Raw genomic sequence first — 57,671 nt, 5'->3', positions numbered from 1 at the left:
TTCACCCGATGCAATATAGCTGAATGCGGAACCAAGTCCCCATATTGCTCCACCAAGCATTCCGCATATATGAGTTCTTGCATTTCCTTTAAAATACTCGGAATAGCTGACTTTTTCCCCGACAAAAGGATATTTCATTACTAATGTGTTGAAGATAAAGTTACTTAGTAACACGCCGATTGAAAAGACAAAGATGGCAGAATAAGGAGTCATCATTCCTATAGCGGGAGAATTGAAGTTTTCCACGTCCATACCTTTCACTACGAACCTGTAGAATAAAGACATCAATACACCGGCAATTAATGCAATGATAATTCCCTTTTTGTTGTTTTTCTTGCTCTCTTCACCCTTTTGCATCTTTCCGGAGGCCACTCCGTTACAAATGATAGCAATGACAATGAGAGCTACACCACCGAATAAAAGCATGGGATTGCCGGTAGGAATTCCCAGATAGTTGACAATCACCCCTAGTACCAATGCGATACCGACTCCTAAAGGAAATGCTACCGACATTCCTGCTAAAGAAATGGAGGCTGAAAGGAGAATGTTTGAAGCATTAAATATCACACCACCCAAGATGACCCAGCCGATGCTGTCTCCTGATGCTTGTCCCAGATCTTCAAGGAACGGACGTCCGGTATCTCCGTGGCTACCCATCGTGAAGCCCAATAAGATGGTGAACAACACCATTCCAATCACATAATCCCAATAAAAAAGTTCATAACGCCAATTCTTGGAAACCAGTTTTTGGGTATTACCCCAAGAACCCCAACAAATCATGGTTACGATGCAGAATATAACTGCTAATAAATAACTGTTTACTGTAAACATACTATTAGTATTTAATTGTTAAACATGGATTCTGTTATTTAAATAGATAATCCAATCTTCCCAATAAGTGAAAGCATTGGTTTCTTTATATTTCCTTGACCGGAACTCATGTTCCAGATTTGATGCTTTCAAAAGGATATGAATATTACTACTAAGACCATATTCCTTTGATTCGGGTAGTACTTCTATCCAGCATCTGGGATATCTTTTATGAGAGTTAACTGCTTTTATAAAATTGGAAGCGTCACTTTCATCACCAGTGGTATTTACACAGACTATACCGGTAAACAGGTTCTCTCTCCGAATAGTTTCTATGCTTTCTTTGATATGATTTTCCCAAGTGATTAGCGCCCTCATGCGTTGAGAACCTCTGATCCCGGAGCATTGTTTCTCCACATCGGAAATTGTTTTTGACAGATCTACATTCTCTTTTACGAAGCAGAGAACAGCAGGCCATGTTTTGTTGTCATTCACCAGTTGATGAAACTGACTGACGAGAGCCTTTTGTTGCTGCCCGTTAATTTCTCCCTGTACATAGATAATAGGATATTTTCTAATGCTTCCTTGAGCCTGTTCCGGATAATAAATCGTTGTATTACCCATTTTTATAAATGGAGTCTCATTCGGAGAGTTTTTCTCTCTATTTTTTTGTTGATTTTCATTGAAATATCCGTTGATGAATCTGAATGCTTTTGGCAGTGCTGCATTCCAGCAGGTAAAATCATGTCCTCCTGAACGAACTTCCCATTCATGAGGTATTTTCCTTTCTAACAATAATCGGTGCAATTCTTCATTACTTTCGCATAGAGTACCTTCTTTATCTCCGATATCCAACATGATGCCAAATTCTTTTAAATCGGAATTACGGAGAGTGGAAAGAATGTGGTAGGGTGAATGTTGTTTATAATAACTGGTTAGGCGTTCATTGCCATTCTTTCCTACTCCTCCGAAAATCCGTCCCCATTGACTGTCCCATCCTATTTGTGGTCCCTCTTCTATATATTGTTTTTCTGTGCGGATAGATGGTGATAAAGCAACAACAGAACCGAACAGGTTATGATTGCGCAGGCTAACGGACAAGGCTCCGAATCCTCCCATGGAGAAACCGGCTATTGAACGTGCATTAGCATTTTTGCGGGTGCGATAGTTAGTGTCAATGTAGGGAACCAGCTCTTTAGTGAAGAAAGTTTCATAAGGGAAACTGCCATCATAAGTATCACTATAATAAGACAGATAACCGTCGGGAATGACTATGATGAAAGGTTGAATTTCTCCTTTCTTTGTCATTTGGTCCATAATACGGGCCACGTTGCCATATTCAAGCCAACTGGTATAATCGCCTCCTATTCCATGAAACATGTACAGGACGGGATATTCCATATCTGAATGCTCATAACCTTCCGGCAAGATGATAGAGTAGGAGACTTCTTTTTTTAAAGCCGGACTATAAATGCTCATTCCTTCTTTTTCTATGGGAAGTGCCCGAACTCCATCTATACTTGATAGGAACAGGATGATATATAGCAGTATCTTTCTCATATCATTTCTTTATTAACTGTTCACCAATATAATAACTCATTGAATAAATACCTGTTTGGGCAGACTGTGAACTATCCACTCCGTTTCTGACACGATATTGCACTGGAGCTTCCGCTTTCCGCAATCCATTGAATAGCGTGAACATACTGTTGTAGTTAGTGCCTTCGTCTGTTATATCCAGATAATAGATTTGGGTCTGATTCTCATCAGAAGGGTTGGCAATATCCGCATCTTCAGCGAAGAAGAAATGGATGGCAGGTGTATTACCTGTTGATTGATGGTATAAATAATCGGCGCCTGAACCGTATGCCAATCCTAATCTGAAATCTGCATTATTTTCAGTATGAATTGTTTTCTCCACTGCATTGGTGATAGCTGAAAAACTTATTCCATTTTGAATGATTTCCTTCACATCAAAACCGGCAATTATCATACGTTTGATTTGCATAAGAGAATCCAATGCTACGGCTACCTGTTCTGTTGTAAGGTTAGTATTGCCTTCTCCTTTACTATAATAAAGGACTTTGTAGGTTAAGGTAGAATTGTAATCGTCCGGTATGTATAGCTCGATATTGGAATTACCGACTTTAATGTTTTTAGTTGTAGAATGTAATTCCTCCGTAAACTTCTGCAGCGTTTCCTGCGGATAACTTTCTCCTTTGAATGAACGTTCGATAAAAGGTAGTGCTTCTTTCATGGATTCACGCCAATAACTGTCAGTATGAGCACCGTTCCGTACGCGATATTCGTGTTGGATATTTTTGTCCCGTAATAGAGAATGTAATTCACCGTTGCCTGCATATAATCTCTCTTCATCATCACCACAGTCTATATAATAACGTATGGCTTGAAATGTGGAGCTTGATTTATCTTTGAAAAAGTGCAGAGGGCATTGGCTTTTATAATAGCTTGTCAATCTGCCGGTTCCTGCCTGACCACTTCCCCCGAAGTTGTTTCCCCATTGAAGATTCCAACCGTCTTGTGATAGGGAAATGTATTGTTCATCTGTATTTAGAGATGGGCTTAATCCTACTGACACAGAAAATGTTTCGGGATGTTGTGATGCGATGCTCAATGCTCCAAATCCTCCCATAGAGAATCCGGCAACAGCTCTTTCCGTCTTAATGGCTGTTGTCCGGAATCGTTTGTCAATCAGGGGTACTAGTTCGTTAATGAACATATCCATATAGTTGAATTTTCCGTCATAACGGTTACAAAAATAAGAGTTGAAACCTTCCGGCATGATATAAATCAATGGACGAACACTGCCATTGTTGGTTTGTGTATCGACTATGGTTTGAATATTCAATCCTGAAGGTCCCCATGAATTCTGGTTTCCTCCCCAACCATGCAGAAGGAAAACTACTCCATATTTAGCTGTGCTCTCCGATAGATATTCTTGAGGCAGTAATACTGAATATTTGATTTCTTGTCCTATTATTTTGCTATAAAAACTTTGGTCGGGATTATAACGTTTCGTGAACTGTTCCGGTGTTTCGGTTTGTTCATCTTCGGACGGGGGATTGTCATCGGACGAACATGATGACAATCCGTAGGAGAATAATAAGGCTAATAATATGAGTAGTTTTCTATTCATAGCTTTTTCTTTTATTTATAAGGATTGATAGGCTCTGCCGGTGTGGATGAATAAACCACCATGTCTTTACACTGAACAGCATATTTTTCGTTCGGGTTGATCCATTTGATGACCAGCTTGTGAGGTCCTTCCTCTAAATCGTAGTTATAGAAAATATCGTACTTTCTTTTTATATAGTCGTAAGGCATTTCTATCGTTTCTATTTTTTTTCCGTCAATGTAAGCCTCTAAAATGGCGATGTAGTTATCATTATTATCTTTAATATCCTGCCTGATTAGTCCCATTAGAACAACGCCTTTGCCGTTGAATTCAAAGGTCTTTTCTGTACCAAGGTCATATTTGATGACTCTTCTTTCAGAAGGATATAGACCTTCGAACGAAACTTCCCATGCTACGGTCTTTGGCTTTTGGATTGTGGTGTAGTATTTATCTCCTTTCACTTTACCTCCATTTGCTTTTAGTACATCGCTCAATAATTTGAGATTGATATCATAAACAGAGCTTAAAGAGATGTCAGTGTATGGAAATTTAATGTTTTCACATCTTTCGAGTGCCGGTTTCCAGTATTCGGGGATAGCTTTGTAGCCTTGTATAACTCCGAGGATTCCTGCAGCAGTTGCCGGGTTACAGTCGGAATCTTGTCCGCAGCGGGTTGCTATATCCATTGTTTTGAAAAAGTCGCCGTTACCATATAAAAGTCCCATAACACAGTAAGCAGCGTTGATAGTGGCGTCAATATTAAATGCATTGAATACTCCTTCCGGACAGCCGATCTCAAAAGCATGACGGTTTTCTATTTCCAACCAGCATTTACGCCAATCATCCGGATATTGTTTCCAATACTTAATTACGTCTGTGATGCAATGGTGGAATTTGCTTTGTTCAGGAATAGTTTTGAGGGCTTCTGTGACAATGGTATAAATATCGTTGTTAACATAAGCTAGTGCATACATTGCTCCCATATATACACCTCCATACCATCCGTCACCGTAGTTCATGATATGTCCTATCCTGTCGGAAAAATCAGATGCGGTATTTACCATTCCCGGGCATATCATTCCAATGAAGTCTGCTTCAATCTGGAAATCAATATCGTCAGCGTGCGGGTTGTTTTTCCAGTGCCCGGATGCTGGTGGCATAATGCCATGTAATATATTGTATCTAGCTGCCTGGTTGGCATGCCATAGTTTGTAATCTGCATTTGCAAAGGCTTTGGCGAATGATTCGGCAGGAGCATTTATTCCTTCTTTCTGCATAACTTCCAGAAAAGTGAGATCCATATATACATCATCATACAATCCGGGATCTTCCGCAAAGATGTCTTTGCAATAGTCGTCATACCAGATAATTGGAATTTTCTCATGGATGATCGCTCCTCTGTATTTGAACTCTGTGGGACCGCCATAAGTGCATCCGATTGTTTGTCCGGCCCAACCTCCTTTAATCTTGTCGAGCAGTACATCTTTGCTTATTTCAACTGTTTTTCCATATTCTATTTGTGCCGTTCCCGATATGGAGAAAGCAAGTAGTAGAATCATGTTAATCAGGACTTTTTTCATCTTAACTTATTTATTAAAGTAAAATCTATCATGTTCTTTTTTCTCTGAATAATACATTATGTCGTTGATACGAATAATATAGTCTTTCTTACGGTTCAACCATTTCATTTTTACGTGGTGTCTTCCTTCTTTCATGAGGTATTTCCAGGCTGGTTCTACTTTCCGATCCGTGTTTTTCATGGGTAATGCTGCTACATGATCCAGTTCTCCATCTATCCATATTTCAACTTTAGCAACATAGGAATCATTAGGCTCTGCTAATCCAAAGACCTCGGAACCAATGTGGCGTGTAGACACACGATTGATATAATCTGGAGTAATATTTCTTGTGCAGCATATATTTCCCCAGATAACAAATCCATTGCCATTGAAATCGAATTCGAACGTATCTGTCAGGAAACAGTCTTTGCGCTCCCTGTAAAGTGGGTAGGTATTTTCAAAATTTTGTTCTAGAGGAAGGACGTCTGCTTTTCTGATTGGAATTTCTACTTCTCCACTAGATACAGTACCACCTGTTTTGACTATAAGCTGTTTGGCTTGTTCAAAACTCATGTTGTAGGCTTTAGCCAGGGACATATCGGTTCCTTCAAATGTGAGATCTTCTACTTCTTTCAGGGGATTCAGCCAGAATGAGGGGATGTTGTCATAGCCATACATGACCCCGAGTACACCGCCAACTGTAGATGGGTTACAGTCAGAGTCTTGTCCACAGCGTGCTGCAATATCGATGGAATTAGTAAAATCTCCTTGACCATAAAGCATAGCTAATGCCACGAAAGCGGAATTGAGCTTGGCGTCAATGTTAAAGTTAAGAAATACACCTTTTGGACACCCTACATCACAGTTCCATTTTTCTTGTAGAAAGTACCAACAATTTTTCCAGTTGTCCGGATGCAAAGAATGGAAATTGATTACATCCTGAATACATTGATGGAATGTGCTTTCTTTAGGAATGACAGAGATTGCGGTCCTTAGAATTGCTTCAGGGCTCTGTTCATAGAAAGCAGAACTGTAGAGAGCTGCTACGAAAGCACCACCATAGAAACCATCACCACTATTCATGATGTGACCTACTCTTGAAGCGATATCCAACGCCTCCGGCAGCATTGCCGGAGCCATCAGGCCAATAAAGTCTGCTTCAATCTGGAAATCCAGATCGTCTGCATGTGGGTTATTCAGCCAATGTCCGGAAGCTGGTGGCATGATGCCTTGACGGATATTATATCTGCCTGCTTGATTGGCATGAGCCAGGTGATAATCGGCAAATGCGAATCTTTTGGCAAGCTCTTCTTGTGAACAATCCAGACCGAGCTCATTGAACGCTTCGACAAACGTGCAATCGTTATAAATATCGTCAAACAGTCCGGGTTTCTTTTCCCACCAATATTTTACGTAGCCTTCCGCCCACGGAATCGGTTGGTAGTCTTGGATATACGTTCCCGTGAACTTAAACTCCGTAGGTGCTCCGAAAACAACACCAATGGTTTGTCCTGCCCATCCACCTTTAATCTTATCCAAAAGTTCTTTTTCAGATAATTTTAAAGTTCTTACAGGCTGGGCTTGTACGTTGAGAGCGAAAAGCCCTATGATACATATAGTAATTATTTTCTTCATTTTTCTTTCTTTATTTCTCATAAACTCCCAATTCGGTAATAGAGATGAATGAGGATACATTCTTTGTGTATTTATGCCAGTGCTCCTGTATCTTGGCATCCATTAGTACGCGTATTCCCTTGGTTTTAACTGCCGGAAATTCTAAAACATATTGTGCAAAGGGAGGCTGAAAAAATACAATATCAGTTTCAGGTAGTGCCGGAGTTGATTTGAATTTGCCTGCATCATACCAATGTCCGTCATTCCCAAGATACTGGATGCTTAGAGAAGTAAACCACCCTCCGAATTCCTCCAGGCACCCCATGTCTAAAACAACCATATTGATAGTATGCTCTTCTTTCCAGCCATATCCGAAATAGTCTATTTTAGGCAGGTTACTTTTGGCGGCCAATGAATAAAATACAGAGCCAACACCATCTTTAATCCCGTCATTAATCACTTCCACATTGGTTGCGTACATCGGTTTTCCAAAGGTGATCCAGCAAGAATCGAGAACTTCCTCGTTCAGTTTGCGGACATTGGCATAAATAGTGTCGGCTTTTGGGGCTATATTCTTTGTTTTTACTAATAACTCAAAGTCTTTAGTAATTGCATTTTGGTTATTGGCACTTAACTGAAGGGTAATCGGGTATTTACCGGCTTCTGTAGGAGTTCCTGCCAATTTACCATTCTGGAATGTAACTCCTGCCGGGAGTATACCTTTTACCAAGTCCCATTTGAAATTAGCATTTGTCCTGCAGGCAAATGAATAATCCGTAGGCTGTCCGATTTCCAAATCCGGGTTCGGGCCGATACAGAATTCCAAAGGAGGGATGAATTGTGCTTTTGGATTCACATATACCATGTCACCTTTTACTTTTCCTCCTTTTGCACAAACTAGTTCGATTGCCTTGTTGTAGGTCCGTTCAATCATGTCTTCAATAGAAGCGTCAGGCATATCAAATCGGGTGATATTGATATATCGGTCGTTGAACGGCTTTTCCCATCCTTCGATAGGTTTGGTCAGACTTTCGGGAAGTGACTTTGCACCGTACATTACTCCCAGAAGTCCGGAAATGGTAGCTGCTTGATTATCGCAGTCAAATCCCATTGCGCAACTTAAATCCAATGTCCGTTGGAAATCTCCTTCACCGTACAGCATGGCCAATATTCCGCATAGTCCGTTCAGATTGGCATTCCAGATTGTTTTTGTCATGGCCGGTTCATCTATGTAGTACTTCTTAGCCATGATTTGACGTGCTTTGACCCAATCTTTAGGATACTTGTCATATAAAGCGATCATCTCTTTTACAGCTATTGCATATCTGTCATCAGCTGGTAATTCTTTCAGAGCCCGTGTAATGAGCTTGCGGATATCTTTGCAGAAAAAGGCATCAGCGTACATTGCACCGTATAGGACAGTGGGGGACACGGCCCATGAATCACTTGTGATACGGGCAGCCCAGTCGCTTTTCCCTGCAGCATACGAGATCATTCCCGGTGCTGTATACGCCCATATTTCATTAATCAATTGAGGGTCGATTTGATACCAATGAGGATTCAGGTTTTCATCACCGGTGAACGGAGGGGTAAATCCGAGATGCATTAATCCGAGTGCTGCCCTGTTAGCCAACCATACACGATCGCGGATATGGTACATCCAGCCTTCACGCATATTGGCATAAGTGGGTTCTACACCATATTTCTCCATTAATATCAAATATATATACTCAACATCCGTATCATCATCAGAAAATGCACCATTATACTGCTGTAATTTATCTATGTTTTTGGTGTAACCGAATGGAAATCTGGATTCGGGAGCCGGTTCATCTACAAACTTGTTTTCGAAAGGAAGTCCATATATGTTTCCTACCATTTGCCCGATCCAGGCTCCGGCTATCTTGTCTTTTAACTCTGCTTTTGAAATTTTCTGTGCAGAGATAAATAAGATGTTGGTGATTAATACAAATAAAAAGATAATTGGTTTTTTCATACTTATCAGGATGTTGTAGTTAATAATCTTTGTTTTGAGATAATTTCGGATTTGCGTTCAATATATCCGTAGGAATGGGGAATACATTTCTAAAGGTTTCTGAACTTTGATCGGGATGTGCCCAATATTTCTTCAAATATTTCCCGAAGCGTATCATGTCTTCATGGCGCCATCCTTCCCATGCTAGTTCTCTGCCTCGTTCTGCATAAAGTTCATCGATTGTCAACTGGCTCGTGGTATATGCGTCAAGATTGGCTCTTGTACGAATTTTCTTAAAGTCTGCCAGTTGAACGGCTTCACTGGCTCTGTTTTGTCGTACCAAAGCTTCCACATACATTAATACAACATCGGCATAACGGAAAATAGCGAAATCGTTGTCCATGCTGACTGTATATTCTTTTAAAGAACCGTCAGTCTGATAATGCCATTTCCAGCAACGTGCACCGTCGTATGTTCTACGTCCTCCGTTGCTATTATAATATTTTTCCTCGGGGAAGTCAGGAGTATATTCGAACCCAAGAGCTTTTCCGCTTAAGTCTACCTGCGGACCATATAGCCAACTTTGGCTTCTGCGAAGATCCTTTTCATCGTATGTTTTGAAGAAGTCCGGTTGGCAGAGGAAACCTGACCACGGAGCTGCCGGAATATTAAATGTTGCTTGTGATGCAGCTTCCAGTGTCAGCGTATGCAGATAAAATGAATTGCTGTCACCGCTAGTATATACTCTGTCATAGAGGATCACAAAAATGTTCTCTTTGGAATCTTCATTTTTAATGTCAAAGTTGGTAGAATAGGAATCTTCAATGCTGTAAGCATTTATATCCATAATATCTTTGCAAGCTTTTTCTGCCTTGTCGTACATAGGAGTTCCGAACCATGCTTCTGCATTCAGATACATTTTCGCGAGAATACAATAAGCGGCCGCTTGTGTAGCCCGTCCGTAATTAGTGTCCGAAGGTTCTCTGTCCAGAAATTCGATATTGTCATTAATTTCTTTTTCCAGGTAGTTGAAAATATATTCTCTACTTTTTTGCTCCGGATATCCGGTTTCTGTATAGTCAGTTGTAAAAGGAACGTTACCCCAACAAGAAATAGCCTGATAATAGTAGAAAGCACGCAATATTTTCATTTCAGCTACAATCTTCTCTTTTCCTTCAAATTGGATAGGCGACAGTTCCGTTTCGTAAATAATTTCATTACATGCGGCAATGCCATTAAATATCCAGTTCCAACCTTTTGTCAATAATTTGTTTGCAGGTGGAATCTTATTCGTTTGGATTTCTTCATAACGTCCATTACTGTACCAGGATCCGCCATAAGCTGGAACGGCACATTCATCAGAGGCTTGTAAAAGTAGTGTCCATAGACTTTGTTCGGAATTGTAACCTTGTAATTTCGTATACGCTCTACCTGCGTTGGCTACTAGCTTTTTCTCATTCTTAAAGAAGTCATTCATAGCTACTCCTGTGTAGACTGTTTCGCCGAGATCGGTACATCCGTATGATAATATACAGATAACGAAACTTAATATTATATTTGTCTTTTTCATGGTAATCGTGGTTTTTAGAATACTATATTAACCCCAAAAGTAAATTCGGTAGTACGTGGATAATAACTTAGACTTTCCATACCGGGTTCCAGTCCGGAAAGGGCTACTTCAGGATCGACGCCGGAATAACCGGTGATGCAGAATACATTCTGTGCCGTGAGGGATAGTCTTAGTCTCTTGACCATTTTCGATGTGAAGTCCCAGGTATATCCGAAAGTAATATTATCCATTTTCAAATAAGAGGCATCCTCTACATATTTGGAGGAATATTTATAGGTCGTACTTGTGAAATTCGTTTGTGACAGCCAGTTGGATGAAATGTTTCTAAGTCCGATGCTGCTTAGATTTTCATATTCCATGGCGTAGTTGTTTAGAATTTCTCCACCGATAGAGGCGCGGAGCGAGAAACTCAAGTCGAACTTCTTGTATCTGAAAGTATTGCTCCAGCTAAGAGTGGCATCCGGGTAAGCACAGCCGATTTTCTCCCACTGCTCTTCCGGTACAGAGCCTTCTGCATTTTGTCCTAACAATACATCTTTTCCGTCTGTATCAGTTCCCAACCATATAGGACCATAGAAAGTTCCTAGTGACTGTCCTTCTATTAAGCGTTGAGTATAGCAGGCTGCACTGGTAGACCATCCTACTTTGTATGTTCCGTTAGTGAATTCATCATTGGTGAATTTTACCAATTTGTTTTTGTTGTGCGAAACGGTAAGTGAGGTGTTCCATGTAAAGTCTCTGGTGTTGAACGGTGTACCGGATATTGTCAGTTCCACTCCTTCGTTGGTTACTTTTCCAACGTTTGTGAACAGGGTATTATATACATAAGGAGGAGTCGGCACGATGTAGTCATATAGCAAGTTGGAAGTAGTCCGTTTGTAATAATCGAAAGTGAATGAGAGTCGGTTATTAAACATGGTCATGTCAACACCGACGTTAAACTCTGCTTTCTTCTCCCATTTCAAATCAGGATTTGCGTTACTCGCAGGTTGATAGGTGTTTATCCATTGACCATTATAGTAGAATTTACCGGCTGTAGTCATCATCATCAAAGATTTGTAATTTGAGAAATCCTGATTACCGGTCACACCGTATCCGGCTCTCAATTTCAAATCATTGATCCATTTGACATCCGAGAGAAACTTTTCCTTATTTATGCGCCAACCTACACTGACAGCCGGGAACCATCCCCACTTATTATTGTCACCGAAGCGGCTGGAACCGTCACGACGTAAAGAAGCGGATAAAAGATACTTATCATCGTAGTTGTACATGAACCGTCCGAAAAATCCGATATATGTATTATCTTCTTTATTGGATGACATACTGGCTTTGCCTTCGGTAAGATTGGTTCCTGTTCCGATGTTATGAGTCTGGTTGTCATCGAAGTCGAAGCCGGAGTTAGTCATGGATGCAGATGTGCTGTAAGTATATTGGTACGTATATCCGAGCAATGCCTGGACCGAATGTTTCCCAAAGTTATTTGCGTAGTTTAAAGTAGACTCATATTGTGTATCGTTTTCCTGATAGTTTTCAATATAAGCCTGTCCGTTCGTTCCTATTAAGCTTGGATAATAATGTGTGTAGTATTCGCGTGTTTCATATTGTTCTTTATTGTATGAAACGAAGTTCTCCCATTTCAATCCTTTTATTGGCAAAATGTTTAGAGTTGCGCGGATATTTGCACCGTAATTATCATTTTTGCTTTCCATGTTCCTCTCGTTGATGATCGCTACCGGATTATAATACTCCATTGCTTTGATACGACTATAACCTCCGGCATCCGGGTCACTATCATCGTAAACTGCTTCTGTCGGGTTATGCGTAAATGCTTGCATGAAAGCACTTGTAGAGGAAGGACTATATTTGCGATGAATGATATTAAGATTATAATCCAAATCTACCCACTTGTCTAATAATGACTGGCGAATATTGGTGCGTGCCATTAGCTTCTCGGAACTATTGTGCTTTTGCAAACCATCGCTCTTTTCGTAGTTGAAAGAGGTGTGGTGTGAGAACTTCTCGGAGCCTCCGGATATAGACAAATTATGTTTATGGCTGAACGGAGTCTGTGTAATCTCTTTGAACCAATCGGTATCACTATCAAAAATATAACTTTCCAATTCAGGACGATACTCCTTGATAACGGATTTATATTCACTTGCCGATAAGGGTTTTGCCCTGCGTGAAACTGCTCCCACTGTAAATTGTCCGTCATAGGAAACTTCTGTTTTACCGCTTCTTGCGCGTTTGGTTGTGACGATGATTACTCCATTCGTGCCCCTTGTTCCGTAAATAGCGGCTGCCGAACCATCTTTTAAAACGTCGATTGATTCTACTTCCTGGAAATTGATATTTCTGATATCTGCACCTGCTACTCCATCAATAATGATTAATGGCCCTTGGCCTGCGGAAAGCGTATTTGTTCCACGAAGTAATACTTCATATTTGGCTGTCGGATCGGCACCATTCGGGTTGATGATTTGTAATCCTGCCACTTTTCCTTGGAGCATTCCCATAGCATTGGTGAATGTCCCGGGATTGAGATCATCTTTCTTCATGCTAGTGACCGATCCTGTAAGTTCTTTCTTAGTGGTGGAACCGTAGCCGATCACTACTACATCATTGAGCACTTTAGAGTCTTCGCGCAGGTGTATTACAAGCTGTGTCTGGTTTCCTACCGATTGTTCGACAGTTGCATAACCTACATAAGATACCACCAGTACATCAGAAGGATTGGCTTTTACATTAAAGGTTCCGTCAACTCCTGTAATAGAACCATTTGTTGTGCCTTTGACAAGGACACTGGCACCGATAATAGGATCATTTGCTTCATCGAGGACCGTGCCTCTTATTGCCTTCTGGGCAATAACATCATTGCTCATCAAAGAAAATACTATTAACAACATACTTGTCAATAGGCTGTGGATTGAACATTGCTTTATCATAATAACAGAATTAAGGATGATTATTGTATTTCTTTTCTCAAAGGTATAGATACTTGTGCTCCCATTCTGGTGACAGAAATAGAAGAGGCTTTGCTTGCAAATATAATTGCATCTTTCAGGTTTTTCCCTTCAGACAGAGCTACGCATAGTCCACCGCAGAAAGTGTCTCCGGCAGCAGTCGTGTCTACTGCTTCCACTTTGAAAGCTGGGATGTGGATAAATTCATTGTTTTCATAGGCGAGAGCTCCTTTGGCTCCCATAGTGATAATGACGGTTTTTATGCCTTTCGAACTGATATAACGAATCACTTCTTTAGCTGATTCGTCGTCTGTGATGTGCATTCCCGATATGATTTCAGCTTCTGTGACATTAGGAATTAGAATATCAACATTGGCTAATAAATCGTCGGGAAGTTGGTGGGTAGGGGCAGGCGCCGGATTTAATATAACGGTAATTCCATCTCTTTTCGCCATTTTGGCTGCATAGGTGACACTTTCGATGGGGGTTTCAAGTTGCATGATGACGATGGAAGCCTGTTTGATGGCAGATTCTGCATGCTGAATATCGTCAACAGATAAAGTCCCGTTAGCTCCGGAAGCAACAACAATGCAGTTTTCGCCTTTTTTATCGACATTGATAAGAGCCACTCCTGAAGGTTCTTTCGGAGTAATTCCTACATATGTAGTGTCGATTTTCTCTTTGTGAAACATTTCCAAAGTTTCATTTCCAAAAATGTCATTTCCTATTTTGCATATAAAAGTGACATTTCCTCCTAGTCTTGCAGCAGCTACCGCCTGGTTGGCTCCTTTGCCGCCGTGATTCATTAAGAAGTTTCCTCCTAGAATGGTTTCTCCGGGTTTTGGTAGACGGTCTGATTTGATAACCATATCCGTATTACTACTTCCTATCACTACGATTTTCTTCTTTGTGTCCATATAATGAGTATTAAGTATTAAGGCAAACTGAATAGTATACGATGCGCAATCGTTTGCGCAAATATAGAAATTTTTTTCAAAACAAAATATTTTTCTTGCTTTTTTCTCAAATAAAATGTTATTTTTGCAAAAAACAGCCAGTAATGAAGAAAACTCTGATTGATGTATCAAAGAAAACCGGGTATTCTATCTCTACGATTTCCAGGGTCTTAAATGGAAAATCGGAGAAATATAGAATAAGCCAGTCTGCTAAGGAGGTTATTCTGCAATCCGTTAAAGAATTGGACTATCAGCCTGATATAGTTGCGCAAAGTTTGCGCAATAACACGACATATACTATAGGCCTTCTTGTACCGCACATAGATAATCCCTTTTTTGCCAATATAGCAAGTGTTGTCATCCGTGAAGCACAACGTTATAATTATACTGTTATGCTTATCGATACGCTAGAAGATTCAGTTCAGGAAAATAAAGCTATCGATTCACTGCTATCACGTAAGATAGATGGAATTATTCTGGTTCCAACAGGTGAGAATCCTTCTAAGTTGGAGGAAATTAGTACTAAAACTCCGATTGTCTTGATTGACCGCTATTTTGAGAAGCATAATTTGCCATACGTAGCTACTGATAATTATGTAGGGGCTTATCAAGCGACGAAATTATTATTGGAATCGGGACATAGTAAGATTCTCTGTATTCAAGGGCCGGATATCTCTATAACGACTAAGGAACGCGTGCGTGGTTATCTTGATGCGCTTCGTGAGGCTGGTCATCAGGATCATGCAATGATAAGAGGAAATGAATTTTCGATTCAAAATGGTTATATTGAGGCCAAGTTAGCTTTGAATTCTACCACAAAGCCAACCGCTATATTTGCATTGAGTAGTACAATTCTTTTGGGAACGGTCAAAGCGTTGAATGAGCATAAAGTGAGAATTCCTCAAGATATGTCTATCATTTCATTTGATGATAACTTATATCTGGATTATCTGAATCCTCCTATCACGCGTATCGCCCAGCCGTTGGAGAATATTGGTATTATTGCTGTGAAAATGTTGATGCAGAAGATTTTGGAAGAAACTGAACTTCATTCGGAGATTCTTTTGAAACCTACTATTATCAAACGGGATTCAATAAAGGTGTTAAGTGGCGGAAAGTAATATTTTCTATAACAGGTAAAAAATCCGGTTTGAAATCTGTCAAACCGGATTTTTTACCTGTTAATATGGCTTTATGCTGCCGGATCCGGCGCCTCACCACCGCCTTCGTTTCCACCTTCTCCGCTGCCTCCATTTCCATTGTCAGGCGTAGCGGAACTGCTGGTTTTAGAACTATCCAACTTTTGGATACTTATCGATTTTATCATACCTTTAAACAGACTTCCGGGGGTGAAAATAATTTTACGGTTCTTTAGAGTTTCCGTAGTAACCTCTTTTTCATCATCCTGACTTTTACACCCGAAAGAAGGGCGGAAAGTTCCGAATTCTCCAAGGCTGACTGACGCCCCGATTTCCATATACGTTATCAGTGAATCAATCAATCCGTCTAGTACGGATTTTACAGTACCGCGTGGAACGAATCCTACTTTTGTTACTTGATCGCATAGCATTTTAAAATCAACAGTAACCACGTTGAATGGTCTTGCTACATATTTTTCGGCTTTTTCCTTATCAAAGCCAAAGGTTGTTTTCTTGACTACATATTTCAGTGCCATAATCTTTAATAGTTTTAATCGTTAGTAAATCTAGTTATTATTTTGTGATCACGTTGCAAAGATATGTTATTGGAATTTGCTGGGCAAACGATTTAGAAGAAGTGCGTTCATAAAATAATTAATATTGGTGTAATGTTTTGAATCATAAACGCTTATTCGTTTTTTTATATTTACATCGCTATATTCCCTTATGTTAATTTGTGATTTTTGTGCTTCTCTAAATACTCTTTAGGGCTTTTCCCGAATTTCTTCTTGAAATCATCGCTGAAATAGCGCCTTTCTGAATAGCCTACCATATAAGCGATTTCAGTAATATTCAGTTGGTTTTGGACAAGTAGTTGTGCGGCTCTTTTCAAGCGGAAGTCTTTTATGAATCCGATAACCGTCATACCTGTTAACGCTTTTATCTTTTTATATAGATTGGAATGACTCATTGCCATCATGCTCGCCATCTGTGCGATATTCAGTTCCGGTTCTTCAATATGTTCCTCGATATAACCGACCAATTTGGACAGAAAGATACTATCCTGTGACGTCAGGCTTATCTCCTGCGGATTGATAATTATCTCTTTACTTATTTGCTCCCTGATCTTTTTTCTGTTTTGCAATAAGTTGTTGACTCTGGCTATCAGGATACGCTCGTTGAATGGCTTTGTCAGATATTCATCGGCCCCAGTTTCAAATCCCTCGATGATAGAATTGACTAAAGTTCTGGCTGTTAATAAAATAACAGGAATATGGCTGATTCTCATATCGCTTTTTAGTTTTCGACAGAAGGTAATGCCATCCATGACAGGCATCATGATGTCGCTTATGATAATATCGGGAACAAGTTCCAGCGCTCTTGCGAATCCCTCTTGGCCGTTTGAAGCCTCGTATATGGAATATTGTGGTGATAACAGGTCTTTCAGGTAGGCTCTGATATCCGGATTGTCTTCAACTAACAATACAGAGGATTCTTTTAAAGTATACTCCGGCAGCAAACCGGGCGCCACATTTACCTCATTATCCGTGAAATACTCCGACAGGATATTGGCTTTCGACGGTGATGAAATGAACTCTGCATTTTTTAAGAACTTTTTTCCCGGATGAAGATAGATAGTAAATTCAGAACCTTTTCCCAAAGTACTTTTTACTTGGATATTTCCACCATGTAACAGTATGATTTCACGTGTGATGGATAGCCCCACGCCGAAACCGTTGCCTTCTGCCTGTTTATCAATCTGATAGAAGCGATTGAAGATATGATTGATTTTCCCGTCTTCGATTCCTTCCCCTGTGTCGATGATTGAGATAGTTGCTTTTCCATCATTGGAATAACCGACTTTTACTGAAATCTCCCCTTCTTCCGGAGTATATTTGAAGGCGTTGGAGATGAGATTGCAAACAGCTCTCTCAAATTGATTCTTATCTATCCATACTTTGATTTCAGGCTGCGAATATTCGAAATTGTATTTTATATTCTTGTTGATGGCAAACTGGGTGAAGCTGATATAGATTTCTTGTACAAAATCAACTAAATTCTCTTCGGATGCCTGAAGAGTGACATTCCCCGTTTCCAGTTTTCTGAAATTCAGTAATTCGCCGGTGAGATTCAGTAAACGGTTGGTGTTGGTTCTTATTATCTTTAGGTATTTCTGTTCGGCAGTGTCCATATTTTCCCTGTTGAATAGTTTGTTGATAGAACCGGCAATCAGTGTAAGCGGTGTGCGGATATCATGCGAGATATTCGTGAAAAAATGCTGTTTCAGTTCATAGATATGTTCTTCCTGTTCACGCTTGAATTTTTCAAGTTTCAGCTCATTATTGATTTCCGACCATCTTAAAGTATATTTTCGGAACAGATACAGAGTGAGTACAATAAGGCATAAATAGATAAGATAAGCCCACCAAGTAAACCAGAAGGGGGAAGTACCTGAATTTCAATTTGTGCCGGTGTCGTCAGACGGTATGAAGGTTCGCCGACGGGACGCACCATAAAGGTGTATTGGCCGGATGGAAGGTTAGTGAAAGTAACGGTATTCTGCGTACCCACACTTTGCCAGTCTTCATCTCTACCAGCTAGCTTGAACTCATAGTTTATGTTTTGGGAGAATGAATAGTCTAAAGCTGCATATTCTATGGAAAATACCGATTGATTGTGCTTGAGAGTAATTTTTTTCTCATAACCGATCTGTTGTTTCAGCACACTTTTGGCATCTATGGGCACCGACTTGTTGAACAGTTTAAAGTCTGTGAAACACATGGTGGGGGAAGGCATCTCAAATTGTATTTGGGAAGGATAAAAGGCCACTACGCGTTCGTTGCTGCCGAAATACAATTTCCCGTCCTCATCCTTAAAAGCGGATTTGAGGCAGAAGTTATCATAAAGTCCGGGAATGAAACTAATCTTATTATTCCCCTTTTGAATGCGCATGATTCCTTTTTGAGTCCCCGCCCAAATATTCCCTTCTTTATCTTTCAGCAGGCTTACAATACTTCGTCGTTGTGTATCGGCTCCATCCATCGGGATTGTTTCAAATACGGAAGTCTTGAGGTTGAACCGGACGGGTCCTTCTTTAGTTGCCAGCCATAGGCTGTTATCATCTCCGGGTAATAATGAAAATATATAATTGCTGGCTAGTCCGGGATAATTTTCCGACTTATAATTCTTGAATTTCTTAGTGACCGGATTGTACATTGATAATCCGTCGCCATAAGTAGCCAGCCACAAACATCCGTTATTATCGGGACTAAGTGCCAATACATTGTCGCCACCGAGTGATTCTGGGTTTCCGGGTTCGTGCCTATAGGGCCAGCTCATTTGAACTTTAGTGTCGAAATAGACAAGTCCTCCTCCCCAGGTGGCTATCCATAAATCTCCTGAAGGCAGGACGAGAATATCCTGAACGTTATTATGGGAAATGAAATGCCGAGGGACAGACTTTTCTGTTTCATTGCGGGTATTCTGTAGATCAGGATAAAAGCGATGTAACCCCTGGGCGTAAATGGCAATCCAGAAACTCCCGTCATTAGCTGGTTTGATGCATTGGATGAAATCGCCTACATATCCATTGTTGGTTGTTTTACAGAAAAAGCGGGAAATCTTATTTTGAGATTTTAATAAGGTCAGGCCTTCTCCGTCAGTTCCGATCCAAAGTCCATGTTTATCATGGAAGACAGAGAGAATTGGTATCTTATATTCTCCTTTTCCATCGCTGTAATATTGTTCGATATTTGTAGCTTCCTTTTTTATCAGGTTGATTCCTTTTTTTTGCACTGCCTATCCACAAGTTGGATTGCCGATCCTCGAAGAACACATTAATTGTATTGGAGGAGAGGGAGTTGTGCACGTTGTGGTTGTTTTGATAGTTTTTAATGGCGAGCGGCTGCCCGGGGGAGCTTGTGATGTGCAATATACCGAGCCCGTCTGTACCTATCCATAGGTTGTTGAGCTTATCCTTCCAGATACATCTGACAATGGCAAGATCATCATAATGAGTCCCGGACAGATAGTTTGATATTTTCTTTTGTTGAAAATCGAAGAGTTTTAGTCCCTGTCCATTGGTGCCGATAAGTAAATTACCGTTTTCGTCGGTAAATAATGTGTTGATATAATCGGCATTATCCTTTGGTTTGTCGGACGACTTTGTGTTGAAACAGGCAAACTCACCCGACTTTTTATTGAAAAGATAGAGTCCCGAACCGAATGTACCGATCCAAAGCCGGTCGTCAGTTGCTTCGGCGATGGCTCTGATATCATTCTTGTTTGATGATTCGGACTTGTCCTCTTTCAATGGGTAATGTTTCGATTTTCCGGATGGATCGTACGAGTAAAGTCCCTTTTCGGTGGCAATCCACATCAGTCCGTTCCTGTCTTCAAGCAGTGCGTGAACTTCCATATAGTTATAACTTTTTCCGGGAGAGTACTCCAGTGATATGGGTTGGAATGTATCGTTGAGCGGATGGTAGAGGAAAAGACCGTCGCTGTTGGTCCCTACCCAAAGACGGTTCCGGCTGTCGATGTGCAATACCGAAATATCGTTTCCTATTTGATAAGGTTGGTGTTGGGAATATACTTTGAAGTTTGTACCGTCATATCTGTTTAACCCATGCTTGGTTCCCACCCAGATAAATCCGATGCTATCCTGGACAATGCAGGTGACGCTGCTGTTTGAAAGACCCTCCTTGATGCCGATGTTCAGAAATTCGGTACGTTGGAGTTGTGCCTGGGCATTTGTTAATATAAAAAGGAACAGGACCAGGAATCCTTTCGATAAGGTGTTGTTTTTCATAAGAGCAATCTGTAATTGGATTTTCTTTTTGAGAAAATGATGATAGCAAAACTACAATATTTATTTTTATTTTTCCATGTTTATCTACCCGAATATCCGTTGAAAATGCCTGTTTACGAATTTATCGCACCTATTGTACGATTTTGTATCCCTCTTAAAACTCATTATTGCCGTATTTTGCGAATCGAAATCACACACAAGTATTATTTCATTAGTTAACTGAATAATAATTAAAAGTCAAAATGCTTATGAAAAAACTAGTTTACAAAAAAGTCCTTTATTTTTTCTTACTTGCAACGTTTTTGTTGCAGTACGGATGTAAAGAAGATCAGCAGGACATCGCAATTGAAAGTTTCACGTTAAACACTTCGGATGTATTGATAGGAATTGATGAAATACAGTCTGTTGTAGCCATTGCGTCTCCGGATAATATGACGGATAAGCTAAGGTGGGAGTCCGCCAATCCGGAAATAGCACAGGTACAATCCAATGAACAAGGACTGGTGTCAGGCATTATCGGGCTTAAAGTGGGGACAACTATCATCACTGCCTCTACGGAAGGCGGACAGGTCAAACAAACGGTTCCGGTTCGGGTAATTGTAAAAGTCACAGGAATAAAATTATCGCGGGAAATAGTTATAGCTCCGGATAAGATACAGTACGATATTCTTTTCACACCGGAGAATGCGTCCATCCAGGATTTGAATTGGACTTCAAGCGACCCTGACGTTGCCAGTGTCGATAATGGGATTGTAACGGCACTTTCGCGCGGGTCTTCCATTATTACCGCTACAACAGTAGAAGGTGGACGAAGCGCGTCTGTAGAAGTGTTTGTGAGCGGTAATCCGCCAGTCTTCGGTAAGGAATATTGTACCATAACAGGTTATGGCGACTATTGTCCGGATGAAGTACGTACCGAAGGGGCTGTACAAAACCTGGCACATACGAATACCGCCATACCGACCAATAATTATAAATACTATCCCGAAGACAGGCTTATCGTGAAGAGAGGAAGTGACTTTACCCTTCACTTGGTACAATCGAACAATTGGTCGTGCAGTGCTGTGTGGATAGACTGGAATGGTGACAGGAATTTCACAAATGACGGAGAACGCATTGCGGTATTCGGTGATTTTGAAGGAACGAATAATGGTCCGTATAGTGTGTCCGTGCATGTTCCGGCAGACGCTATGCTTGATGTTGTACGTATGCGGGCGGCTACTGTGGATTCATGGGGTGTTGATCTTTCTGTTTTCGAGCCGTGCGGTAGTGTAAGGTATGGTACTGTCAAGGACTTTGACGTGGAGATTACAGACTAAATTAATAATCGAATAATATGAAAAATATGAAGAAAGTAGTGTTATTAATTATGCTCGGACTGATGGTTTCGTTTTCAGTCTTTGCACAGCAGGCGTTAAAAGGTACGATACGGTCGAAGGCCGATAAGCAACCGCTACCGGGAGTATCTGTTGCAATAAAAGGGACGCTCACCGGAGGAATCAGCGACTTGGATGGAAATTTCTCTATTAATGTGAAGTCCGGGGATATACTTGTAGTCAGCTTTATAGGCTATAAAACACGCGAAATACCGGTTGGCAGTCAGACAAGGATGGACATTTTGCTCGAAGAAGATGTTGCCTTACTGGATGAGGTAGTCGTGATAGGTTATGGTATTCAGAAAAAGAGCGATATTACAGGTTCGGTAAGTTCCGTTAAATCCGAGAATATACAAAATGCAGCTTTCACCCGTACCGATGAGGCTCTTCAGGGATAGATAGCCGGGGTGCAGGTGGTGAATAATGATGCCTCACCCAATTCCAGTATTTCTATCCGGATTCGTGGTGTAAATTCAATCAATGCCGCAAGTGATCCTCTCGTTATCATCGACGGTATGCAAGGCGGTTCGATGTCGAATGTGCATCCGAATGATATTGAGTCGATTGAAATTCTGAAAGATGCCTCCGCTACTGCAATTTACGGTTCGAGAGGAGCCGGCGGAGTTATTCTGATTACAACTAAAAAAGGCGGCAGCCAAAAACCGACTATCACGTATAATGTATTTGGTGCCCTTCAGCAGGTACGCAAAAAACTGGATATTATGAATGCCTCGGAATATGCGCAATACATTAATACGAACAGGAAGGTGAGAAAACTGCCTGCCGTATTTGACGATGTGTCTACTTTTGAGAATAATAGTACGGATTGGCAGGATGAGATATTCAGAACCGGAGTAACCCAAAACCATCATCTTAGTATCAGTGGAAAGTCGGGTATCATCTCGTATAATATTGCCGGAGATTATCTGGGAGCCAAAGGAATCGTTATCAACTCAAAATACCAGAAAATGTCGCTGCGTTCCAATCTCACTATCGACCTGAATAAGAAAGTCAAATTGAATCTGAATACATTCTTCTCTTCTTCTAAAGATAATCCGACAGTTCAGAATGCCCGTGATGCTTACGGAAGCCCTATTTATGCCACTCTGAACTTTGCACCGACAAGACCGGTCTATGAGAGTGACGGCAGTTACTCCCAGCCGGGAGGTGGCTACGGTTCGAATACGGAATATAATCCGGTGGCGCTTGCCAATGAACAGACGAACGTATATCATCAGAAAATGAATATCATTAATCCTGAAATAGTCATTCAGTTGTTTAAAGACCTCAAGTTTCAGTCGTCCGTTTCCTGGCAGATGTCCGATGGTGAAAGTGACTGGTATTATACTGAAAAAGTGATTAATGGAGACGAATCAACGAGAACTGCCAGCATAAGTAATGATAAGTGGATGCAATTCCAAAATACCAATATGCTGACGTACGACCATACATTTGCAGGTAAACACCATTTGATTGCTACTGCGGTACTGGAACAGCAATTGTCTAAATCTACTTCCAGCTATGCCTCTTCCAAAGGCTTTTTCACGAATGAGAAATTATATAATAATTTGGGACTCGGAAGTGAAACCATTCAGCCCGGTTCTTACAGAGCCGATCAGACTCTTTTATCCTATATGGGACGAATCAGTTATACCTATTCCGACCGCTATTCAGCTACGCTGACCATGCGTGCAGATGGTTCGTCCGTATTTGCAAAGAATAATAAATGGGGATATTTTCCTTCTGCCGGACTGGCGTGGAATATTTCCAACGAGAAATTTCTGAAAGACGTTTCTTCAATAGATAACCTTAAATTGAGATTGAGCTATGGAGTCGTTGGCAATCAGGCTATTTCTCCTTATCAGTCATTGGATCTGCTGGTGACAGGTTCTAAGGCGGCCTATGCATTTGATGGCGAAAAATTGCATCAGGGTGTTTCACTGTCCACTTTGGCGGGAAACTCGAATCTGAAATGGGAAACTACCAAACAGTGGAATGCAGGAATTGACCTTTCTTTATTCAAAGGCAGGCTCAACCTTACTGCCGATGTCTATCGGAAGATTACCTCGGATTTATTATTTGAAAAACAACTGAAAATGGCTTCCGGACAGGCTACTCAACTGGTGAATGCCGGAAAGATTCGTAATCAGGGAGTTGAGTTGGTTGTGGGTGGAACACCTGTGCGGGTGAAGAACTTTGAATGGACTACCAATCTGACTTACGCTGCAAACCGGAGTGAAGTGTTGGCACTCAATGAAGGAGTGGACGAAATGATTCTCGGTGGAGCCGGTATGCCCGGATTCTCGGATGCGGTTCGCCTGGAAGTAGGGCAACCTATCGGACTGGTAAAAGGTTTCAGATACGATGGAGTATGGAAAAGCAGTGAGAAGATTCTGGCTGGTGCATACGGCGTCACTCCCGGTTCACCCAAATATTTTGATAAAGACAATAACGGGGTGATAGATAGTGAAGACATGGTGACAATAGCCAAGACCTTGCCGGACTTTACTTATAGCTGGAGTAATAGCTTCCGGTATAAAGACTTGTTCCTGAATGTCTTGATTGTAGGAGTGCAGGGAAATGATATCGTGAATCTTGGCAAGTTTATGTTGGAAGGAGGTTCGGACGGAATCGGCAGGAATCTACTGAACCGCTGGACGCCGGAAAACGAAAATACGAATATTCCGGGACATGATGTGTTGGGAAATCAACGGAATTCCAGTCAGTGGGTAGAAGACGGGTCATATGTCCGGGTGAAAAATATTACTTTCGGTTATAATTTGCCTTCTAAATTCCTGAAGAAATTGAAGATCAATGCGGTGAAAGTATATGTAACCGGGACGAACCTGTTGACTTTCACCAAGTATTCGGGATTTGACCCCGAAGCCAATAATGCTTCCAGTATCGCTTCCGGCAATAATTCGGGACCATTCACCGGTTTTGATATGGCTTCCTATCCTTCCCAGAAACAGTATGCAATCGGTTTGGATATTACTTTCTGATAGTGTTGGCAAAATGAATTAAAGAATGATAATCAAAAAGATAGATATTATGAAACTTATGAAAAATATAGGACTACTTTCTTTTTTATGCCTGATAATCCCGCTGACCGTTTCATGCGTGGATTTAGACGAGAATCCACCGTCGGACTTATCCCCAGAGAACTTTTATACGTCCGAAAGCGAGTATAATGCAGCCTTGACGGGTATTATCAAAGCTCTTTACTCCGATTGGTCAGGGTTCGATTATGGCTATGACCTTATTCTTGCGTCCGGTGCGGAAGATGTCCGTTCTGATGCGGACCTGTTTAAGAATTTCGATCGATTGATCCCTAATGACCGGGAAATAGTCATTCATGATTTCTGGATGAAGTGTTATCAGGCCATTTCCAATGCCAATGCGCTGATTAGTAAACTTCAGAATGCGAAAGACATCTCGGTGGAAAAACTCGATGCGCTTGAAGGACAAACACGATTCTTACGCGCTTTTACCTATTTCTATCTGGTACGCTTTTTCGGTCCTGTGCAGGTGACGACTTACGAAAATCAAAATGATATTGAAAACGTGAAGCAGTCGAGTGTAGCTGAAGTTTATGATGCAATTCTTGACGACTTGACGATAGCCGAAGTTAAATTACCCCTGTCGTTTTCAGAAAAGAGCAGACCGACAAGGGGAGCTGCCAAAACATTGATGGCTAAAGTGTATCTGACGATGACGGGATGGCCGTTGAATGATAAATCCTATTATGTGTTGGCCAGAGATAAAGCGGCAGAAGTGATGGATGATAAGTATGGCTATGACTTGGAAAATGATTTCGCGGATTTGTGGAAACAATCCAATAAGTTGAAATCAAAAGAGTTCATTTTCACTTTCTACGGTTCTGTTGCAGAGGATGGAGTGGCCGGAAGTCACATGGATTTGGCAACAAGATATTTTGGAAATGGCGAAGGCGGATGGGGCGACTATTTTAGTGAAACCCGCTTCTTTGACGCTTTTCCTGAAGGACCGCGGAAAGATGCTACTTTCACTTCCGTATTTGCCGACGGTACAACTTTTACAGAAGCCGGTGTTGAGCCTTTTATAGCCAAATATCGAGATGGAGGTCGTAGGGTGAATACTTCCAGTGAAGGCTTCCGCCCGATGTTGCGTTTTGCCGACGTTTTACTGATTTATGCGGAGGCTGCCAATTATGTGAATCATGGGCCGGACGAGGCGGCATTAGACGCATTCGACCGGGTGTATAGCCGGGGACGTGGTGAAAGTTCTCCATACACACTTAGGACATCTCAAAATGAATTTGACAGAGCTATCTTGGAAGAAAGAGCATGGGAGTTTGCTTGTGAAGGAGATAGATGGCATGATCTTGTCAGAAAAGAGATGGTAGTTGCGGCTAATGCCGAGCGGTTTCCGACAGTGAAGGAGTCTGCCAGGTTATTGCCTAAGCCGGGTACTGAAATTATTCCGGGTATCCTGGATCAGAATGAGTATTAATCAAATCTATTGAATAGATGAAAAATAGTATTAGTTTAAGTATATGCGCGTTTTGTGTGCTCGTAGCCCTATGTAGCTGCGGGCAAACGCAATCAGGTGGAACGGTTCGCAATCAGGTAATGGATCCGGTCACCGAAATACCCGAATGGCTGAAAGTGACAGTGGAGTCGGCATTACCTTCGGATTCATTGAATGTATGGATACCTACCGGAGAACTTGCGACGTCGTCATTGATACGAGTTCCCAGGTTTCCTGCACCCAAACATGAAAATGATAAATCTCCTTCACCGTTTGATATTCAGCCGGTTGATTTCTCCGCCATTCATTCAATCACAGGCGTGCGCAACGAGCAGCAGTCTTTCCAACTGTCGGTTGCGTCTGTCCATGAACTTACCGGGCTTTCTGTCAGAGTAGGGGATTTAATCTCGGAAAAGGGGGATACGCTGGATGCCGGACATATTAAAGTCAGATATGTCCGTTATGTGCCGGTAGAACGTGCCCGGAGCGAATACACATGGACGGCCCGTCAGGAAGACGTGTATGGAGAGGAAGTGAGTGGGACAGGTTCGCCGGATGTAGTGGCCGATCCTTTGATGGAGCTGGAAGCGGTAGATGTGCCTGCCTATAGGGCGCAGCCGGTCTGGTTTACTGTAGAGATTCCGGAATCTGCCACTCCTGATATTTATCGTGGAAAACTTGTGATTCATACGGACCAGTATCAAGAGGTTGCCCTAAATCTCGCTGTGAATGTACTGGAACCTACGTTACCGGCCCCAAAGGATTATAGTTTCTTTTTGGATTTATGGTTCAATCCCAATGCGATAGCTGTAGAGAAAGGGGTGGAACCGTGGTCTGAAAAAACATTGGGAACTGATAGACCCCTATCTGGAAGATTTGGCGTCAAGAGGAGCGAAAACGATTACAACCACTATTGTGCCTTATCCCTGGAAGGTAGACTGGCTGGCAGGAAGCCAACGTTCGCAGACGTACATCGGTTATCCCGCTATGATTACCTGGCTATTGGATGATTCGGGAAAATGGAGCTTCGATTACTCAGTTTTCGACCGTTTTGTAGAGACGTGTTTCAAACATGGGATTGACCGCCGTATAGATGCGTTTTCGCTGTCTCCTTTCAATCACAAGACAGATCGTCGCGAAGTTATTTATCGTCATAAGGAGACGAATGCTGCGGATACGTTATATTATGACCAGTTTGCTCCGGCGTATAAGGAAATATGGAAATCTTTCCTGCGTGACTTCGAAAGTCATCTGACCTCAAAAGGATGGCTGGATAAAACCTATTTGAGTTTTGATGAAAGTCCGCACGAGGTGATTGAATCGATCTTGGGTATCGTAGGCGACAGTGCCCCTGTATTTCTGCAACAATTCTCAATAGCCGGCAGGAAGGAAGCCTCCGCATTGGCAAAGTCATTCTCGCTGTTTTATTCTTTCTTGCCGGAGAAACTGACCGGGGATGACGAAACCACTGCCTGGTTGCAGGACAGGAAAAAAGATCCGGATAAGATCACGAACTTTTATTTGTGCGGAGATCCTGCGCATCCGAATACTTTGACCTATTCTCCGGCTATTGAGTCAAGAATGATCCCTTGGCTGGCGGCTCATTACGGGCTCGACGGATATTTGCGATGGGCATATAATAGCTGGTCTGATAAAGATCCGTACAACAAACCCGTTTTCAACTTTATTCAGGGTGATGATTACTATATTTATCCGGGGGAAAATGGCCCTGTCAGCTCCATTCGCTGGGAACTGCTGAAAGAGGGTATCGAAGACTTTGAATTACTTAAGATAGTAAACTCTACACAGAAAAAAGAGGCAATTGACATGGCTGTGAGAAACCGCGACGGGCGCCAGAAATCTGTTACGGATTTTGAAAATGCCAGGAGACTGCTCATTCAATAATAAACTGACTGAAATGAAAAAATATATGATTTTAACTGCCATATTCTGTTTGTTGATTGCATTTCCCGGTTGCGGGAGCGATGATAAAGACACCCCTAATGGTGGAGTGGTGGAACCTCCGGTGGAAGTGCCCCAAACAATGAAGGGCTCATTTGAGAGCAAGTATAAGCGGTATGCGCAAAGGGATAAACATGAAGGCCAGAGCTCATCCGATAAGATTGTAACTCAATGGCGAGATACCGTTTGGAGAAACGAACGTGTACATACCCAAATTATTCTTTGGGCAGAGAAGAACGTGAAAGGGATCACTTATCAGGTGAATGACTTGAAGTGCGGCGGCCAAACGCTCTCTTCTTCGAATATCCGTTTGAGATTTCCGACCTATGTGTTGGGGGATACGAAAGCTTTGGACTGTGGCTCGCAGACTTCGCGTCAGTCGGCATATATTGCAGATGCGTTGTCGGAGCAGCAAGTTACCCAAATTTCGTCAACTGACCCGACAAAGGTGTGGGTGACGATTGATGTACCCAAAAACACTTCGCCCGGTTTATATGAAGGGAGCATTGACGTGAAGCAGGAAACAGGAGAAAAACTTTCTTTCAATATCCAGCTTCTTGTGACGAATCATGTCTTGCCGGATGTGAAAGACTGGACATATCATTTGGATATATGGCAATTCCCTTTCCAATTAGTTACTTTGTGTGGGAAAAGTGGCAACGAGGTGAAACCTTTTTCTCCGGCTTATGAATCTTTGATGTCTTCTTTCTATAAGATGTTGGCCGATGCAGGTCAGAAGGCTGTTACGACCTATATCAAAGATGGTGCGTTTCTGGAAGGGCAGACAATGATTAACTGGAATTTGAATGAGGATGATACATGGAGTTTTGACTATACTAATTTTGATAAATTTGTAGAATTCATGTTCTCTTTGGGAATTAATAAACAGATAGACTGCTTTTCTTTAGTAGGCTGGAACAATTCAATAGGGTATTTTGATAGATCGAGCTCAAGTCACAAGACTAAAAAACTGCCGATAGGAACAGATGAGTACAATGAGGTATGGACAGCATTTCTCACTTCATTTCGTGCACATCTGATATCTAAAGGCTGGTTTGATAAAGCTGTTTTGTTCCTTGACGAGGCACGCGACGAAGAAACCCGGCAAGTGGTAAATCTTATCAGGCAAAATGGCTCGGATTGGAAGATAGGTCTGGCAGGAAGTCGTATCGCTGCTGATATTGAGAATGAACTCTATGATTATTGTACACTTTTAGGCTATGAAAGGGCTTCAACTAATCATATCTCAACCTTCTACACCAGTTGTTCGCAGATGTTTCCTAATAATTATGTATCCAAGGAGACATCTCCTGCCGAAATGGTATGGATGTCATGGTATGCTGCTTCAAAAGGATTAAATGGTTATCTCCGGTGGGCTTTTGATTATTGGCTAAATACTGACCCCCTAAATATACAGGATGGAACCAATACTGCCGGAGATTTCCATATGATTTACCGCACGGACAACACGGCTTCGAGCAAGGCGGTAGCCAGCATCCGTTTTGAAATGCTTCGTGAGGGTATTCAGGATTATGAAAAGATTAAAATATTATTTGTGCCGGCTTTGGATACTGCTGTAAAGAGCGTAGATGTAGCCAGTGGCCGGATAGCAGAAAAGACAATACTTAACACACAACATATCCTTAAACAAATCTCAGCAAATTGATGAAAAAATGTTATTGATGTTTTGCAGCTGCTAATTATTAGCGGCTGCAAAATTGTTATATGATGGTTTTGTTTGAATAATATTCCACCTCCTAATATATTCTGCGAAGAGTATTTGGCTTCTATTTCTTTAAATATACCACCGTCTTTCCTCCTCCGTATTTTCGTATAATTCCCTCTTTTAAATAGGTATTTAACAGCCCCGTTGCTTTGTATCGACTTATGCTGGCTAGTCTCGTGAAATCAACACAAGTGATGCAACCTTGTTCATCCAGATGTTGCATAAGGATGTTACGGCATTTGTCTTCATCGGGATTGCCATTGCTTCGGTAAGGTGATTCCATGCGTTCCAATGGTAATGGCTCCATGTTCTCACGGAATTTTTTGTTGATGCGAAGGTTCACTTTATTCAGGTGGATGGAAGGAGAGCGGATTTCTTTCTTCTCCATTACCGGATGGTCGCATTTCAGCGATAAGGAGAAATAACCTAATTCTCCGACTTCCACAATCCAGCCTTGTTTCAACCAATGTTGTAATTCATCGGTGACTGCTTGCAAGCATCCTTCAATGGTGGCCTGACTGAAGCCGTTGCTTTTAGATACTAATTCAATAAACTTCTTAGCATCAAGAGTTCCCGATGGAATCACTCGTGCGTGAAGTGGTTGCTGCTCATCCTTTTTTTGTGGGTTGCCACTGGCATAAAGATCGTAATAAACACTCATGTCTTATTTTGTTTTTAGTTATTCAGTAAATATTGTCTCCGGCTGCATAATTTTATTCGTTTGACTATAGTCATTTAAAACGTAGGCTATAGTGCTTCTTTTATTTGACTATACTCTAACGAAAGAAACACTATAGTCAAATGAATTAATTCGTGCACTCAAAGGTACTAATTATTTCAGGTAAAGACACTAATTTATGCATTAAATGAGAAAATACTATTTACCCCTCTCTATTTTTGCTTTTAAAAATATACTTTTAAAGTGTTTTCTTTCTTTTTTATCAAGTATGGATTGATTTCCGGCAAATTCTCTCATATTTTTCCAATTAAGATTCATTAACTTATTTGCCGTAATACTTTTTAATATCTCTTGTGTATTAGCTAATAGATATCGAACTATAAACTTTAAAGACTAATATTATGGAAAAAGATTCTCCTTTTTCATCCACCGGCAGAAGGTGTATTGTAGCCCTAATGTGCATATTTGTCACAGCTCTTGTTTATGCACAGCAGCAAAAAATATCAGTTAGTATCAAAGAGCTTCCTCTTAAAGAAGCTATCAGTCAGATAGCAGAGAAGGCATCGATGAATGTAGCCTATAGCAAAGAATTTGTAGATACGAGTAGGAAAGTGTCATTGGAGGTGAAAAACACAGATGTAAACAAAGCATTAACTCTTTTGCTAAAAGGGACTAACATTGGGTTCCGTTTCCTGGATGACAGCATTTTATTTTATAATAAAGAATATCAAAATAAAAACACGTCCGAACCTGTTGATTCGCAAGAGAGTAAGAGAGAACTGTATGTGAAAGGTAAAGTTACTGATGAGAATGCGGAACCGATAATCGGAGCCACCGTGTCTGTAAAAGGATCGACTACGGGTACAATAACCGATATCAATGGTCAGTATTCCATCAAAGTACCCTATGGAAGTACACTTCGGTACTCATACGTCGGTTATCGTGAAGAAAGCATCATAGCGAAAGAAACGACAGTAAACGTAGTGATGAAAGAGAATGCTGTCAGCTTGGAAGATGTAGTAGTTGTGGGCTATGGCGTACAAAAGAAAGTAAACGTAACAGGTGCTGTATCTATGGTTAAAGCAGAGGCTATTGAGAACAGACCTATTACTAACGTAACTACGGGGTTACAAGGGTTATTGCCCGGAGTTAGCATCGTTTCTTCTTCGGGACAGCCGGGTGCTGTGCCCAGTATCAATATTCGTGGTACGGGAACCATCAACAGTAGTACAGCACCTTTGATCTTGATTGATGGGGTAGCTGGGGGAGACATCAATTTATTGAATCCTTCGGACATTGAAAGTGTATCAGTGCTGAAAGATGCCGCCTCATCAGCCATTTATGGAGCACGTGCCGCCAATGGTGTTATTCTTGTAACTACTAAAAAGGGAGAAAAGAAAGAACGGGTAGTATTCCAATATAACGGATATGCCGGATTTCAGACTCCCACAGCATTACCGGAGCTTGTTAACGGAAGGGAATACATGGAACTCTCCAACGAAGCCATGAGTGCTGCCGGATTTTCCAAACCTTATACACAAGAGGCTTTCGATAAATATGATTCGGGACTGTACCCCAATGAATATTCCAATACTGACTGGATTGACGAAATATACAAAAGCCGGGCTTTTCAGACGGGGCATAATGTGAGTGCACGGGGTGGAAGCGAGAAAACCGGATTTTTTATGTCGTATGGTTTCTTGGATCAGGATGGGCTGATTGTAGGTGACGGATATAGTTCCAAAAGACATAATGCGCGTATCAGTGTAAACACAGAAGTGTACAATCGTTTGAAACTGAATGGGCAGATGAGCTATGTCGATTTCTACAAGAAGGACTTAGGTTATAGCGGCACATCAGGGGTATTTCGCCTGTCACAGCGTATGTCTCCGCTACTTCCTGTCAAGTGGCAAATTCCTGACGAAAACGGCCGGATGGTAGATAGCGAGAATTGGTCGTACGGTTCGGTGCGTAACCCCTTGCAGGTAGCCTATGAGTCGGGAATGGAAGAACGGAAAACTCGTGTGCTCAATGGAATATTCAATGCAGATCTCAAAATTATAGACGGATTGAATGTCGGTATGCAGTATTCTGCTAATATATACACCCGCCAGGTGGATGAGTTTAACCCGAAGATGTTGTCTTATTACTCGGACGGTAGCCCGTTGAAAGCAAATGAAGATGCCAAGGACTATATTTCCCAAAGCCATCTCGACGTTATGACCCAAACGTTGCAATTCACCCTGAACTTTAATAAAACCATAGGACGCCACGAGTTGGGAGCGTTGTTGGGATTTTCGCAAGAGTGGGAAAACCGAAGCACATTGGGTGCTACGCGTGATAATGTGATGGTTGAAGATATTCACGTTATCAGCGCCGGAATGATTAATTTCATGAATAGCGGAACAAAAGATGAGTGGGCTTTGCGCTCTTACTTTGGTCGTGTCAACTATGCTTTTGACGGTAAATATCTGTTTGAAGCCAACCTGCGTGCTGACGGAACTTCAAGATTTGCCAAGGGCAATCGTTGGGGATATTTTCCATCGTTCTCGGCAGGATGGAACTTTTCACGTGAAAAATTCATGGAGTTTGCTACTTCGGTATTGAACTCGGGTAAGCTGCGTGCTTCCTGGGGTGAATTGGGAAATCAAAATATTCCCGGTAATTACTACCCCTACTTGTCACCTATCATTACCGAGGAGTCCTATCCTATCGGAGCTTCTAATACACCTGTTATGGGACTTTGGCAGAACAAAATAGGTAATCCCGATATCAAGTGGGAAACCATCCGCATGATTAATTTTGGAGTAGACCTTAGTTTTTTGAGTAATAGACTGAATGTGGACTTTGATTGGTATAAGAAAGAAAATATTGACGCGTTGGTTCGTCCCGATGTTCCGGCTATTGTCGGGGTTTCCAGCAGTAACGTGGGCTATGTCAATCTTGGTAAGATTGATGTCAAAGGATGGGAACTCAATTTGTCATGGCGTGATAAGATCGGAAATGTAAATTACAATCTCGGGTTCAATCTGTCGGACGCCCGTAATAAGATCACCGATTTGGGCGGAACTCCGGAGTCCCTGACCAGTACGGCTTCCGGTTCGTATCGTCGGGTAGGTGATCCGATAGGTGCTTTCTATGGTTATCTTACGGATGGGTTGGCACAAGTGTATGATTTCGAATCGGTGAATACAACTACAGGTAAGTATCAGAAACCAAAGTTCCCTCTTGTTGCCTCACAAAATGGCATTGTACAGCCCGGAGATATTAAGTATCGGGACATCAGTGGTCCTGACGGTGCTCCCGACGGGGTGATTGATGACTACGACAAAGTGGTATTTGGCGAGAAAGAGCCCCATTACACCTATGCAATCAAGGGTGGTTTGGAATGGAAAGGTATAGACTTCAGTTTCTATTTGCAAGGTGTAGGTAAAGTTGCCGGTTACCTTGAGGATGAGGCTCGGCATGCATTTATTAATGACTACTCGATCCCTAAAAAAGAACATCTTGACAGATGGACGCCTATGAATCCAAATGCTTCTTATCCCAGACTTTATCAGTCGCAGGAGCACAACAGGCTCTTCAGTGACTATTGGAAAGAAGATGCATCGTACTTGCGTCTGAAGAATATTCAGATAGGTTATCGTTTTCCTGCCCGGATGGTGGCACCTCTTGGCATTAATAGTCTTAGAGTATATGCTTCGGCAGATAACTTGTTTACTAAAACCAATTACTTCGGGGCTTATGATCCGGAAGTGAGGACCACCAGCGGAGATGTCTATCCGCAAGTAAAAACCTATGTTTTTGGATTATCAATAACATTCTAACCTATTAAACGACTATAAAGATGAAATACTCAAAATACTTTTTAATCATTGCTTTATTTGGTATAGTTACCTCATGTAGCGATTTCCTGGATAGAACGAACCCTAACGAGCCGGATAATGTAACATTCTGGGTAAATGAAGAGCAGCTTAAAAATGCTTTGCCACCCTGCTATGAAGCTTTACAAAAGGACTATCTTGTGAATTGGAGCGAATCGACGGCCGAAACAGTTATGTGGGGGAATATTACCAGTGGACTAAGTAAGGTTTCGGGAGGCAAGCACTCTTATACTGACGGTTTTCCTTTCACTACCTATTGGACAGGAGCGTATAGCTATATTTATCGCTGCAATAATTTTTTAGACAATTATAATAAAGCTCAAGTGGCTCAAAACAAAAAAGACGTTTATGCTGCAGAAGTAAAAACTATCCGGGCACTTATGTATTTTTACCTCACGACATTTTGGGGAGATGTACCTTGGGTAGGAGAAGTTATCCAGCCCGAAGATGCATATATCGAACGTACTCCCAGAGAGAAAGTCATTGACCAACTTGTCGAGGATTTGAAATGGGCGGCAGAGCGCATGCCTGAAGAAAGGTATACAGGCGATAAACTGGGAAGACTTGACCGCTGGGGCGCTTTAGCCATATTGGCACGTATCGCCTTGCAGAACGAAAGGTGGGAACTGGCTGCAAAAACGAGTGAATATATCATCGAAAACAGTCCCTATGGCCTTTATGAATACGAAAAACTATTTCATCACGAAGGGGATGTCGAGAATGATCCGAAGAATATCGAAGCCATCGTATATAGCCTTTTTGTACCCGAAGTCCGTACACAAAGTCTGCCCAATGAAACTTGTAGCCCGACAGACTATATACGTCTCAATCCAACGAAGTCGTTGGTAGATGCTTATCTGTGTACAGACGGTAAACCGGCAAAAACCGGATTGGAATATTATAAAAAGATTGGTGTGCAGACCTCATCATTATACAAGTCGCCTGAAGAGCATTATGCTGATTATTTCCAAAACCGGGATCCTAGAATGAAGATGACTTTATATGCTCCGGGTGACAAATGGCCGGGAGGAGATGACGGTGACCCTGATACAGATAAGGCCAACGAGATATTTAATCTACCTCGTTTTGCTTCATTACAAGATAATAATCGTGTGGGGGCAAATAGCCGTACAGGTTTCTATCTGAAAAAGTATAACGATATTGATTTGGCCGGCTCAAGTGTAGGTGGGCACGGTAATCTCAATGTCATCCGTTTTGCCGAAGTCTTGCTGATTTATGCGGAAGCCACTTTCGAACTACAAGGTAAGAAACTGACACAGACACAGGTTGATTACTCCATCAACAGACTTAGAGATCGTGTGAATATGCATCGTATGAACCTTGACGAACTTAGTGCATGGGGGATGGATCTCGAAACTGAATTGAGAAGAGAACGTCGTATTGAGTTGGCAGGTGAAGGTACAAGATATGCCGATGTGATGCGCTGGCGTGAAGGTGAACTTCGTTTTGGACGTGCCATCACCGGTCCCAGCCTGAAAGTATGTATGAACGATTTGGGTGCCAACCCATATCCCGATACCGGTGTAGATGAATTTGGCGATGTAATCTACGAAAAGTCTACCGCAGAAGGTGGAGCACGCTACTTCGACGCAACGAAACATTATTTGTGGCCTGTGCCTAATCCCGAACGTCAGAAAAATCCTCTGTTGGGACAAAATCCAGGATGGGAAAAGTAATCATTAAAAAATAGAAACCATGTATTCAATGAAGAAATATTTATTATTGTTTTTATGCCTGACTTTGGGCGTTGCCTATGCACAAGACACTCTACGAGTGCGGGTAATGACATATAATTTGAGATTTGGCGAACTGGCATCTTTAGAAGAACTTGCTCATCACATCAAATCCTTCAAACCTGATTTTGTGGCGCTTCAGGAAGTGGATAGCAAAACAGACCGTAAGCGTACCCCGCATCAGAAGGGGAAGGATTTTATATCCGAACTCGCCTATTATACGGGAATGTTTGGGCTTTACGGAAAAACGATTGATTATTCTACCGGTTATTACGGTATTGGAATGTTAAGTAAATATCCATATATTTCTGTTCAAAAGACAATGCTGCCCCATCCGGTCAAAGAACATGAGAGACGGGCTATGCTAGAGGGATTATTCGAAATGGGTAATGATACTATTGTTTTCACCTCTACGCATCTGGACGTTAACTCTCAAGAAACACGGGCGGAGCAAATAAAATTTATTACCGGGCATTTCAAAAATTATAAATATCCTGTAATTTTGGGAGGCGATTTCAATGCGCGTCACTACTCCGAGGCCATACGTGGTATGGATAGTTGGTTTGCCGCGAGTAACGATGATTTTGGAATGCCGGCATGGAAACCTGTGATTAAAATAGATTACTTGTTTGCTTACCCGCAAAAAGGATGGCGTGTGATTAGTACACAAACTGTCCGGTCGCTTTTGTCAGATCATTTACCGATTATTACGGAACTGGAATATGTGAAAGAAGCATCGAAAAAGAAATATTGATACTCACTTATAACATTTTGATTTTTTATGATACATACGATAATCAAGTATTTATTAATTTCAACAACGCTTTTTTTCTGCTCATGCCACAAGCCTAAGACGGATATTATCACCCCCGCCAAGCAGTTAATAGAACGTCAGATTGGGGAAAGAGCAAAGTCTATCCACTTTGAATATATCGAACCATCCGAAGGTAAAGATATATTTGAAGTGATAGCAAGCGACGGCAGGCTTACTTTAAGGGGAAGTAGCTCCGTTGCTATTTGTTACGCTTTTCATACGTACATGAAAGAAGCTTGTAAGAGCATGAAAACATGGAGCGGTGAACATCTAACATCAGTGATGCCGTGGCCCGATTATGAATTGTATGAACAAGTGTCCCCTTATGAGTTGCGTTACTTCCTGAATGTTTGTACATTCGGCTACACTACTCCTTACTGGGACTGGGAGCGTTGGGAAAAGGAAATTGACAGGATGGCTCTTTATGGTGTAAATATGCCCTTGGCTACAGTGGCCAGCGAAGCTATTGCTGAACGGGTGTGGCTGCGTATGGGATTGACCAAAGAAGAAATCCGTGAATTTTTCACAGCTCCTGCACATCTTCCTTGGCATCGCATGGGTAATCTGAACAAGTGGGACGGTCCCTTATCTGATGCCTGGCAACGTAACCAAATCGGCTTGCAGCACCAAATCCTGACCCGTATGCGCGAGTTGGGAATGCAGCCCATAGCACCTGCGTTTGCCGGTTTCGTGCCGGAAGGATTCGTACGGAAACATCCCGATACACAATTCCGGCATATGCGGTGGGGTGGTTTTGATGAACAGTATAATGCCTATGTACTGCCACCGGATTCGCCTTTCTTCCAAGAAATAGGTAAACTGTTTGTCGAAGAGTGGGAAAAAGAGTTTGGAGAAAATACTTATTACCTGTCGGACAGTTTTAACGAAATGGAACTACCTATAGATAAGGAAGATAAAGAAGCGAAATACAAGTTATTGGCCGAGTATGGAGAAACGATTTATAAATCAATTACAGCCGGAAACCCTGATGCCGTTTGGGTTACACAAGGATGGACATTCGGATATCAACATTCATTCTGGGATAAAGAATCGCTTAAAGCCTTGTTAAGCAATGTACCTGATGATAAAATGATTATCATTGATTTGGGCAATGATTATCCCAAATGGGTATGGAACACCGAACAGACATGGAAAGTACACGATGGGTTTTACGGAAAGAAATGGGTATTCAGCTATGTACCCAACTTCGGTGGGAAAAATACAATGACAGGAGATCTGGGCATGTATGCTAGTTCCTCGGTCAAAGCGTTACGTGCTGCAAATAAAGGTAACTTGATTGGGTTCGGTTCTGCCCCTGAAGGCCTCGAAAACAATGAGGTTGTTTACGAACTGTTAGCCGATATGGGGTGGACTTCAGACAGCATTGATCTGGACGATTGGATGAAGATATACTGTGAGGCCCGCTATGGGGGATATCCCGATGCTATGAAAGAAGCTTGGAAACTTTTTCGGAAAACAGCATATAGTTCTCTCTATTCATACCCCCGTTTTACCTGGCAAACCGTAGTACCCGATCAACGGCGGATCAGTAAAATCGACCTTAGTGATGATTACTTGCAGGCTATACTTTTGTATGCCAGTTGCGCTAACGAACTGAAAAACTCTGAATTATACAGAAACGACCTCATTGAGTTTGTTTCGTATTATGTAGCGGCTAAAGCTGAAAATTTTTATAAGCAGGCGCTGAAAGATGATTCGGAGAATCGTGTTCTCGCAGCGCAGCGTAATCTGCAACAAACTGTTGATTTGTTGATTGACGTTGACAGGCTGTTGGCTTCTCATCCTTTATATCGATTGGAAGAATGGGTGGAACTTGCACGTAATAGCGGAACAACTCTTCAGGAAAAAGATGCTTATGAAGCAAATGCCAAACGCTTGATTACAAGTTGGGGTGGTATTCAGGAAGATTATGCTGCTCGTTTCTGGAGCGGGTTGATTAAAGATTACTATATTCCTCGTATACAGCTCTATTTCACAAAAGACCGGAATAAAATTCGAGAATGGGAGGAACAATGGATTACATCTCCCTGGAGCAACAGTACAACTCCGTTTGATGACCCGGTCAAGGCTGCATTGGGTTTAATAGAGAAAACAAATAAGTGATAGCTTTTTATGAAAAAGATTGTATTGGCATTCGATTCGTTTAAAGGTTCGGTCAGCTCTTTTGAAATAGCGAAAGCTGCCGAAAAAGCGATTCAGGAGGAATTACCTGACTGTCAGATTATACGTTTTCCCATAGCTGATGGTGGCGAAGGGACTACAGAAGCCTTATGTTCTGCTCTTAGTGCTCAAACGGTGTCATGTCGGGTGCATGATCCATTCATGAAGCCAATCGATGTATCGTATGGTATCGCGAACAATGGTGCGATGGCTATTATCGAAATGGCTTCAGCCTGTGGTCTTCCATTGATTGATTCAAACCGGAGAAATCCAATGAAGACTACGACTTATGGAGTTGGAGAAATGGTTGCTGACGCATTAAAACGAGGGTGTCGGGAATTCATTATCGGGATTGGCGGAAGTGCAACAAATGATGCGGGAATGGGTATGCTGAAGGCTTTAGGGGCACGTTTTCTGGATAGAGAGAACAGTGAACTGGAACCTGTCGGCGAAAGTCTGATAAAAGTCCATCAAATAGATATTTCTCAATTAAATCCGGCATTGAAGGAGAGTAATTTTACGATCGCCTGTGATGTTAGTAATCCATTTTATGGAAAAGAAGGTGCGGCCTATGTATATGCTCCTCAAAAAGGGGCAACTATGCTGCAAGTGATAGAGTTGGACAATGGGTTGCGGCATTATGCACAGGTAATAAAGGAATATACAGATATGGATATATCGCAACTTCCCGGTGCCGGAGCAGCCGGAGGAATGGGAGGCGGTCTGCTTCCGTTTCTGAATGCAAAATTGCAATCCGGGATAGAAGTTATATTGAAAACGCTTCGTTTCGAAGAAGTCGTTCAACAGGCAGACTTGATACTGACTGGAGAGGGGAAACTGGATTGCCAGACTTGTATGGGAAAGGCGCTGGACGGAATCTTACGTGTCGGTGACAGATGTCAGGTTCCGGTGATAGCATTAGGAGGAGCGGTCGAAGCCGCCGAAGCACTTAATAGGATGGGTTTTACAGCCGTACTTCCTATCCAACCTTTCCCGGTAACACTTGAAGAGGCGATGCAACCGGAGTTTACGAAAGAAAATATAGAGAGAACGGTGCGACAGGTGGTGAGAATCATCAAACAATTTACTAAATAATACTCAATGACAGCGATAGGCGCATTAATCGGGCTTTTATTATCCATACTGTTAATCATAAGAAAGCTTTCTCCGACATACAGTCTGATTATCGGAGCGATAGTTGGAGGGTTGTTGGGAGGACTATCTTTAAATGAGACCGTAACGGTGATGACCGAAGGGGTGAAAGAGGTCACTCCGGCGGTATTGCGGATTCTGACGGCCGGAGTCTTATCAGGCATATTAATACAAACCGGAGCTACCACTGTCATCTCCAATGCAATTATACATAAAATGGGTGAGAAACGGGTATTTATGGCATTGGCACTCGCAACTATGTTACTTTGTACCGTAGGCGTATTTATTGATGTGGCTGTGATAACTGTTGCACCGGTGGCTCTTTCGATAGGTAAGCGTCTAAACCTGTCTCCATCCGTGTTGCTTATTGCTATGATCGGGGGAGGTAAGTGTGGAAATATCATATCACCTAACCCGAATACCATTATAGCAGCCGGAAATTTTAATGCAGATCTATCGGCTGTGATGTTTGCCAATATTTTACCGGCAGTGATCGGTTTGTTTTTCACTGTTTTCGTTATTGTCCGTCTAATGCCTCAAACAGTAAAAAACAAAAAAGAGGTGATACAAACTGTGAATAAAGAGGAAGAGAGAAATCTGCCGTCGCTAAGAGCCAGTCTGATTGCTCCTGTTGTTACGGTTGTTTTATTGGCATTACGCCCTATAGCAGGAATCAATATTGATCCTTTGATAGCTTTGCCGGTAGGTGGTTTGTGTGGCGCTATCTGTATGAGACAATGGAAAAATATTCTTCCAAGTATAGAGTATGGACTGCAGAAGATGTCTGTGGTAGCTATTCTGTTGATAGGAACCGGAACTATTGCCGGTATCATAAAGAACTCTTCTTTGAAAGACTGGATTCTTACAGGATTGGATCATGCTCATATTAGTGATGTGTTGATTGCTCCTATATCAGGCGCATTGATGTCAGCGGCTACGGCATCGACAACAGCCGGAGCGACACTGGCTTCTTCTTCGTTTGCTGAAACAATATTGGCTATAGGGATTTCTGCGGTTTGGGGGGCAGCTATGATTAATTCGGGAGCTACAGTTCTTGACCATTTGCCACATGGTTCGTTCTTTCATGCGACAGGAGGCGTATGCGAACTCAATTTTAAGGAACGTCTGAAGTTGATACCTTATGAATCGCTTATAGGAATAGTGCTAACTGCCGGAACGACTATTTTATATATAATAAGTAATTAAAAGAATAAAATATATGAATCCGAACAAACGGTTACTTTCGCTTGATGTACTTCGGGGTATTACTGTTGCCGGGATGATCTTGGTCAACAACACAGGAAAGTGTGGGTATAACTTTGCTGTTTTTACACACGCCAAGTGGGATGGCTTTTCGCCAGCCGATCTGGTATTTCCGATGTTTATGTTCCTGATGGGTATTTCGACCTACATCTCTTTGTGTAAGTATAACTTCCAGTGTCGACCGGCTATTGCGAAAATCATAAAAAGAAGTCTCTTGTTAATATTTATAGGTCTGGTTATGGAGTGGTTCATTACATCAGTAGATGGTGGTAACTATTCTGATTTGAGTCAGCTCCGGTTAATGGGAGTGATGCAACGGCTTGGAATTTGTTATGGCATTACAGCCCTGTTGGCTGTAACAATACCGCATAAGCGGTTTATGCCATTAGCCATCATCTTGTTGGCTGTCTACTTTATTTTTCAGTTATTTGGAAACGGATTTGAGAAAAGTGCGGATAATATCGTCGGGATTGTTGACTCGGCTATTTTAGGGTCTAATCACATGTATCTTCAAGGCCGGCAGTTTGTCGATCCCGAGGGGATACTTAGCACGATTCCCGCTGTATCTCAAGTGATGATAGGTTTTGTTTGCGGAAAAATAATCATCGACATTAAAGACAATGACCGCCGGATGCTGAATCTATTTCTTATAGGTACCACTCTGTTGTTTGTCGGCTATTTGTTAAGTTATGCCTGTCCTTTGAATAAACGTTTGTGGTCTCCTTCGTTCGTTTTGGTCACTTGTGGGATCGCAGCATTGTCATTGGCTTTGCTGCTCTATATCATTGATGTGAAGCAGAATAAAAAGTGGTTTTCATTTTTCGAAGCATTTGGAGCGAATCCGCTTGTAATCTATGTGTTTAGTTGCATAGCCGGAGGATTGCTTGTGCATTGGCATATCCATACGGTTGTATTCAGTAATTTGCTTAACCCATTATTCGGAAATTACTTCGGTTCATTTATGTATGGTGTGTTTTTTCTGTTGTTCAATGGGCTGTTGGGATATGTTTTATTAAAAAGAAAAATCTATATAAAATTATAAATCAGAATGAAGAGAAAAAGTGTATACATGTGTCTGGTTATGTTTTTTATGTCGTTGGCTCTTCAGGCTAAAGACAAAGACGTAGCTGTTGCCGAAGCATTAGTGAAACGTTTGCTGCCGTCATACATCGAGAGTTTTCAGTTTCAAAAGTTAAAAGGGGAGAAAGACTGTTTTACGGTAGAGTCCGTCAAAGATAAGATTGTAATCGGTGGAAACAACGCCAATTCAATGGCGATGGGACTGAACCATTACCTGAAATACTACTGTTTAACTACGGTATCGTGGTATGCGGATATAGCCGTTGAAATTCCTGATGAATTGCCAATGGTTGGCGAGAAGGTCGTTTCGGAAGCGAGAGTGGATACTCGCTTTTTCCTGAATTATTGCACGTATGGTTACACGATGCCTTGGTGGCAATGGAAAGAATGGGAACGCTTTATTGACTGGATGGCCCTTAATGGCATAAATATGCCTTTGGCAATCACCGGACAAGAAGCTGTGTGGTATAAAGTCTGGTCGAAAATGGGAATGTCGGACATCGAAATACGCTCTTACTTCACGGGACCGCCGTATCTGCCCTGGCATCGGATGGCTAACATAGATGGTTGGAACGGTCCGTTGCCGATGGAATGGCTGGAACATCAGGTAAGTTTGCAGAAAAAAATACTCGCACGTGAGCGTGAATTGAATATGAAGCCCGTATTGCCAGCCTTTGCCGGACATGTCCCTGCCGATTTAAAACGGATTTACCCCGAGGCCGATATTCAGCATTTGGGCAAATGGGCAGGTTTTACTGATACATACCGTTGTAACTTTCTGAATCCTAACGACGCTTTGTTTGCGAAAATTCAGAAACTATTTCTTGATGAACAAAAAAAACTTTTCGGAACCGATCATATTTATGGCTTAGATCCTTTCAATGAGGTTGACCCGCCAAGTTTCGAACCCGAATATTTGCGGAAGATAGCTTCGGATATGTACGCCACGTTGACGGCTGCCGATCCCAAAGCCCAATGGATGCAAATGACATGGATGTTTTATCATGACAAAGAGAAGTGGACATCTCCGCGAATAGAAGCTTTACTGACGGGTGTTCCGCAGAATAAGACGTATCTGCTCGATTATCATTGTGAAAATATTGAACTTTGGAAAACGACTGATAAATTTCATGGACAGCCTTATATCTGGTGTTATCTGGGCAATTTCGGAGGAAACACAACTTTGACAGGTAACGTCAAAGAAAGTGGCGCACGACTTGAGAATGCTCTCATTAACGGTGGAGACAACCTTAAGGGAATCGGCTCTACGCTGGAAGGATTGGATGTTGTACAGTTCCCTTACGAATACATCCTTGAGAAAGCATGGAACTTGAATGTAGATGATAACAAATGGATAGAATGTCTGGCTGACAGACACGTAGGATGTGTATCGCAACCTGTGCGCGATGCTTGGAAAATATTATTCAATGACATTTATGTACAGGTGCCGCGTACATTGGGCACTTTACCCGGATATCGCCCCGTATTGAATAAGAATAGTGAAAAACGGACAAGTAATGTGTACAGTAATGTTGAACTATTAGAGGTTTGGAGAAAACTGAACGAAGCGCCTTCTGACCGGAGGGATGCTTTTCGTCTGGATTTGATTATTGTAGGCAGGCAGGTGCTTGGAAACTATTTTCTTGATGTAAAAATGGAGTTTGACAGGATGGTTGAAGCTAAAGATGATCAGGCTTTGAAAGCTTGTGGCGAAAAAATGAAGGAAATATTGAATGATTTGGATAAACTGAATGCCTTTCATCCTTACTGTTCTCTGGATAAATGGATGGATGATGCGCGGAAGATGGGGGATTCTCCCCGGTTGAAAGACTATTATGAAAAGAACGCTCGCAACTTGATTACTACTTGGGGAGGAAGCCTGAACGATTATGCCAGCCGTTCATGGGCAGGACTGATAAGTGATTATTATGCAAAACGTTGGGAAGTGTATATCAATACATTTATCAATGCGGCTGAGAAAGGTGTGGAAGTGGATCAGAAACAACTTGAAGATGAGTTAAAAGAAATAGAAGCTGGTTGGGTAAATGCAACTGATAGGAAAGATATTCGGAAAGATGTTCATTCAACAAATGACGGATTGCTATCATTCTCAACCTTTTTATTCAGCAAATATCAAAGACTGGTGAAATAAACAAGAGGCCTGTTTCATTTATTGTTTGCGATTCATGCTATATCAGAAAGAATTAATATATTTGAAAATAAGGACTTGATATCATAAGCTTTTTGTTTTCATATTTAAAATGATTAAGATGTTCCAGAAATACTCACAGGATGAAGCCCAAGCTTTGGTTAAGGCTCTGAAAGAGGGGAACCAGCTGGCATTTAGTATTGTATACAAGACATATGCGGCGCAGACCTTTTCTTTGGCATTTAAATATTTGCTGAATAAGGAATTGGCTGAAGATGCTGTGCAGAACTTATTCTTAAAACTCTGGCTGAAAAAAGAAGAGATCGACGAAACAAAACCTATAAACAGATACCTTTTTACGATGTTGAAGAACGATCTGCTCAATACGTTGAGAGATTCAAAGAAAAATATCTATTTACTTGAGGATTGCCTTTCAATGGTTTTGGAATTGGAAGACAATTCTCAAAACGAAAACCTTAAGCAAGAACAAATGAACATTATACAACAAGCTCTTGAGCAACTTTCGCCGCAACGTCGTAAGGTTTTTGAAATGAAAGTTTCAGGAAAATACTCCAATCAGGAAATAGCTGATAAACTTAATCTTTCGATAAATACAATTAAATTCCAATATAGCCAATCTTTAAAGCAGATTCGCTCGACAGTGGGAGAGCTTAGCCTACTGTTACTTTATTGTATGATGTAGTTCTATCACTTTTACGGATATGGAACGTTCTTTTGAATTAACACGGTTTAACGTAGTCTGTATAATACTTTTTTGTAACAGTGTGTATTACTAATAGATATTGAAATATGAAATCAAAAAAGAAACATACAAGTCAGGACTTTGAAGTGGTTGACGGCATCGGAAAATATATTGATGACGACATTCAGAGGATAGTAGAAGGCAAACAGCTCGAACTGGGTGGCAGAGAACTGCCTCCTTTTGATGAATATCGCATTTATAAGAATATTCAGGAAGCCGTAATGCAGGAAGAAAAACGAAAGAACAGGAGAATCAGAATGCCATTGTTATTTAAGTGGACGGTGGCTTGTGCTATTGTTTTGCTTGTGATAAGTGCGGGATATAATTATTATCAAAGCCACAGTGAGGCAAATCTTGTTTATCGTGAAGTCTGTGCTGTAAGAGGTGAAAAGCTGCTTGTATTACTTCCTGATGGTAGCCGGGTGTGGTTAAATGCCGATTCTAAATTGACTTATCCGGAACAGTTTGCGAAATACAACAGGAATGTTATGCTGGAGGGAGAGGCTTATTTTGAAATAGCAGAAAATAAAAAATCACCATTTCAGGTACTTGCCGAGAATGTAAAAATACAGGTGACAGGAACGTGCTTCAATGTAAAAGCGTACGCTTCGGATAAGGTAGTAAAAACTACACTCGACGAAGGAAGTATCAATATCGGACATGTGCAAAGCCGTAGACCTATGCAGCAAATGCTTCCCGGGCAAACGGCCGTTTATGAAAAAAGGAGTAATGTAATAAAAATAAAAACTGATAGATATCACGATGATGCTTCGAGTTGGAAGAGCAACCGGCTTATTTTCAGAAATGCATCACTGAAAGAAGTGCTTACAACACTTTCGCGGCATTTTGATATAGAGATTACAGTTAAAAACGAAAAGATTGCTTCGTTTACATACAACTTCGTTTGTAAAGGGAACGACTTGAACTATGTGTTGGAGGTGATGCAATCAATAACACCGGTTAGCTTTAAAAAAATATCAGAATATGCATATACGGTTGAATAAGTAAACTTAATCTAATAACAAAAACAAATTTATGAAAGCACTTTTAAAGCCCATTGTATGGGTATGCCTTTTCTTCTTTGCGTATCAAAGTACGTATGCGCAGGCTCTTAAAATAATGAGCTATAATTGCCGGATGTCCGGTGAGATGACTGGTTACTCGGTGAAGGAGTATGCTGTATTTATCAGGAAATACAATCCGGATGTTGTAATGTTGCAAGAGATAGATTACAACACAAAAAGGAATAAAAATCAAGATTTCACCACTCAACTGGCCGCGGAGTTAGGGTTGTTTTCCGTATTCGGGAAAGCGATGGAGACTGGTGGTGGAGAATATGGAGTAGCCATACTTTCAAAATATCCTTTTGTTTATATCAACAACAAGCCTTTCGAAGGTATAGACGGAGCCAAAGAACCCCGGACGCTATTATATGTAGATATTCAGCAACCCGGCACTTCAAATGTAATCAGGATAGGAACGACTCATTTGGATCATTCGACGGACCTGATAAGGAGCGCAATGGCCGAACAAATTAATGAGCGGATTGGTACGGGAGATACACCGACGTTGCTGGGAGGAGATTTTAATGCCAGAACAGACTCTAATGTGATTTGTGAAGTAATGAAAAACTGGCAGAGAATCTGCGATGATACATTCACCTATCCGGCAGATCAGCCGACAATCAAGATTGATTATCTATTCGGGCTTCCACAGAATAAGTGGAAGGTGAAGTCGTTTGAAGTTTTATCTAATCCGGCGGTATCTGACCACAGAGCTTTGTTTGCCGAAGTTGAATTTGTAAAATAAGTGAAATATGAAATCAAACTATCTATATCTGCTATTTATATGTATTACCTCTTGCCTGTTCGTTTCATGTAGTGATGAGGATAACAAGAGAGAAGAAATCCCTGAATGGAATCGGTTCAGAACAACTAACGTGTTGGTTTATGCACACTTGTCAGAGCAAAATTTATTTAGTTCTTGTAGTTATAAAGAGGTGGCGGCGTCTATCAGGAATACTGTTCATGCAGTGGCATTGTTGGATAGAACGAACGCTATTTATGGGCAAACTGCAATCATAAATACGGGTACGGAGACTGCTAGAGAGAGTAAAAGAGTGCCGGTGTTTGTACCTGTCAGCTATAGTAGCGGGAGAAAAAAAGATAATCGGTAGTACTGTGCTTTTTCCTTCTACTATTTCCGAGATGACACAATATGTGGTAAAAAACGATTGCAGATATCTTGAAACAAAAACAGAAGCAGTGAACGGAATAGATATGCTCTTCTGTTCTATGTCACTAAATAGTGAAGATCTGATAGCTCCGGCCGTTGATGTATTCAAGAAAAGAGTAAACGAACAGACAGTTCTGGTGGGCACTGTTAAACGTGCGTTGTTGTCTAATCTTGAGTCGGCAATTACTTCTAACTTAACTTCTGATACTTATTTTTTCTCGGAAGTGGAAAATAGAAATAGAGACTCCGAGTATTGTATATTTGTCCTGACTTCACACAAATGGGCTTTTAGGGGGGTAACCGAAACAAGTGTAAGCGGGGATTTACATTGTTTTCAATTACAAATCGAATCTTTAAAATAAAAAATGAACAGTCATGAAGCAATATATCAAAAACACAATGATCCTGATGCTTGCCCTGTCATGGGGCTTGCTATTGACAAATTGTAGTGATAGTGAAGCCGATTATTCGGATGACAACGCATATCCGCCACCTACTGTAGAACTAACTTCTCCTTCCGAGATAGATGTGGTGGAGTATAATTCTACGGTGACTGTATCTGCCAGAAGTTTCTCTGCTGTGGGGATACATAGTATATATGCTACCTTGTTGAAGGTGGATGAAAATGGAGAATATGAAGAGATAAATGCGAATGAACGCCAACGTTTAAAGATAGATACTCTGGAAACTGATATGACACTTGAATTTGATTTGAATGTCAAGGTCAACACGCGTGAAGCAGCCGGAATACTAGTGACATCGACAGATGTTTTGACAAAAACGGCACAAAAGGTAATACCGATTAAAAAGATAACCAAACTTCCGTCCCAGATATTTACAGAACCATCAGATTTACCAGTTTTAGTACCCGATGAAGAGGTTTCTCTGTCTGTGGTGATCCGTTCTGCAGTGGGCATTAAGTCCGTAAAACATACTTTGTGCAATAAGGTACTGGGTGATCTGAAGGATTATACAACTATTCCGGTATCAGGTAATCCATTGGAAATGGAATTTATCTTGAAAACTGTCGTAGACAATAAGGATACTGATGGAATCAAGATTGTGGTGGAAGATATAGAAGGGTTGAGAGAGGAGAAGATTATCAATATCGAGGGCATTGAGGGTGTTGACAATAATGTCGCGCTTGTTTTCAACGATATTGAAATGGCACCCGAATGGGAACATTCAATAGAACCGGATCAACCTTATATTTTCTCCATAGAGGGAATAATGATACGCGGTGTGCAGAAGCATGTGTTAAGCTTGAAGGAAATTAAAGGATATGGCTCAAAGGCAAACGGCGTAGACTTTGCTTTCATTAATATATGGAGAAATCCAAGCTTTGTTGCCGTTAAAAACAGAGGTTTCTCTTATGTCAGTGCGTCAAGAATTAGTGGAGGACCAATAGGGAGAGCTTACGATGTGAATGACTGGATTAAACCGGCCGGTGTAGCCACCAACAAAACGCTGTTTACTCTTATACCTGATGATAAGGTTGCTGACCTTGGTATTGATGTGATGATGGCGAACGCGGCTCCGGACGTCAAGACTTTTGAGGCGTTGAATGTGTTGGAAAGTATAGCTAAAGGAGGTGCTGATATGTTAATGCAAAGAGTCAATGCGTCTGACGGGTATCCGGATGATCCTTGTAGCTTGCAGATAAAAGACAATACTTATATTGCTTTTGTTACCGCAATGGGTAAGTATGGTGTGATTCATGTTATTGAAGCCGCAAACGATATGGATGCATTAGTTGCCGGAGGATGTAAAATTGCTACTCCTACAGGAGTGGTGGGAAGCCAGGGGCCAGCCTACTCGGGAGCTGGCATAACCGGACTCACTTATGATGGCGTAGCATTACTCTATGGGCGTACATGCAAGTTGAAAATTGTGGTTCAGAAGTAAAGTTGTTATAATTTAAAGAATAAAGAACTATACATTTATATTTAGATGTAAAAGTTAAGAAAGGTCGGTTCAAAAAAAGAAAATGAACCGGCCTTGTTTTTTAGATGTTTCCTCAATATTGATTATGGTAGTTTGGGTGTTACTTCACTAATTAGTGTGTCAAACATGAAAATATTATTTTCTTCTATGCTTTTTGCAGGAAAAGTTATAACTTCGGAGCACTTTTTAATTTGAATAATAAATGTTGGATTTAAAGCAACTTACCACTGATGTATGCCGGATTGCTACAGAGGTTGGACATTTTTTGAAAGAAGAACGGAAGAACTTCCGTCGTGAGCGTGTGGAGGAAAAACATGCACATGATTATGTGTCTTATGTAGATAAAGAGTCAGAGGTGCGAGTGGTGAAAGCACTTGCTGCTCTACTGCCCGAAGCGGGATTCATAACAGAAGAAGGCTCTGCCACTTATCAGGACGAACCCTACTGTTGGGTCATTGATCCGTTGGATGGAACTACAAATTATATTCATGATGAGGCTCCTTATTGTGTATCTATTGCTTTACGCAATCGCACTGAACTTCTTTTAGGTGTCGTTTATGAAGTTTGTCGGGATGAATGTTTCTATGCCTGGAAAGGTGGAAAGGCTTTCATGAATGGTGAAGAAATTCATGTATCGAGTGTTGAGGATATCCAAGATGCCTTTGTTATTACAGAATTACCTTATAATCATCTGCAATATAAACAGACCGCTCTTCATCTCATCGATCAACTTTATGGAGTAGTGGGAGGTATTCGTATGAATGGTTCGGCTGCCGCTGCAATTTGCTATGTAGCTATTGGGCGTTTCGATGCGTGGATGGAAGCGTTTCTCGGAAAATGGGATTACTCCGCAGCGGCATTGATCGTCCAGCAAGCGGGAGGAAAGGTTACTAACTTCTATGGCGAAGATAACTTCATAGAAGGACATCATATTATTGCAACGAACGGAACTCTGCATTCTTTCTTTCAGAAACTTCTGGCAGAAGTCCCTCCATTGAATATGTAAGTGGTATTGCAACTTTGAAATCTCTATTATTATGAAACACACACTTCTTGTAAAAGACTGGCTTAGTTCTTTTTTATCTTTACTGTTTCCCCGTTGCTGTGTTGTTTGCGGCCGACCGTTAGCAAAGGGTGAGGAATGTATTTGTACAGTATGCAATATCAAACTACCTCGTACGAACTATCATCTTCGAAAAGATAATCCGGTAGAGCGACTTTTCTGGGGACAAATTCCTTTGGAACGGGCTACTTCTTTTTTCTTTTATGAGAAAGGAAGTGACTTCCGGCTGATTCTTCACCGTTTGAAATATGGTGGACAGAAGGAAATAGGTGCAATTATGGGACGGTATATGGCAGCAGAACTTTTATCTTCTCATTTCTTTCAAGGAATTGATGTTATAATCCCTATACCGCTTCACAAGAAAAAACAGCAAATCCGCGGTTATAACCAGAGTGAATGGATTGCCCGTGGAATCACTGCTGTAACAGGAATCCCTATAGATACAGAATCCATATTGCGTAAGAAAAATACGGAAACGCAAACACACAAATCCATACTTGAACGTCGGGATAATGTGGAAGGTATCTTTGAGCTTCAACGTCCCGAAACACTTGTAGGGAAACACATACTGATCGTTGACGATGTATTGACTACCGGTTCTACTACGCTGGCATGTGCTTCTTGTCTGGTGAATGTGGAGGGAATACGGATTAGTATATTGACGTTGGCAACGGTGGAGTGATTATATACGAATAAATGATATTAAATAAGAAAGCCACCCATTCAGGTGGCTTCTTTTTTGCTCTTCCTCTTGGACTTGAACCAAGGACCCTCTGATTAACAGTCAGATGCTCTAACCGACTGAGCTAAGGAAGAATGTTTGCAATCAAGATTTTCAACTTTGCTCTTCCTCTTGGACTTGAACCAAGGACCCTCTGATTAACAGTCAGATGCTCTAACCGACTGAGCTAAGGAAGAATGTTTTTCTCAATTGCGATGCAAAAGTACTAGGTTTTTTTGAAATATGCAATATCTTTGCAAAAAAAATATTAGGAATGGACAAAATAATAGGATTGGGCAACGCCCTGGTAGACGTACTCGCAACCCTGAAGGATGATACTCTTTTGGATGAAATGGGTTTACCCAAAGGAAGCATGCAGCTCATCGATGACGCTAAGTTACAGCAGATTAACACAAAATTTTCACAGATGAAAACCCATCTGGCAACAGGCGGATCGGCAGGAAATGCCATCCTCGGACTGGCTTGTCTGGGTGCCGGAACAGGGTTTATCGGAAAAGTGGGAAATGATCATTATGGAGAATTTTTTCGTGAAAATCTGCGGAAAAATAAGATTGAAGACAAATTATTGACGTCAGATCGACTGCCTTCCGGTGTGGCATCCACTTTTATTTCACCGGATGGGGAGCGTACTTTCGGAACCTATCTGGGAGCAGCGGCTTCTTTGAGAGCAGAGGAACTGACCTTGGATATGTTTAAAGGTTACGCGTACCTATTTATAGAAGGCTATCTTGTTCAGGACCACGAAATGATTCTTCATGCCATTGAACTGGCTAAAGAAGCCGGTTTGCAGATTTGTCTCGATATGGCTAGTTATAACATTGTGGCTAATGATCTGGAATTCTTCACCTTGCTAATCAACAAATATGTCGACATTGTCTTTGCAAACGAAGAGGAAGCGAAAGCCTTTACCGGCAAGGAGCCGGAGGAAGCTTTGAGAGTGATTGCCAAGAAATGCAGTATTGCTATCGTAAAAGTCGGGGCAAATGGTTCTTATATCCGTAAAGGGACAGAAGAAATAAAGGCTTCAGCCATTTCGGTTCAAAAGGTGGTGGATACTACCGGTGCCGGTGACTATTTTGCTTCCGGATTCTTATACGGATTGACTTGCGGATATTCGTTGGATAAATGTGCAAAAATAGGTTCTATTCTCTCGGGAAATGTTATTCAGGTAATCGGAACAACGATATCACAGGAACGCTGGGATGAAATTAAGTTAAATATTAACAGGATTCTGGCGGAATAACAAAGGATTGAGCTACTTTTACGACTCATTTAGATTGAAAGAGGTATGAAAAAATTGCTGAACAGGCAGATAGCTATTGTTGCAGTAGCGGTGATAGCCACAGTTGCTTTCTTTAGTTTCAAGAGTGGAGACGACCGTAATTTCCAGATTGCAAAGAATCTGGATATATTTAATGCGATTGTGAAAGAACTGGATATGTTCTATGTAGATACCATTGATCCGAATAAAACGATTCGGGAAGGAATCGATAATATGCTTTATACGCTGGATCCTTATACGGAATATTTCCCGGAAGAGGATCAGAGTGAACTGGAGCAGATGATTAAAGGATCATTTGGTGGGATGGGTTCTTACATTGCTTATAATACAAAACTAAAGCGTTCGATGATTTCTGAACCTTTCGAGGGAACGCCTGCTGCAAAAGCCGGTCTGAAAGCGGGAGATATCCTGATGGAGATTGACGGACAGGATCTTGCCGGTAAGAATAACGCGGAAGTCAGCCAGATGTTACGCGGACAGGCAGGTACCAGTTTTAAGTTAAAGATTGAGCGCCCGAATGAGAAAGGCGGACGTACACCGATGGAATTCACGATTGTGCGTGAGTCTATTCAGAATCCGGCAATTCCTTATACTGCCGTATTGGATAACAAGGTAGGTTACATCAGCCTTAGCACTTTTTCCGGCAACCCTTCCAAAGAGTTTAAGAAAGCATTTCTGGATTTGAAGAAACAGGGCGCTACTTCGTTGGTGATAGACCTTCGTAGTAATGGCGGCGGATTGCTGGATGAAGCAGTGGAAATTGCGAATTATTTCTTACCGCGTGGAAAGGTGATTGTGACGACAAAAGGAAAAATCAAACAGGCTAGTAACACTTACAAGACATTGCGCGAACCGTTGGATTTGGACATTCCGATTGCGGTACTGGTAAATAGCGGAACCGCTTCTGCTTCCGAAATCTTATCAGGTTCTTTGCAGGATCTCGACCGTGCCGTTATCGTTGGTAACCGTACCTTCGGAAAAGGACTGGTACAGGTTCCCCGCTCTTTGCCTTATGGCGGAACGATGAAAGTGACTACCTCCAAATATTATATTCCGAGTGGCCGTTGTGTACAGGCTATTGATTACAAGCATCGTAATGAAGATGGAAGTGTAGGAACCATTCCTGATAGTTTGACTAAGGTATTCCATACGGCTGCCGGACGTGAAGTACGCGACGGAGGTGGTGTAATGCCGGATATTGTTATCAAACAGGAGAAATTACCGAATATCCTCTTCTATCTGGTACGCGATAATCTGATTTTCGATTATGCAACACAGTATTGTTTGAAGCATCCTACCATCGTTGCTCCGGAGAAGTTTGAGGTGACAGATGCCGATTATAATGATTTTAAAGCGTTGGTGAAGAAAGCCGACTTCAAATATGACCAGCAAAGCGAGAAGATTCTGAAAACGTTGAAAGAAGCTGCCGAGTTTGAAGGATATATGAATGATGCTTCAGAGGAGTTCAAAGCACTTGAAAAGAAGTTGAATCATGATCTTGACCGCGACTTGGATTATTTCTCATCTGATATAAAGAAGATGATTGCTACCGAAATTATCAAGCGTTACTATTACCAACGTGGTAATATCATCCAGCAGTTGAAGGATGATGACGGTTTGAAGGAAGCAATGAAAATTCTGAATGATCCGGTGAAATATAAAGAAATGCTTAGTGCTCCGGCTGCTAAGGAATAAATGAATATATTTCGAACATAGATATATGCGGAAAACGCGGCTTTGTTACTAACAAGCCGCGTTTTCTGTATATCTATATCTAATTGTAAAAGTCCTGTAAGGTCATGCCCGGACACTGATATTTGTGTCCTTAACCGATCTTTATTGGCGAATCAAAGGCAGGGTAAAATAGAATCTGCTTCCTTGTCCTTCCTGAGAGCGCAACCAGATACGTCCACCCATCTTCTCTACCAACATTCTGCAAAGAGTTAATCCCAATCCTGTTCCCTGAACAAAATCGTTGACCTTTCCAAAGCGCCGGAAAATAGTGGCAATTCTTGCTGCCGGAATGCCGATGCCGCTATCTTTAATATAGAACTCTACAAAATCCTCCTTTTCCCGATAGCCGAAATGGATTTCTCCTTTCGGGGTAAACTTCGTAGCGTTACTAAGCAAGTTACTTATAATTTGTATGATGCGATTCCAGTCTCCCGAAGCATACATGTCCGTATCTACGTCGTCCAAAATGAGCCTGACACCGTTTTGCGTCTTATGGCAGAATTGTTGTTCCAGTTGCAGGCAGATATCTATTAATTTGATCGGGCGGATATTGAATTTTAGAGAATCAGCTTCAAGAGATGCCAGATCCAGAATATCATTGAATAGATTCAGCAGCATTTCCGAATTTCGTTCGATGATTTCCGAATATTGGTTCTTCTCTTCCGCAGATGCTGCGGAAGTTATTAGTTTGGAGAACCCTACAATGGCATTGAGCGGGGTACGTATTTCATGACTCATATTTGCCAGAAAAGCAGATTTCAGCCGGTCCGACTCTTCCGCCTTGATTCTGGCGGCCTTTAGCTCTTTCTGTTGTTGGGCATTCGTCTGTTCCGCCTCCCATTGTTGGGATATATCACGGCACATACACAATAGATATTCCTTATCCAAAGGAAAGATACGGTTTTCGTAGTGATGTAAAACACCGTCCAACATAAGATCATGTCTGGCTGTTGAACTTTCTCCTGTGAGAATCACCTTATCCATATTTTTGCGGACACTTTCATAAGCCTCTTTGGGTAGAATGTCTTTTACGTTAGTAGTGGTGATATTGTTGGCGCTGATACCTTCAACGTGATTAGTTGCCGGAGAAGAAGCAAGCTCTATGATGTTGGCGTCATGGTCGAAGACGGTGAGCATGTCAGGAAGAGCATCCAGTATCCGGGTGCTATATTTATCACGAAAACGTTCTTTGGAGGGAGAGGAAGAATCAGAAGAAGAATGAGAGGAAAGAAAATCTATTTTCTCCTCTAATTGTTCGATTATTTCTAAAAGGTCTTCCTTTGTTTTGTTTTTGTAATTCCTCATAGAAGATTTATTGTTATTCATTAGAATGTTGTAGAATTTGTTTTATCTGTTGCAAATATAAGACAATATTCCGAGATGCTGACTGCCTCTCTAGTTATTATAATATAAAAAAAACGGATAGCTTTTGCCCTACTAATCAGAATGTTCTATCTTTGCGTCCATTATATATAAATGATTTACAATATGTCTACAGAATTATTCTCTACTCTGCCCTATAAGGTGGCAGATATTACACTTGCTGATTTCGGACGCAAGGAAATCGATTTGGCAGAAAAAGAAATGCCCGGCCTGATGGCTCTTCGCGAAAAGTATGGAGAATCCAAACCGTTAAAAGGCGCCCGCATTATGGGCTCGTTGCACATGACCATTCAAACGGCTGTGCTGATTGAAACATTAGTGGCTTTAGGAGCTGAAGTACGTTGGTGCTCTTGTAATATATATTCAACACAGGATCATGCTGCTGCTGCAATAGCTGCTGCCGGCGTGCCGGTGTTTGCATGGAAAGGCGAGACTCTTGCCGATTATTGGTGGTGCACGTTGCAGGCATTGAGCTTTGACGGCGGCAAGGGACCGAATGTGATTGTAGATGATGGCGGTGACGCGACAATGATGATCCACGTGGGTTATGATGCAGAAAATAATGCTGCCGTATTGGATAAGGAAGTACACGCAGAGGATGAAATAGAACTGAATGCCATTTTGAAAAAACTGTTGGCAGAAGACAGCACCCGCTGGCATCGTGTAGCGGAAGAAGTGCGTGGCGTATCTGAAGAGACAACGACAGGTGTACACCGTTTGTATCAGATGCAGGAAGAAGGCAAATTGCTGTTCCCGGCATTCAATGTGAACGACTCGGTAACGAAATCTAAGTTTGATAATCTGTACGGTTGCCGCGAATCGTTGGCCGACGGAATCAAGCGCGCAACAGATGTGATGATTGCCGGAAAAGTAGTAGTGGTATGCGGTTATGGTGATGTGGGTAAAGGCTGTTCTCATTCCATGCGTTCTTACGGAGCGCGGGTGCTCGTGACGGAGGTAGACCCGATCTGTGCACTGCAGGCTGCAATGGAGGGTTTCGAAGTAGTGACGATGGAAGAAGCTTGCATGGAAGGTAACATCTTCGTGACCACGACAGGAAATATCGATATTATCCGTATCGACCACATGGAGAAAATGAAAGATCAGGCTATCGTTTGCAACATCGGCCATTTCGATAATGAAATTCAGGTAGATGCTTTGAAACATTATCCGGGCATCAAATGTGTGAATATCAAACCGCAGGTAGACCGTTATTATTTCCCGGATGGACATAGCATCATCTTGTTGGCCGACGGTCGTCTGGTAAATCTGGGATGTGCAACAGGACACCCGTCATTCGTGATGAGTAATTCATTTACCAATCAGACATTGGCACAGATAGAACTGTTCAACAAGAAATATGATATCAATGTATATCGCCTGCCGAAGCATCTGGACGAGGAAGTGGCCCGCCTGCATCTTGAGAAGATCGGTGTGAAACTGACTAAGCTGACTCCCGAA

The 57,671-nt window shown here is 41.6% G+C and carries 39 protein-coding genes, 2 tRNA genes and 2 pseudogenes (2 of these 43 only partly in view); 26 read left to right on the top strand and 17 right to left on the bottom strand.

Translation table 11 applies throughout. The features are described 5' to 3' along the window. The 9 genes in view from NXV01_RS02830 to rbsK are tightly spaced (at most 20 nt apart) and all read right to left on the bottom strand, a layout consistent with a single transcriptional unit that may run on beyond the window. Positions 1–831, bottom strand: the 5' portion of a protein-coding gene (locus NXV01_RS02830) for a GRP family sugar transporter (RefSeq protein ID WP_009001002.1). Its footprint begins 177 nt before the window's first position; only the first 831 of its 1,008 coding nucleotides appear in the window; it begins with the start codon at positions 829–831; its stop codon lies off the left edge, out of view. Positions 832–849: 18 nt separating this feature from the next. Beyond that, positions 850–2,370, bottom strand: coding sequence for an alpha/beta hydrolase family protein (locus NXV01_RS02825; RefSeq protein ID WP_148365585.1), 1,521 nt, complete (start codon positions 2,368–2,370; stop codon positions 850–852). A gap of 1 nt (position 2,371) precedes the next feature. Further along, complete coding sequence (locus tag NXV01_RS02820; RefSeq protein WP_148365584.1) at positions 2,372–3,967, bottom strand: esterase family protein; 1,596 nt, start codon at positions 3,965–3,967, stop codon at positions 2,372–2,374. 11 nt (positions 3,968–3,978) lie between these two features. After that, a complete protein-coding gene (locus tag NXV01_RS02815; RefSeq protein ID WP_148365583.1) occupies positions 3,979–5,526 on the bottom strand; it encodes an ADP-ribosylglycohydrolase family protein in 1,548 nt (515 codons plus the stop codon). A gap of 6 nt (positions 5,527–5,532) precedes the next feature. Beyond that, complete coding sequence (locus NXV01_RS02810; RefSeq protein WP_259021670.1) at positions 5,533–7,140, bottom strand: ADP-ribosylglycohydrolase family protein; 1,608 nt, start codon at positions 7,138–7,140, stop codon at positions 5,533–5,535. Between the two features lie 10 nt (positions 7,141–7,150). Further along, positions 7,151–9,115 carry an ADP-ribosylglycohydrolase family protein gene (locus NXV01_RS02805; protein ID WP_259021669.1) on the bottom strand — a complete coding sequence of 655 codons (1,965 nt, stop codon included), beginning with the start codon at positions 9,113–9,115 and terminating at the stop codon, positions 7,151–7,153. A 19-nt stretch (positions 9,116–9,134) separates the two neighbouring features. Beyond that, positions 9,135–10,664, bottom strand: a complete 1,530-nt coding sequence (locus NXV01_RS02800; protein ID WP_259021668.1) for a RagB/SusD family nutrient uptake outer membrane protein — start codon at positions 10,662–10,664, stop codon at positions 9,135–9,137. A 14-nt stretch (positions 10,665–10,678) separates the two neighbouring features. Further along, the gene (locus NXV01_RS02795; protein WP_309569292.1) at positions 10,679–13,612 is read right to left on the bottom strand and encodes a TonB-dependent receptor; all 2,934 of its coding nucleotides are present in this window, start codon (positions 13,610–13,612) and stop codon (positions 10,679–10,681) included. 20 nt (positions 13,613–13,632) lie between these two features. Next, complete coding sequence (rbsK, locus tag NXV01_RS02790; RefSeq protein ID WP_258978632.1) at positions 13,633–14,547, bottom strand: ribokinase; 915 nt, start codon at positions 14,545–14,547, stop codon at positions 13,633–13,635. Positions 14,548–14,690: 143 nt separating this feature from the next. Here rbsK and NXV01_RS02785 point away from each other — a divergent pair, with 143 nt between their 5' ends. Then, on the top strand, positions 14,691–15,707 hold the full coding sequence (locus NXV01_RS02785) for a LacI family DNA-binding transcriptional regulator (protein ID WP_258978631.1): 1,017 nt from the start codon (positions 14,691–14,693) through the stop codon (positions 15,705–15,707). A gap of 71 nt (positions 15,708–15,778) precedes the next feature. Here the strand turns inward: NXV01_RS02785 and NXV01_RS02780 are convergent, their stop codons facing one another. From NXV01_RS02780 to NXV01_RS02765, 4 genes are all read right to left on the bottom strand, one after another. After that, positions 15,779–16,261 carry an HU family DNA-binding protein gene (locus tag NXV01_RS02780; protein WP_258978630.1) on the bottom strand — a complete coding sequence of 161 codons (483 nt, stop codon included), beginning with the start codon at positions 16,259–16,261 and terminating at the stop codon, positions 15,779–15,781. 188 nt (positions 16,262–16,449) lie between these two features. After that, positions 16,450–18,012: an ATP-binding protein gene (locus NXV01_RS02775; protein ID WP_259023424.1), complete on the bottom strand. Its 1,563-nt coding sequence runs from the start codon at positions 18,010–18,012 to the stop codon at positions 16,450–16,452. 71 nt (positions 18,013–18,083) lie between these two features. After that, positions 18,084–19,520: a two-component regulator propeller domain-containing protein gene (locus tag NXV01_RS02770; RefSeq protein ID WP_259021667.1), complete on the bottom strand. Its 1,437-nt coding sequence runs from the start codon at positions 19,518–19,520 to the stop codon at positions 18,084–18,086. Next, a complete protein-coding gene (locus NXV01_RS02765) occupies positions 19,438–20,535 on the bottom strand; it encodes a two-component regulator propeller domain-containing protein (RefSeq protein ID WP_258978628.1) in 1,098 nt (365 codons plus the stop codon). Before NXV01_RS02765 ends, NXV01_RS02770 begins: the two co-directional genes overlap by 83 nt. 248 nt (positions 20,536–20,783) lie before the next feature. On the opposite strand from NXV01_RS02765, the gene NXV01_RS02760 reads away from it, so the two are divergent. The 7 genes and pseudogenes from NXV01_RS02760 (at position 20,784) to NXV01_RS02730 (ending at position 30,048) form a co-directional block, all read left to right on the top strand. Next, positions 20,784–21,854, top strand: a complete 1,071-nt coding sequence (locus NXV01_RS02760; protein ID WP_259021666.1) for an Ig-like domain-containing protein — start codon at positions 20,784–20,786, stop codon at positions 21,852–21,854. Between the two features lie 17 nt (positions 21,855–21,871). Next, positions 21,872–22,309: a carboxypeptidase-like regulatory domain-containing protein gene (locus tag NXV01_RS02755; RefSeq protein WP_259021665.1), complete on the top strand. Its 438-nt coding sequence runs from the start codon at positions 21,872–21,874 to the stop codon at positions 22,307–22,309. Between the two features lie 9 nt (positions 22,310–22,318). Next, positions 22,319–24,913 (top strand): TonB-dependent receptor, encoded by a 2,595-nt coding sequence (locus NXV01_RS02750; RefSeq protein ID WP_309569291.1) that lies wholly within the window; start codon positions 22,319–22,321, stop codon positions 24,911–24,913. Positions 24,914–24,962: 49 nt separating this feature from the next. Next, positions 24,963–26,402 (top strand): RagB/SusD family nutrient uptake outer membrane protein, encoded by a 1,440-nt coding sequence (locus NXV01_RS02745; protein ID WP_259021663.1) that lies wholly within the window; start codon positions 24,963–24,965, stop codon positions 26,400–26,402. Positions 26,403–26,419: 17 nt separating this feature from the next. Next, a pseudogene (locus NXV01_RS02740) lies at positions 26,420–27,097 on the top strand (hypothetical protein); the annotation flags it as partial. Between the two features lie 199 nt (positions 27,098–27,296). Further along, the gene (locus NXV01_RS25880) at positions 27,297–28,325 is read left to right on the top strand and encodes a DUF4091 domain-containing protein (protein WP_409012914.1); all 1,029 of its coding nucleotides are present in this window, start codon (positions 27,297–27,299) and stop codon (positions 28,323–28,325) included. Positions 28,326–28,338: 13 nt separating this feature from the next. Continuing rightward, positions 28,339–30,048: a DUF4091 domain-containing protein gene (locus NXV01_RS02730; protein ID WP_259021661.1), complete on the top strand. Its 1,710-nt coding sequence runs from the start codon at positions 28,339–28,341 to the stop codon at positions 30,046–30,048. A gap of 121 nt (positions 30,049–30,169) precedes the next feature. Here the strand turns inward: NXV01_RS02730 and NXV01_RS02725 are convergent, their stop codons facing one another. Continuing rightward, positions 30,170–30,769 (bottom strand): DNA-binding protein, encoded by a 600-nt coding sequence (locus tag NXV01_RS02725; RefSeq protein ID WP_258978622.1) that lies wholly within the window; start codon positions 30,767–30,769, stop codon positions 30,170–30,172. A 419-nt stretch (positions 30,770–31,188) separates the two neighbouring features. On the opposite strand from NXV01_RS02725, the gene NXV01_RS02720 reads away from it, so the two are divergent. The 15 genes and pseudogenes from NXV01_RS02720 to NXV01_RS02650 all read left to right on the top strand — a co-directional run bounded on the left by NXV01_RS02720 (position 31,189) and on the right by NXV01_RS02650 (position 51,751). Further along, a complete protein-coding gene (locus NXV01_RS02720) occupies positions 31,189–34,614 on the top strand; it encodes a TonB-dependent receptor (protein ID WP_195650226.1) in 3,426 nt (1,141 codons plus the stop codon). A 20-nt stretch (positions 34,615–34,634) separates the two neighbouring features. After that, entirely contained in the window at positions 34,635–36,368 is a 1,734-nt protein-coding gene (locus tag NXV01_RS02715; RefSeq protein ID WP_259021660.1) for a RagB/SusD family nutrient uptake outer membrane protein, read from the top strand. A 19-nt stretch (positions 36,369–36,387) separates the two neighbouring features. Further along, the gene (locus NXV01_RS02710; RefSeq protein WP_148365575.1) at positions 36,388–37,179 is read left to right on the top strand and encodes an endonuclease/exonuclease/phosphatase family protein; all 792 of its coding nucleotides are present in this window, start codon (positions 36,388–36,390) and stop codon (positions 37,177–37,179) included. Positions 37,180–37,206: 27 nt separating this feature from the next. Continuing rightward, on the top strand, positions 37,207–39,363 hold the full coding sequence (locus tag NXV01_RS02705; RefSeq protein ID WP_259021659.1) for an alpha-N-acetylglucosaminidase: 2,157 nt from the start codon (positions 37,207–37,209) through the stop codon (positions 39,361–39,363). A gap of 9 nt (positions 39,364–39,372) precedes the next feature. Next, positions 39,373–40,515 (top strand): glycerate kinase, encoded by a 1,143-nt coding sequence (locus tag NXV01_RS02700; RefSeq protein WP_259021658.1) that lies wholly within the window; start codon positions 39,373–39,375, stop codon positions 40,513–40,515. A 6-nt stretch (positions 40,516–40,521) separates the two neighbouring features. Continuing rightward, positions 40,522–41,778 carry a GntP family permease gene (locus NXV01_RS02695; RefSeq protein WP_259021657.1) on the top strand — a complete coding sequence of 419 codons (1,257 nt, stop codon included), beginning with the start codon at positions 40,522–40,524 and terminating at the stop codon, positions 41,776–41,778. A gap of 13 nt (positions 41,779–41,791) precedes the next feature. Then, positions 41,792–42,877 (top strand): acyltransferase family protein, encoded by a 1,086-nt coding sequence (locus tag NXV01_RS02690; protein WP_259021656.1) that lies wholly within the window; start codon positions 41,792–41,794, stop codon positions 42,875–42,877. A 6-nt stretch (positions 42,878–42,883) separates the two neighbouring features. Beyond that, positions 42,884–45,067, top strand: coding sequence for an alpha-N-acetylglucosaminidase (locus tag NXV01_RS02685; protein ID WP_259021655.1), 2,184 nt, complete (start codon positions 42,884–42,886; stop codon positions 45,065–45,067). 118 nt (positions 45,068–45,185) lie between these two features. After that, positions 45,186–45,767 carry an RNA polymerase sigma factor gene (locus NXV01_RS02680; RefSeq protein WP_148365569.1) on the top strand — a complete coding sequence of 194 codons (582 nt, stop codon included), beginning with the start codon at positions 45,186–45,188 and terminating at the stop codon, positions 45,765–45,767. Between the two features lie 107 nt (positions 45,768–45,874). Continuing rightward, a complete protein-coding gene (locus NXV01_RS02675; protein ID WP_148365568.1) occupies positions 45,875–46,831 on the top strand; it encodes a FecR family protein in 957 nt (318 codons plus the stop codon). Positions 46,832–46,862: 31 nt separating this feature from the next. Beyond that, positions 46,863–47,636 carry an endonuclease/exonuclease/phosphatase family protein gene (locus tag NXV01_RS02670; protein WP_217720980.1) on the top strand — a complete coding sequence of 258 codons (774 nt, stop codon included), beginning with the start codon at positions 46,863–46,865 and terminating at the stop codon, positions 47,634–47,636. Positions 47,637–47,643: 7 nt separating this feature from the next. Continuing rightward, a pseudogene (locus NXV01_RS02665) lies at positions 47,644–48,424 on the top strand (hypothetical protein). A 13-nt stretch (positions 48,425–48,437) separates the two neighbouring features. After that, entirely contained in the window at positions 48,438–49,967 is a 1,530-nt protein-coding gene (locus tag NXV01_RS02660) for a hypothetical protein (RefSeq protein WP_259021654.1), read from the top strand. A 241-nt stretch (positions 49,968–50,208) separates the two neighbouring features. Continuing rightward, the gene (locus tag NXV01_RS02655) at positions 50,209–51,012 is read left to right on the top strand and encodes an inositol monophosphatase family protein (RefSeq protein WP_148365564.1); all 804 of its coding nucleotides are present in this window, start codon (positions 50,209–50,211) and stop codon (positions 51,010–51,012) included. 31 nt (positions 51,013–51,043) lie between these two features. Continuing rightward, entirely contained in the window at positions 51,044–51,751 is a 708-nt protein-coding gene (locus NXV01_RS02650) for a ComF family protein (RefSeq protein ID WP_259021653.1), read from the top strand. Positions 51,752–51,811: 60 nt separating this feature from the next. Here the strand turns inward: NXV01_RS02650 and NXV01_RS02645 are convergent. Together NXV01_RS02645 and NXV01_RS02640 are read right to left on the bottom strand one after the other, a co-directional pair. Further along, a tRNA-Asn gene (locus NXV01_RS02645) sits at positions 51,812–51,885 on the bottom strand. 28 nt (positions 51,886–51,913) lie between these two features. Then, a tRNA-Asn gene (locus NXV01_RS02640) sits at positions 51,914–51,987 on the bottom strand. A gap of 77 nt (positions 51,988–52,064) precedes the next feature. Here NXV01_RS02640 and NXV01_RS02635 point away from each other — a divergent pair. Together NXV01_RS02635 and NXV01_RS02630 are read left to right on the top strand one after the other, a co-directional pair. After that, positions 52,065–53,054 carry an adenosine kinase gene (locus NXV01_RS02635; RefSeq protein ID WP_234133078.1) on the top strand — a complete coding sequence of 330 codons (990 nt, stop codon included), beginning with the start codon at positions 52,065–52,067 and terminating at the stop codon, positions 53,052–53,054. Positions 53,055–53,099: 45 nt separating this feature from the next. Continuing rightward, positions 53,100–54,788 (top strand): S41 family peptidase, encoded by a 1,689-nt coding sequence (locus NXV01_RS02630; protein ID WP_195650238.1) that lies wholly within the window; start codon positions 53,100–53,102, stop codon positions 54,786–54,788. A 141-nt stretch (positions 54,789–54,929) separates the two neighbouring features. On the opposite strand, the gene NXV01_RS02625 is transcribed toward NXV01_RS02630, so the two are convergent. After that, positions 54,930–56,132: an ATP-binding protein gene (locus NXV01_RS02625; protein ID WP_195650239.1), complete on the bottom strand. Its 1,203-nt coding sequence runs from the start codon at positions 56,130–56,132 to the stop codon at positions 54,930–54,932. A gap of 171 nt (positions 56,133–56,303) precedes the next feature. Here NXV01_RS02625 and ahcY point away from each other — a divergent pair, with 171 nt between their 5' ends. Then, positions 56,304–57,671, top strand: partial view of an adenosylhomocysteinase gene (ahcY, locus tag NXV01_RS02620; protein ID WP_409012913.1) — the 5' portion only. It continues 63 nt past the right edge of the window; 1,368 of the gene's 1,431 nt are visible here — the first part of the coding sequence; its start codon is at positions 56,304–56,306; the stop codon falls past the right edge of the window.

Source organism: Bacteroides sp. BFG-606 (assembly GCF_024788145.1).
In the GTDB taxonomy this organism is placed as follows: Bacteria; Bacteroidota; Bacteroidia; order Bacteroidales; family Bacteroidaceae; genus Bacteroides; species Bacteroides vicugnae.
Note: the sequence above shows the minus strand (reverse complement) of the source record. Positions and strands in the feature narration are given on the sequence as shown.

Bases quoted from the DNA above. Each gene is read 5' to 3' on its own strand.
- NXV01_RS02815 (WP_148365583.1), bottom strand. From the start codon at position 5,526: ATGAAAAAAGTCCTGATTAACATGATTCTACTACTTGCTTTCTCCATA.
- NXV01_RS02650 (WP_259021653.1), top strand. From the start codon at position 51,044: ATGAAACACACACTTCTTGTAAAAGACTGGCTTAGTTCTTTTTTATCT.
- NXV01_RS02725 (WP_258978622.1), bottom strand. From the start codon at position 30,769: ATGAGTGTTTATTACGATCTTTATGCCAGTGGCAACCCACAAAAAAAG.
- NXV01_RS02715 (WP_259021660.1), top strand. From the start codon at position 34,635: ATGAAATACTCAAAATACTTTTTAATCATTGCTTTATTTGGTATAGTT.
- NXV01_RS02635 (WP_234133078.1), top strand. From the start codon at position 52,065: ATGGACAAAATAATAGGATTGGGCAACGCCCTGGTAGACGTACTCGCA.
- NXV01_RS02685 (WP_259021655.1), top strand. From the start codon at position 42,884: ATGAAGAGAAAAAGTGTATACATGTGTCTGGTTATGTTTTTTATGTCG.
- NXV01_RS02675 (WP_148365568.1), top strand. From the start codon at position 45,875: ATGAAATCAAAAAAGAAACATACAAGTCAGGACTTTGAAGTGGTTGAC.
- NXV01_RS02805 (WP_259021669.1), bottom strand. From the start codon at position 9,115: ATGAAAAAACCAATTATCTTTTTATTTGTATTAATCACCAACATCTTA.
- NXV01_RS02765 (WP_258978628.1), bottom strand. From the start codon at position 20,535: ATGAAAAACAACACCTTATCGAAAGGATTCCTGGTCCTGTTCCTTTTT.
- NXV01_RS02800 (WP_259021668.1), bottom strand. From the start codon at position 10,664: ATGAAAAAGACAAATATAATATTAAGTTTCGTTATCTGTATATTATCA.
- NXV01_RS02795 (WP_309569292.1), bottom strand. From the start codon at position 13,612: ATGATAAAGCAATGTTCAATCCACAGCCTATTGACAAGTATGTTGTTA.
- NXV01_RS02730 (WP_259021661.1), top strand. From the start codon at position 28,339: ATGAAAAAATATATGATTTTAACTGCCATATTCTGTTTGTTGATTGCA.
- NXV01_RS02695 (WP_259021657.1), top strand. From the start codon at position 40,522: ATGACAGCGATAGGCGCATTAATCGGGCTTTTATTATCCATACTGTTA.
- NXV01_RS02720 (WP_195650226.1), top strand. From the start codon at position 31,189: ATGGAAAAAGATTCTCCTTTTTCATCCACCGGCAGAAGGTGTATTGTA.
- NXV01_RS02810 (WP_259021670.1), bottom strand. From the start codon at position 7,140: ATGAAGAAAATAATTACTATATGTATCATAGGGCTTTTCGCTCTCAAC.
- NXV01_RS02760 (WP_259021666.1), top strand. From the start codon at position 20,784: ATGAAAAAACTAGTTTACAAAAAAGTCCTTTATTTTTTCTTACTTGCA.
- NXV01_RS02690 (WP_259021656.1), top strand. From the start codon at position 41,792: ATGAATCCGAACAAACGGTTACTTTCGCTTGATGTACTTCGGGGTATT.
- NXV01_RS02780 (WP_258978630.1), bottom strand. From the start codon at position 16,261: ATGGCACTGAAATATGTAGTCAAGAAAACAACCTTTGGCTTTGATAAG.
- NXV01_RS02630 (WP_195650238.1), top strand. From the start codon at position 53,100: ATGAAAAAATTGCTGAACAGGCAGATAGCTATTGTTGCAGTAGCGGTG.
- NXV01_RS02710 (WP_148365575.1), top strand. From the start codon at position 36,388: ATGTATTCAATGAAGAAATATTTATTATTGTTTTTATGCCTGACTTTG.
- NXV01_RS02655 (WP_148365564.1), top strand. From the start codon at position 50,209: ATGTTGGATTTAAAGCAACTTACCACTGATGTATGCCGGATTGCTACA.
- NXV01_RS02755 (WP_259021665.1), top strand. From the start codon at position 21,872: ATGAAAAATATGAAGAAAGTAGTGTTATTAATTATGCTCGGACTGATG.
- NXV01_RS02660 (WP_259021654.1), top strand. From the start codon at position 48,438: ATGAAGCAATATATCAAAAACACAATGATCCTGATGCTTGCCCTGTCA.
- NXV01_RS02700 (WP_259021658.1), top strand. From the start codon at position 39,373: ATGAAAAAGATTGTATTGGCATTCGATTCGTTTAAAGGTTCGGTCAGC.
- NXV01_RS02820 (WP_148365584.1), bottom strand. From the start codon at position 3,967: ATGAATAGAAAACTACTCATATTATTAGCCTTATTATTCTCCTACGGA.
- NXV01_RS02745 (WP_259021663.1), top strand. From the start codon at position 24,963: ATGAAACTTATGAAAAATATAGGACTACTTTCTTTTTTATGCCTGATA.
- NXV01_RS02625 (WP_195650239.1), bottom strand. From the start codon at position 56,132: ATGAGGAATTACAAAAACAAAACAAAGGAAGACCTTTTAGAAATAATC.
- NXV01_RS02705 (WP_259021659.1), top strand. From the start codon at position 37,207: ATGATACATACGATAATCAAGTATTTATTAATTTCAACAACGCTTTTT.
- NXV01_RS02785 (WP_258978631.1), top strand. From the start codon at position 14,691: ATGAAGAAAACTCTGATTGATGTATCAAAGAAAACCGGGTATTCTATC.
- NXV01_RS02670 (WP_217720980.1), top strand. From the start codon at position 46,863: ATGAAAGCACTTTTAAAGCCCATTGTATGGGTATGCCTTTTCTTCTTT.
- NXV01_RS02680 (WP_148365569.1), top strand. From the start codon at position 45,186: ATGTTCCAGAAATACTCACAGGATGAAGCCCAAGCTTTGGTTAAGGCT.
- NXV01_RS02825 (WP_148365585.1), bottom strand. From the start codon at position 2,370: ATGAGAAAGATACTGCTATATATCATCCTGTTCCTATCAAGTATAGAT.
- rbsK (WP_258978632.1), bottom strand. From the start codon at position 14,547: ATGGACACAAAGAAGAAAATCGTAGTGATAGGAAGTAGTAATACGGAT.